Annotated in this window: 39 protein-coding genes and 1 tRNA gene (1 of these 40 cut by a window edge); 18 read left to right on the plus strand and 22 right to left on the minus strand. The window is 35.6% G+C overall.

Annotated features, from left to right (window positions below):
• Together VCM44_RS13905 and VCM44_RS13910 are read right to left on the minus strand one after the other, a co-directional pair.
• Positions 1 to 260, minus strand: partial view of an RNA recognition motif domain-containing protein gene (locus tag VCM44_RS13905; RefSeq protein ID WP_114706486.1) — the 5' portion only. The gene continues 121 nt to the left of window position 1, outside the view; 260 of the gene's 381 nt are visible here — the first part of the coding sequence; the start codon lies at positions 258 to 260; the stop codon falls past the left edge of the window.
• A 99-nt stretch (positions 261 to 359) separates the two neighbouring features.
• Positions 360 to 1,226 (minus strand): LysR family transcriptional regulator, encoded by an 867-nt coding sequence (locus VCM44_RS13910; RefSeq protein WP_334679157.1) that lies wholly within the window; start codon positions 1,224 to 1,226, stop codon positions 360 to 362.
• 112 nt (positions 1,227 to 1,338) lie between these two features.
• Between VCM44_RS13910 and VCM44_RS13915 the strand changes: the two genes are divergently transcribed.
• The gene (locus tag VCM44_RS13915) at positions 1,339 to 1,878 is read left to right on the plus strand and encodes a YceI family protein (RefSeq protein WP_334679158.1); all 540 of its coding nucleotides are present in this window, start codon (positions 1,339 to 1,341) and stop codon (positions 1,876 to 1,878) included.
• A 61-nt stretch (positions 1,879 to 1,939) separates the two neighbouring features.
• Here VCM44_RS13915 and VCM44_RS13920 read toward each other — a convergent pair whose 3' ends face one another.
• Positions 1,940 to 3,214, minus strand: coding sequence for a dicarboxylate/amino acid:cation symporter (locus VCM44_RS13920; RefSeq protein WP_114706483.1), 1,275 nt, complete (start codon positions 3,212 to 3,214; stop codon positions 1,940 to 1,942).
• Between the two features lie 76 nt (positions 3,215 to 3,290).
• On the opposite strand from VCM44_RS13920, the gene VCM44_RS13925 reads away from it, so the two are divergent.
• Positions 3,291 to 3,872: a DNA-3-methyladenine glycosylase I gene (locus VCM44_RS13925; protein ID WP_334679159.1), complete on the plus strand. Its 582-nt coding sequence runs from the start codon at positions 3,291 to 3,293 to the stop codon at positions 3,870 to 3,872.
• Here VCM44_RS13925 and VCM44_RS13930 read toward each other — a convergent pair.
• The 4 genes from VCM44_RS13930 to VCM44_RS13945 all read right to left on the minus strand — a co-directional run bounded on the left by VCM44_RS13930 (position 3,869) and on the right by VCM44_RS13945 (position 12,934).
• The gene (locus tag VCM44_RS13930; protein WP_334679160.1) at positions 3,869 to 5,668 is read right to left on the minus strand and encodes a hypothetical protein; all 1,800 of its coding nucleotides are present in this window, start codon (positions 5,666 to 5,668) and stop codon (positions 3,869 to 3,871) included. The genes VCM44_RS13925 and VCM44_RS13930 overlap by 4 nt on opposite strands.
• Before the next feature lie 3 nt (positions 5,669 to 5,671).
• Positions 5,672 to 7,408: a phosphatase PAP2 family protein gene (locus VCM44_RS13935; protein WP_334679161.1), complete on the minus strand. Its 1,737-nt coding sequence runs from the start codon at positions 7,406 to 7,408 to the stop codon at positions 5,672 to 5,674.
• Positions 7,409 to 7,417: 9 nt separating this feature from the next.
• Complete coding sequence (locus VCM44_RS13940) at positions 7,418 to 9,631, minus strand: BamA/OMP85 family outer membrane protein (RefSeq protein WP_334679162.1); 2,214 nt, start codon at positions 9,629 to 9,631, stop codon at positions 7,418 to 7,420.
• A gap of 189 nt (positions 9,632 to 9,820) precedes the next feature.
• The gene (locus VCM44_RS13945; RefSeq protein WP_114706478.1) at positions 9,821 to 12,934 is read right to left on the minus strand and encodes an efflux RND transporter permease subunit; all 3,114 of its coding nucleotides are present in this window, start codon (positions 12,932 to 12,934) and stop codon (positions 9,821 to 9,823) included.
• Positions 12,935 to 13,059: 125 nt separating this feature from the next.
• Between VCM44_RS13945 and msrB the strand changes: the two genes are divergently transcribed.
• From msrB to VCM44_RS13965, 4 genes are all read left to right on the plus strand, one after another.
• Positions 13,060 to 14,121, plus strand: a complete 1,062-nt coding sequence (gene msrB, locus VCM44_RS13950) for a peptide-methionine (R)-S-oxide reductase MsrB (RefSeq protein ID WP_334679163.1) — start codon at positions 13,060 to 13,062, stop codon at positions 14,119 to 14,121.
• 74 nt (positions 14,122 to 14,195) lie between these two features.
• The gene (locus VCM44_RS13955) at positions 14,196 to 15,716 is read left to right on the plus strand and encodes a hypothetical protein (RefSeq protein WP_334679164.1); all 1,521 of its coding nucleotides are present in this window, start codon (positions 14,196 to 14,198) and stop codon (positions 15,714 to 15,716) included.
• Positions 15,717 to 15,720: 4 nt separating this feature from the next.
• Positions 15,721 to 16,086: a DUF333 domain-containing protein gene (locus tag VCM44_RS13960; RefSeq protein ID WP_334679165.1), complete on the plus strand. Its 366-nt coding sequence runs from the start codon at positions 15,721 to 15,723 to the stop codon at positions 16,084 to 16,086.
• Positions 16,079 to 17,317, plus strand: coding sequence for a hypothetical protein (locus VCM44_RS13965; protein ID WP_334679166.1), 1,239 nt, complete (start codon positions 16,079 to 16,081; stop codon positions 17,315 to 17,317). The genes VCM44_RS13960 and VCM44_RS13965 overlap by 8 nt, the downstream gene beginning before the upstream one ends.
• Here VCM44_RS13965 and VCM44_RS13970 read toward each other — a convergent pair.
• Together VCM44_RS13970 and VCM44_RS13975 are read right to left on the minus strand one after the other, a co-directional pair.
• Positions 17,305 to 18,150, minus strand: coding sequence for a hypothetical protein (locus VCM44_RS13970; protein WP_334679167.1), 846 nt, complete (start codon positions 18,148 to 18,150; stop codon positions 17,305 to 17,307). The two genes, VCM44_RS13965 and VCM44_RS13970, sit on opposite strands and share 13 nt — an antisense overlap.
• A 115-nt stretch (positions 18,151 to 18,265) precedes the next feature.
• Positions 18,266 to 19,171, minus strand: coding sequence for a DUF6607 family protein (locus VCM44_RS13975; protein ID WP_334679168.1), 906 nt, complete (start codon positions 19,169 to 19,171; stop codon positions 18,266 to 18,268).
• Positions 19,172 to 19,358: 187 nt separating this feature from the next.
• Between VCM44_RS13975 and VCM44_RS13980 the strand changes: the two genes are divergently transcribed.
• On the plus strand, positions 19,359 to 21,575 hold the full coding sequence (locus VCM44_RS13980) for an NADP-dependent isocitrate dehydrogenase (protein WP_114706471.1): 2,217 nt from the start codon (positions 19,359 to 19,361) through the stop codon (positions 21,573 to 21,575).
• Between the two features lie 38 nt (positions 21,576 to 21,613).
• On the opposite strand, the gene VCM44_RS13985 is transcribed toward VCM44_RS13980, so the two are convergent.
• The 7 genes from VCM44_RS13985 to VCM44_RS14015 form a co-directional block, all read right to left on the minus strand.
• Positions 21,614 to 22,381 (minus strand): STAS/SEC14 domain-containing protein, encoded by a 768-nt coding sequence (locus VCM44_RS13985; RefSeq protein WP_114706470.1) that lies wholly within the window; start codon positions 22,379 to 22,381, stop codon positions 21,614 to 21,616.
• A gap of 83 nt (positions 22,382 to 22,464) precedes the next feature.
• Positions 22,465 to 23,658 (minus strand): lytic murein transglycosylase, encoded by a 1,194-nt coding sequence (locus tag VCM44_RS13990; RefSeq protein WP_334679169.1) that lies wholly within the window; start codon positions 23,656 to 23,658, stop codon positions 22,465 to 22,467.
• A 240-nt stretch (positions 23,659 to 23,898) separates the two neighbouring features.
• A tRNA-Arg gene (locus VCM44_RS13995) sits at positions 23,899 to 23,975 on the minus strand.
• A gap of 72 nt (positions 23,976 to 24,047) precedes the next feature.
• Complete coding sequence (locus VCM44_RS14000) at positions 24,048 to 26,702, minus strand: hypothetical protein (RefSeq protein ID WP_334679170.1); 2,655 nt, start codon at positions 26,700 to 26,702, stop codon at positions 24,048 to 24,050.
• A 204-nt stretch (positions 26,703 to 26,906) separates the two neighbouring features.
• On the minus strand, positions 26,907 to 27,284 hold the full coding sequence (locus tag VCM44_RS14005; protein ID WP_114706467.1) for a DUF2237 family protein: 378 nt from the start codon (positions 27,282 to 27,284) through the stop codon (positions 26,907 to 26,909).
• Between the two features lie 18 nt (positions 27,285 to 27,302).
• On the minus strand, positions 27,303 to 27,647 hold the full coding sequence (locus VCM44_RS14010; protein ID WP_334679171.1) for a hypothetical protein: 345 nt from the start codon (positions 27,645 to 27,647) through the stop codon (positions 27,303 to 27,305).
• A complete protein-coding gene (locus VCM44_RS14015) occupies positions 27,644 to 28,228 on the minus strand; it encodes an RNA polymerase sigma factor (protein ID WP_162929559.1) in 585 nt (194 codons plus the stop codon). Before VCM44_RS14015 ends, VCM44_RS14010 begins: the two co-directional genes overlap by 4 nt.
• Positions 28,229 to 28,368: 140 nt before the next feature.
• Here VCM44_RS14015 and VCM44_RS14020 point away from each other — a divergent pair, with 140 nt between their 5' ends.
• Complete coding sequence (locus VCM44_RS14020) at positions 28,369 to 28,905, plus strand: hypothetical protein (protein ID WP_334679172.1); 537 nt, start codon at positions 28,369 to 28,371, stop codon at positions 28,903 to 28,905.
• A gap of 25 nt (positions 28,906 to 28,930) precedes the next feature.
• Here the strand turns inward: VCM44_RS14020 and lipB are convergent, their stop codons facing one another.
• The 4 genes from lipB to VCM44_RS14040 all read right to left on the minus strand — a co-directional run bounded on the left by lipB (position 28,931) and on the right by VCM44_RS14040 (position 33,775).
• Positions 28,931 to 29,659: a lipoyl(octanoyl) transferase LipB gene (gene lipB, locus VCM44_RS14025; RefSeq protein ID WP_334679173.1), complete on the minus strand. Its 729-nt coding sequence runs from the start codon at positions 29,657 to 29,659 to the stop codon at positions 28,931 to 28,933.
• The gene (lipA, locus tag VCM44_RS14030; protein WP_114706462.1) at positions 29,649 to 30,647 is read right to left on the minus strand and encodes a lipoyl synthase; all 999 of its coding nucleotides are present in this window, start codon (positions 30,645 to 30,647) and stop codon (positions 29,649 to 29,651) included. Before lipA ends, lipB begins: the two co-directional genes overlap by 11 nt.
• Positions 30,648 to 30,742: 95 nt before the next feature.
• Positions 30,743 to 33,034, minus strand: coding sequence for an efflux RND transporter permease subunit (locus tag VCM44_RS14035; RefSeq protein WP_334679174.1), 2,292 nt, complete (start codon positions 33,032 to 33,034; stop codon positions 30,743 to 30,745).
• 183 nt (positions 33,035 to 33,217) lie between these two features.
• A complete protein-coding gene (locus tag VCM44_RS14040) occupies positions 33,218 to 33,775 on the minus strand; it encodes a pentapeptide repeat-containing protein (protein WP_114706460.1) in 558 nt (185 codons plus the stop codon).
• A 100-nt stretch (positions 33,776 to 33,875) separates the two neighbouring features.
• On the opposite strand from VCM44_RS14040, the gene VCM44_RS14045 reads away from it, so the two are divergent.
• The 4 genes from VCM44_RS14045 to VCM44_RS14060 are packed head-to-tail and all read left to right on the plus strand — an operon-like array spanning position 33,876 to position 37,841.
• Positions 33,876 to 34,781 carry a LysR family transcriptional regulator gene (locus VCM44_RS14045; RefSeq protein WP_334679175.1) on the plus strand — a complete coding sequence of 302 codons (906 nt, stop codon included), beginning with the start codon at positions 33,876 to 33,878 and terminating at the stop codon, positions 34,779 to 34,781.
• Positions 34,782 to 34,823: 42 nt separating this feature from the next.
• The gene (locus VCM44_RS14050) at positions 34,824 to 36,719 is read left to right on the plus strand and encodes a hypothetical protein (protein ID WP_120404519.1); all 1,896 of its coding nucleotides are present in this window, start codon (positions 34,824 to 34,826) and stop codon (positions 36,717 to 36,719) included.
• Between the two features lie 4 nt (positions 36,720 to 36,723).
• The gene (gene pdxH, locus VCM44_RS14055) at positions 36,724 to 37,329 is read left to right on the plus strand and encodes a pyridoxamine 5'-phosphate oxidase (RefSeq protein ID WP_114706457.1); all 606 of its coding nucleotides are present in this window, start codon (positions 36,724 to 36,726) and stop codon (positions 37,327 to 37,329) included.
• Positions 37,302 to 37,841, plus strand: a complete 540-nt coding sequence (locus VCM44_RS14060; protein WP_114706456.1) for a hypothetical protein — start codon at positions 37,302 to 37,304, stop codon at positions 37,839 to 37,841. Before pdxH ends, VCM44_RS14060 begins: the two co-directional genes overlap by 28 nt.
• Position 37,842: 1 nt before the next feature.
• On the opposite strand, the gene VCM44_RS14065 is transcribed toward VCM44_RS14060, so the two are convergent.
• A complete protein-coding gene (locus tag VCM44_RS14065; RefSeq protein WP_114706455.1) occupies positions 37,843 to 38,205 on the minus strand; it encodes a hypothetical protein in 363 nt (120 codons plus the stop codon).
• A gap of 107 nt (positions 38,206 to 38,312) precedes the next feature.
• Between VCM44_RS14065 and VCM44_RS14070 the strand changes: the two genes are divergently transcribed.
• Positions 38,313 to 38,549: a hypothetical protein gene (locus VCM44_RS14070; protein WP_114706454.1), complete on the plus strand. Its 237-nt coding sequence runs from the start codon at positions 38,313 to 38,315 to the stop codon at positions 38,547 to 38,549.
• A gap of 52 nt (positions 38,550 to 38,601) precedes the next feature.
• Here the strand turns inward: VCM44_RS14070 and VCM44_RS14075 are convergent, their stop codons facing one another.
• On the minus strand, positions 38,602 to 39,180 hold the full coding sequence (locus VCM44_RS14075) for a superoxide dismutase (protein ID WP_114706453.1): 579 nt from the start codon (positions 39,178 to 39,180) through the stop codon (positions 38,602 to 38,604).
• 207 nt (positions 39,181 to 39,387) lie between these two features.
• On the opposite strand from VCM44_RS14075, the gene VCM44_RS14080 reads away from it, so the two are divergent.
• From VCM44_RS14080 to VCM44_RS14100, 5 genes are all read left to right on the plus strand, one after another.
• Positions 39,388 to 40,308, plus strand: a complete 921-nt coding sequence (locus tag VCM44_RS14080; protein WP_133296908.1) for a hypothetical protein — start codon at positions 39,388 to 39,390, stop codon at positions 40,306 to 40,308.
• A 172-nt stretch (positions 40,309 to 40,480) separates the two neighbouring features.
• Positions 40,481 to 40,963, plus strand: a complete 483-nt coding sequence (locus tag VCM44_RS14085) for an NADH-quinone oxidoreductase subunit B (protein ID WP_114706451.1) — start codon at positions 40,481 to 40,483, stop codon at positions 40,961 to 40,963.
• Positions 40,956 to 41,594, plus strand: a complete 639-nt coding sequence (locus VCM44_RS14090; RefSeq protein ID WP_334679176.1) for an NADH-quinone oxidoreductase subunit C — start codon at positions 40,956 to 40,958, stop codon at positions 41,592 to 41,594. The genes VCM44_RS14085 and VCM44_RS14090 overlap by 8 nt, the downstream gene beginning before the upstream one ends.
• A gap of 18 nt (positions 41,595 to 41,612) precedes the next feature.
• Positions 41,613 to 42,770 (plus strand): NADH-quinone oxidoreductase subunit D, encoded by a 1,158-nt coding sequence (locus tag VCM44_RS14095; protein WP_120404524.1) that lies wholly within the window; start codon positions 41,613 to 41,615, stop codon positions 42,768 to 42,770.
• Entirely contained in the window at positions 42,767 to 43,285 is a 519-nt protein-coding gene (locus VCM44_RS14100; RefSeq protein WP_114706448.1) for a 4Fe-4S binding protein, read from the plus strand. Before VCM44_RS14095 ends, VCM44_RS14100 begins: the two co-directional genes overlap by 4 nt.
• Positions 43,286 to 43,557: the final 272 nt, after the last annotated feature.

Genomic DNA, 43,557 nt, shown 5'->3' on the forward strand with positions numbered 1-43,557 from the left:
TGCTTTTTTACTTCGTGATTATCAATTGCAAATGAGACCTTAACAGTTCTACCATCAAGTTGAGTGGCATTTAGACTATCTATGGCCTTTTGTGCCTGGTCTTTCTTTTGCATTTTTACAAAAGCAATACCTTTACTTTTTTCAGTTCCTGGAATTTTAAGAAGATTCACATCACTTACTTTACCGTAGCGAGAAAAAATTCCCTTAAGGTTTTGTGCAGAAGTCTTGTAATTGAGATTTCCAATATAAATAGTTTCCATTTGGACCTTGTGTTTAAAATCAATAATAATGGCCCAACCTAACACTTATCACTGAAAAAAGGGAGAAAACCTTTGAAAATAGGTAATTCTTTTAGGTATCTAGAAAGAATCCCAGATAAATCGGGCCACTTCTCCTAGTTGATGGCCTTTTTTGTGTCCGAGACAGAATTTTACAAGTGATTTCTTCTCTAGGGACTTAAGATGAACCAAGCGACCTTTCTTAAGCTCATCTTTAATCATCGTTGAGGGCAGACGTCCCCAGCCAAAACCATTAAGAATTATCTCTTTCTTTGAAGGAGTATCCGTTACTCGCCACTTTAGAGCTTCATCCATTACACCAAGTTTTATTGTGTCATCCGGAATGGTACTTCTTTGGATGATTTGTGGATATTGCACAAGACTAGCGAAACTCTGTTCTTTCTTAGGTAAATCAAGAAAAGGATGATCTTTTGCAATAACTAGGTACATATCAACTTCACCAACAGGCTTGAACTCAAAATTCTTAGTACGAGAAAGATCTTCAAATATTGCTAAATCAACTCGACCTTCCATGAGCATTTTCTCTCCACTTAGTATTTCTTTTTCAAGAATAATTTCTGTGGAAGGGTAAAGTGACATGGCCTTTTTAATAATTGGATAAAGCTTTTCTTGTTCGTAGATTCCTGATACTGAAATGGAAACGCGAGTCTCTACATTAGATGAAATTTGCTTGGTTTTTTCAATAAGATGATCATATTGAGCTGTTAGCTTGGCCGCTTCATTGAGAAAGTCTCTACCTTTATTAGTTATTTGAGGCCGGTAGCTCGTTCGGTCCACAAGAGGGAATCCTACTTGCTCTTCGAGATTGTTAATTGAGTAAATTACCGCAGACTTCGCCTTTGCTAGTGCTGTTGCGGCCTTAGTGAAACTGCCGGCCTCATCAAGGGCCTGAAGGCATTTTATCTGTTCTATCGTTATCCAAATCATGGACTAATTATAGCACAACTTGTCGCCAATAATGATCTTTATTTTCTACTATGTTTTGCTATTATATTTTTAAGAAATTTCATAATTCAATAATCAAATGGAGGAAAATATTATGAAGAAGTTATTAGTTTTTGCTTTTGCTGCGCTAACGGTTTTTACAACAAATGCAGCGACAATCGACACTGCTAAGTCAACGATTTACTGGCAGGGAACAAAAGTAACAGGTCGCCACTTTGGTACAGTTAAAATTAAATCTGGAGATGTTAAAGTTGAAAAAGGTCAGCTTGTATCAGGAACAGTTGTCGTTGATATGAATTCTTTTACAGCAACAGATCTTGAAGGTGAGTGGCTAGATAAATTAAATGGTCACCTTAAAAATGAAGACTTCTTCAACGTAAAGAAATACCCAACTGCTACATTAAAAATTAAAGAAGTAAAAGGTTTTACAGTAATAGCGGACATGACAATTATGGGTAAAACAAAGGAAGTAACTTTCCTTGCTGCTAATAATGGAAAGAAATTTGTTGGAACACTTGAGTTTGATAGAACAGATTTTGGAATTAAGTACGGATCTAAAAGCTTCTTCAAAAGTTTAGGTGATAAGGCAATTGATAATAAAGTTAGCCTAGCATTTAATGTTGTTCTTAAGTAGTTAGGTTAAGACTCTCTCAAATAGTACATAGGGCCTCAAATGAGGCCCTTTTTTATTTCTTCTAAGTTGCTTCTCTTTTATCTAAGTATCTTTGAGTGACGACAGCACCAATGATATCACCTTCCACATTCACGGCCGTTCTAAATGTGTCTAGAGGCCTTTCAATCACAAGGAGGATACCAATTGCTTCAAGAGGAATCCCGGCCGCTAATAATACCATTTGCATTCCCGACATTGAACCTGATGGCATTCCTGGAGCTCCAACAGATGAGAGCATTGCCATAAAGAATATTGAGAACATGGCAACACCAGATAATTCAATCCCGTAGAGATTTGCCAAAAAGATGGCCGCAATACCTTCAAATAATGCTGTACCATCCATATTCATTGTAGCACCGAGAGGAAAAACAAAACCACTGACTCCTTTTGTAACTCCTAACTCTTCTTCACAAGTTTGCATTGTAACAGGAAGAGTTGCTGAACTTGATGCTGTTGACAGGGCAAGAAGAAGGGGACGGGCCGTCTTTTTAAATAGATCAATTGGATTAAGCTTTCCAAAGAACCAAGCTATTGATGGTAAAACCAAAAGGCCGTGAACCATGGTGGCCCCAAAGACTAGTAGGGCAAATGAAAGCAGTTCACTAAAGATATCTCCAGAAACCTTCACCTTAAAATCAAAGACGATGGCAAAGATTCCAATTGGACTGAGGTTAATAATCCAATGAAGTACCTTATTTATGACAATATTGAGGTCCTTTACGATTTGATATAGTGGATTTGAAGTATGATGAACAATTAATAATGACATCCCAAGTAGAAGTGCCGCAGTTACAATTCCTAAAATATTATTATTTGCAAGAGCGTGAAATGGGTTAACAAGAGCTGTCTCAAATACTTTCTTAATAACTACAGGAATCGAGTTTGAGCCTTCTTCAATAAACTGAGCAGGCTTTTGTTGAGTAATTGTATCCTTGGTCTTTATGGTAACACCTGAATTCTTCCATGGATGAATAAAGAAAACAGCAGTAAGGCCAATCATAATTGCGATAATCGTCGTTGAGACATAGTAAGTGATAGTTACTAGTCCCATTGATTTAAGCTTTGTGATCTCACCAATATTGATAATCCCTCCAATAAGAGAGAAGAAAATCATTGGTGCAATCATCATCTTAAGAGCACTAATAAATACTGACTTAATCATAACGATTATTTGATAGAAGTTTGGTGGCGTCTTCATTGTTGCCCAAGATGGGTCACCAAAAATTGACCCAAATATATACCCTAGAATCCCAGCGATAAGGACCCAGAAGCTAAGATTTTTAACGACTTTTTTCATTTATTTTCCTTCTTTAAAGCACTAGCTTATATTTTAATACTTAACCGTAATTAAAAAAAGAGATATAATTTTTTCTATGAAAGAAAGATGCCCGTGGCTTAAATTATCTAACGATCAATATGTGAAGTACCATGACCGTGAATGGGGAAGACCTGTGCATGATGATCAAGTATTATTTGAATTCCTCATTTTAGAGGGTGCCCAGGCCGGGCTTAGCTGGGAAACAGTTCTCAAGAAGCGTGATAATTATCGTAAGGCCTTTTACCAATTTGATATAAAGAAGGTCTCAAAGATTACTCCTGCTAAAGTTGAAAAACTTATGAATAATCCAGGAATTATTAGAAATCGCCTTAAAATCGAGTCAACTATTTCAAATGCAAAGGCTTTTTTAAAGATTCAAAAAGAGTTTGGTAGCTTTGATAAGTATATCTGGTCTTTTACAGAGGGAAAAACTATATATAACTCATTTAAAAATCTAAAAGAATATCCCTCTAAAACACAATTAAGTGATGATATATCAAAAGATTTGAAAAAAAGAGGTTTTCGTTTTGTCGGAAGTACTATTGTTTATGCATTTCTTCAGGCATGTGGAATCGTTCAAGATCATAGTACTAATTGTTATTTACATGGAAAGAAATTAAGGCGATTAAAAGATTAGTAGAGATTTCCCTTTATATATCCTTGTCCCATTAAATCGTTAATTCCAATTATATTGACCATTGCTTTTTGCACGATTGGTGCTAGCTTTGATGACTTTAGTCCATGAACAAGAAGCTTGGCCTTTTCTTTAACTGAGATATTTGAACGTAATTTATTAAATAGCTTATATACTCTTTGTGCTAATTTTAAGTTTTCAAGTTGTTTAAGTTTCTTCTTTTGATTAGCTGAAAGATGATTTCTCTTACGGACAGAATGTTCGTACACATAATTATCTCTTCTAAAGTCGTTGCGATCTTCTTCACTTATCCATATTAGAGAATCTGTATATTCAAATGCTAATGCAATGGACTCCCAAAGGGTGAAGTCATCGACTTCTATAAGCTCCTCAATTGCCTTTGTTGAAAAGATAAGTGATGAATAAATTTGGACTTTTCCATAGTCTTGGTTTTTATCGAAATCAATTCTCATCCCATTATCAAGGTAGCGCTCATATAAAAAGTCTGCCTCTTTGTTTAACTCTCTTCCTGAACTGTCATCATCAGAATAAGAGTAATTGATAGTTAGGCTAAAAGACTTTGTCGCATTATCATTTGTAGGTACAACGGCCTTTAAGTTATAATTTCTTTTCTCCTTGCCTGAGAATCCTTTATGATCACTGACCTTTGAATAAATAATTTCTTCGTACTTTAGGTTTTCACCATCTTTAAACCTAGTTTCATATTTTCCGTTTTCACTTATATAGCGGGCACCTGTCTTCCATAGAACAAAGTTTAAACCCCAGTTAAATTCAGAATTATTTCTTTGGCCTTCTTTTTTCATAAAAAGTTCGACACTATCATTTCCACTTTCTTCTAGATCTTGAATCTCTGAAAAGTCTTGATCAAGAAAACTCAGGTAAGCTTTAAGTCCTTCTGGTGTACTCAAATCAAGGCGGTAGATTAGTTGATTTATTTCTTGTTTGCTCTTTTTTAGATTAAAGACAATAGGAGAGTAGCCCTGTGATTCATTAATGCCGATTGAAATTGGAAGATCAATAATCTCATCGACAATTAAACTTAAGCCTAGTCCTGCACCTTTAGACATATCATCGAGGTGCTTTATTGTTATTACTGCAATGTCATTTTGTTCTTTCTCAATTGTTACATCTAATGATTTTGAAATTTTCAATTTTGCTTTTGGTGCAAAAGTCGTAACTTCTGGAATCACAACATTTAGAAAATCAAGCCAAAGAAGGTTTACTCTTGAAGCAAAACCAGATGTTAGGACAGTATTTACTTGTTGACCCACTCTCAACGAATTAAATCTCTCACGTGAAGTCGGTAAGTCTATCACTTCCATATGCTTTAGCTCAATAGCTTCTTCATAACTATCTACAGCTGTTGCCTTAGAGAAATGTCTTTCTTCAGTTGGAGTACCTTGAATGAATGGTAAAGAAGATCTAATTAAAAAGTTTGTTCCTAAATAGGCCATTTGCTTAAGAATTGGCACACCCACAGAGATAGAATCAACAACAATGTATTTTCCATCTAAAGATGGCATAATTTGACGTTGAACTTTTGGCCCAAACCAGCCTTTTTGATAAATTGTTCCAAAATATTGGAGTTTAAGCTGAGTATCAACCCAGTCAGAGTTCTCTTGTAATTCTTCTAGGTCACGCCAACGCTTATTTATAGTTTTATTAATATCTAATAAAACATCCTGATTATCAGAAACACTATAATCAATGGCATAAGTACTTGAACTTACGCCAATTGATAGTATTAAAGTGAATATGATAACCAGTACTGTTTTCAAGTATTACTCAGACTCTTTATTATTAAAAACTAGTTGATAATAATCGATAGGCCAAGCTCTAAGGTCTTTTTGCCCATCTACCTTATAAGTTACAGCAGCACCGTTTAGATCTCCAGTTACTGGCGTAAAACTTACTGGGCCGTCTTCTTTTTTATCAAATAAACGATACATAATCTTACCTGATACCCATCCAATTAGGGCCCCTAGAGTAACGTCAGAGAACCAGTGAGCATTCTTGTAGACTCTTGCAAAACTCGTTAAAGCAGCAAGAGAATAGGCTGCAATCGGTACAATTTTTGTGTCTTTAAACTCTGTTGCAAATACAGTCATAACTGACCATGCTCCAGCAGAGTGACCAGAAGAGAAAGAAGTGTTATTTCGTCCAAAGTTTACACCATCGAAGTGATATGGACCTTTTCCTTCACGAGGTCTTGCACGTGAGCTCAATGACTTAAGTAATTGAGTTGCTAATTGTCCAATTAGAACGGCCCCGACACTTCTAACGGCAGCTCTTTTAAATTGATCATTCTTAAAAACAAGTCCGATTGCCATTGAAGCACCAACTACAGGAAGCAGTCCTGCTTTTTCTCCAAAGAGGTTAGTAAAGTCAGTAATTGTTGTCATTGTATCGTTCTTATTATCTTGTACAAAATCCATCAAAGGCTTATCAAAGGCCATCATTACACCAACAACACCAAGTGTTTTTAGCATCATTGATTTTTCAGAATCAGAGAATTCAATAGGCATAAAGATTGAACGATCATTACCTTTTTTACTTTTGATTAATTCTTTTAAGTCATCATTGCTAAGCATTGATTGTTGAAGTTCACTAGCTTCTTGTATTTTATTATTTAAATCTAAAAGACTCGTTGTTTGAGGGACTTTTCCTATTTTTTTAAGCTCTTTACTTACTTTTCTTAGCTCTGATCTTTTTACATCTTCACTTGTTTCAATTAATGATGCTAAATTTGCCATTCTCTCTTTTGCATCTGTTAGACTTTGATTGTCTGCAAATAGCTCAAATAGTTCTAATAGAGCTTGAGATTTTGTGCGTCCGTCATTTGCTTCAACTATCTGATTCATTAGAATTGCAGCTTGATATTCGTAAATATCTTTATCTTCAGACTTTCTATTAAGCCAAACTTCATTTTTAAAGTCGGCCAACCCTTTTTTTAGAGCTACTGTTTTTGAATTAGCTAGATTTTCTTCAACTTCTCTTGAAAATCTTGAATTTGGATAATTGTTTAAGAAGTCTTGGTTAACAAGAATTGACTCATTAACGATATTATTAGCACTACCATCTGCTTTTACAAAATTACCAATTGGCATATTTTTAATGTCTTTAGGTAGGTTCTGATTATAGAGGTTTGCCATTTGAAAATGCATTAGCTCTGACTGTGGATTATCCTTTATTAGTTTTTTTAGAGATAATGAGAAGTTTACATAATCATTAAGGAAGTTCCCTTCATAAAGCTCATTTAGTAATTTGATATCTAGCCCTTGCTCAAGAGCTTTAGATTGATCCTTAACCATTGCTAATTGAAAGCTTCGAGCCGCTTTACAATGCTTATCTGAATTAGCATAGCGCTCGGCCTTATCAAGTGACTCTTCAAATGAAACATCTTTAATATCAAAGTCTTTCTTTAATCTGTCACATACTTTTAAGTTTTGTGCCTGGACACTAACTCCACTTATAATGGTAAGGGCCATTATGAGCTGAGGTAATTGATTCTTCTTCATTACAATCTCCTATAAGTTGTAAGCTGGATCATAATCTCCAATTATAAAATAAAAAGGTTTTGTTATATCATTTTGTCTGCTTATGAGTGGGATAGTGACACCTGCTTCAAATGTTTCTTGTACAAAGCCTGCGTTCATGTGAGCGCGTAGCCCAAGACCACCAACTACTCTAAAGTGATCAAATGCGAAGTCACTACTACCAGGAGCAAATGCATCTAAAAAGAGTACACCGCTAAAGATATCCTTATATATTGGAAGACTATATGTAAGGTTCGCTGAGATCATTGAGTTAGAACCGAGTTGGCCATCCTTATTTATTGATCCATACTCAAACCCACGAATAGTTCCATTTCCTCCACCTTGTAGTCTTTCATAAAAAGGAGTACTTTGAGATGCATATCCTAGGGTTACTCTTCCTGAAATTTGATGTTTACCACCTTCATCATTTTCATAAATATCTCTTGTTACTTGAGCATTAACGACACCTTTAAAGAATAATTCCTGATTATGAAATGAAGGTAGAAGATGTACAGATATTACACCATTAGTTTTTTCTTCTTTATCTTGAATTCGATATGCGAAAGAACCAATGAGGCCACTTACAACATCTTTTGTGTCAGATAAGTCGATATTATCTGAGTACTGTTGTGATAAGCTATCAATGGAAACAAACTCGAGGCGAGTTCCTAGCCCTAGACTTATATTCTTATTTATTTGTTTTTCAAACATTATTCTAAGAGCTGTTTTCTTTTCTTTATAATGGTAACTTCTCTCAAAATCATGATTGGCACTGATATTAAGATCAATTTCAGATCCAAAAATATTCTCGTTATTATAAACAAGCCCAACACGGTTTATTTCTTTTGAGATCATTGTTGATAGGGCAAGTGATGTTCCTGTACCAAAGAGATTATTGTCACTTAAAGAAACTCCAAAACCTGCTCCACCATAGGCTGAACCAAGTGAGAATTGGATTGTTTGAGTACTATTTTCTTGAAGCTGAATGACTACTTTTCCAGCACTTGTTGTCATTGGGAAGAAGTCAATTTTTACATCTTTAAAGAAACCAGTTTTATAAAGGTTCAATATAGACTCATTAATCTTACTTGTATTTGCCATTTCTCCGATGTTAAAACTTAACTTTTCATAAATAACTTCTGGTACTGTTTTTGTATTACCAATTATTTCAATTTTAATAATCTTTTGCGGTTTACCTTCGTTGATAACTAGTGTTGCGCTCTCACTCTTATCGTCATAATTCATCGTGATTTGTGTGAAGATGTAACCATTATTTCCGTATAGTTCTCGCACTCTTTGAATGGCCTCTCTTTGCTTCTTTATTGAAAAGGCCGTGGGTAACTTTGTGTTTAAAACATTAAGAATTTCTTGAGTTTCTAAAAAAGAGTTACCTTCAATTGATAATTTGTTTAATTTTAATTGCTTGTTTTCATTAATTTTAAAGCTGATATCTGCTTCATCTTTTTTAACTTTATAATCTGCTTCTACTTCAATGTTGATGAAACCACTTTCCATATAATGACGTTTAATGATTTCGATATCATTTAAGTATTCTTCTTCAATAAAGAGATTCTTTGAGAAGAAAGAAGACTCTTTAGATTTGATAATTTTATTTAATTCTTTATCAGTGAAATAATTATTACCAGTAATTTTAATGTCATCAATTTTAACTTCAGCTGTATTTAGGAGAACTTTAAAGTCGATGATAATTTCGGACTCACTATTTAGCTCTAGTTTCTTTTTAACTTTAACAAGAGGATATCCTTTTTTCTTATAGAAGTTTTCAATAGAGGAGATATCAAGCATCATATCCTTGGACTTAAAAATCCCTCCTCGTCTTAATTTAAGCTCCTTCCTTAAGTCATTATCAATGTCATTTTTGTCTTTTTCTATACTTTCAATACTTATTAGAATTCTTTTGATAATTCTTTTCTTTTGCATTTCAAATTTGATTGAAATACTACTTGAATCTATCGGCAATACTTCAAGTTCAACATTTTCATATGTTTCATCATTTTTCTTTTTTAAGTTTTCAAGATCATTTGTTACTTTGATGATATCAAGAGTTTCACCTGTCTTACTTTCAAGCTCTTCAATTCCGAATAAAAGATTATTTCCAATATCTTCACCCAAATCATTTTCGATTGTAATGTCATTGATTACTAAGTCCATTTCCATGGAATCTTGAGCATAGACCTGTGCCATACTTAGGTACAAGTAGGTGAGGAGTATAGTGAATATACCTGTTTTCAAAGAGAGCTTTGTCATATGACAAAACTAACATTATTTATTAACTGTTAAGTCTATTTTGAAAATTATGGCCATATGTATAAAATTTGAACAAGTTAAATCAATATGTAACCCCTTGAAAGTATTTGTTTCCAAGGGGCAATATTATAAGAATGCTTCTTCTTGTTGCTCTTCTTTCGTCACAAGAAATCTTGATAAAAGAGAGAAGATTGATGGTGTTAGAAAAAGTGTAATGATTGTGGAAATGGCCAGACCCCATCCCATTGTAAGCATCATTTCTGCTAACATTGAATCATAACCAGCAAACCCATAGGCCGTAGGAAGTACTCCAATAACTGTCGTTAATGTAGTTAAGATAATTGCTCTAAGTCTTGTGGAAGAGATTTGTGCGATCTGCTTATAAAGTTGAGTCTTGTGCGTTGTATACTTTGTCTCTCTAATAAGTTTATCAATGAGGACAATCGAGTCGTTTACAACAACCCCAACCATTCCAAGGGCCCCAATAACTGCGAAGAAGCCGAAGATCTCCATGCCGTGGGCCATGAGAATATAGATAACTCCTGAAATCCCAATAGGTATAATTGTCATAATAATTAGAGGTGCAGACAATGATTTAAATTGAATTGTTAAAATCATATAAATAAGAGCGATAACTAAAAATCCTGCCATCTTAAAATCACCAGTCGATTCTCTTGTTTCTTCAATTTCACCAACAAAGTTTATAATTGCAGATGGATATTCTTTTAAAATCTCTGGGAAAACTTCGTTCTCGTAATATTCAGCAATCTCAAGTGGTGTAGTATTTGCACCTTCTTCTATATCCGAATAAACCATTGTTGTTCGTTTGAAATCAACGCGCTCAATATTTGATGGTTTTACAACCTCTTCAATTGTAATAAATCGTGAAATTGGTACGTAACCACCTTTTCCATTATCAATTCTTAATTGTTTTAGCTTTTCAATATCAACTTTGTAATTCTTTGCGACAGTTAGTCTTACCTCAACCTCTTCATCAGTACTCTTAAGAGTATAGAGAATAGTACCTTGGACAAATGTACGTAGAGAAGTGGTTACATCACTAGGTGTAAGGCCAAAGCGTAGGATCTCATTTTGGTTAATTTTAAAGTTGAATTCTTTTGTATTTATTGGTCTTTCAATTTCAACATTTTTTAACTTCTTATTATTCTTTTGATGATCGGCAATAAGATTGGCAATTTTCTCTCTAACTTCGTCATCATTATCTTGAATTTGCGCCTCAATTGTTGAACCTGAGCCACTTCCCCAGCGTGATTTAAAGAAGCGAATTTCTTTTATATTTGGAAGGTCTTTAGTTCTCTCTTTTAAGATATCAACTATATCATTTGCTGATAATTCTCTTTCATCGGCAGGTAAAATCTCTACAGTGATACTTGCTCGATTATAGTTTACAGCTCCTCCACGACGAGATTGACCTACGTTAGAGCGAAAACCAACAATACTTAATCGTTGTGATTCTTCAAGTAAGATATCTTCAAGAGGTTTTAGGTACTCATTGATTTCAGCTTTAGATGTACCTTTCTCTGTATATACACTTAGGCTAAGCTCTTTACTTTCTTCTCGCGGAAACATGACAAATTTTAATTTTGTCGTAAAAAGATATCCTGATAAAACGGTTGAACAAATAAAGAATAAGATTATTAAAAATCTAAAGTTTAGTGCCTTCTCTAAGAAGTTTGCATAGACTTGTTCGTATTTTCTAAACCAACTTACTTCATGTTTCTTCTTTGGTTTTCTTTGATAAACGTGGGCCGGTAAAACAGAGAATGACTCTATAAGTGAAGCCACTAACATCATTGTAATAATAAATGGAAGTACGGCCACGAACTTTCCAAACCATCCACCGAAGAAAAGAAGGGGAACAAAGGCAACGCATGTTGTGGCGATGGCACTAGTAATTGGCATTAGTAACTTAGTTACTTCTGTTGTAACCTTATCCATTAATTCTTTTAATGTGCCTTTATGATCTTCTGTAATTCGGCCAACATTTTCTGCAACAATAATTGCATCATCAACAACGATTCCCATTACAATAATAATAGCGGCCAGAGTCATATTATTGATTGTGAAATCAAAGATGAGCATACAAATTAGGGTAAAGCATAGAGTAAAAGGAATTCCCATACTTACCCAAATCCCCGATTTGAAATCAAGGAATAGGAAGAGAACGAGAACAATAAGACCAAACCCTAGAAGCCCATTACTTGCTACAATTGATAGGCGGTTTTTTACATCATATGATTCATCATCGAGAGTCACAATCCTTAAATCATCAAGTTGACCCTTCTTATACTTTTCAATAAAGGCAAGTGTTGCTTTATTGGCCGCTAGAATATCAACATTATGACTCTTTTTAAGGTTGAGCATTATCCCTTCGTGGCCATTGATTTTATAAATTGAATTCGTTTTTTCAAAAGACTTTTTAAAACTTGCGATTTGATCGAGGCTGACACCATCACCTTCGTAATTACCTGTTACCATCAAGTCTTTAAAGTCTGATTCATCAACTAATTCATTAATAGAGGTAACCTTTGATTGTTGTGTATCTTCTAATACACCAATCGGTGCTCGAATATGACTTTCTCTTAAACTTCTTACAACGTTGTGAATTGAGATTCTGTTTTGCTTGATTTTATATGGGTCAAGAAGGACATGATTTTCTGGATCAAGGTAACCACTTCGAGTAACAGACGATACTGCAGGTAGCGCTTTAACTTGTGTTTCAAAGTTTCTAACAAGCTGTTGCAGTCTTGCTCGGTCTTCAACTGTTAAGTCTCTCTTTCCCTCTAGGTAAAACCCAACATCGATATAGGCTTTTTCAGATGATTTAAATTGTCTAAATGTTGGAATCTCTGCTTCACTAGGTAGATCGGCCCTAAGTACGGCATCTTGAATGTCGAGGTAGACTTCTCTTGGATTAGGGTAGTTCTCAAGCATAACAACAGTAATTGAACTTGAGCCAGTTGAGGAAACAGATCGCACTTCATCTAGGCCTGCTACATTTTTTAATTCTTCTTCAATGGGTTTTGTAATAAAGAATTCAATATCCTCAGCACTTGCTCCAGGGTAAATTGTGGAAACACGAACATAAGGTGACTCAAACTCTGGCATTTCTTCTTTTGGAATTTTTGTCCAAGCAAAAATGGCAATAACAAATACACTGAAGAAAAGAACGTTTGAGATAAGTAGGTTATCGATAAAGTATTGAATGAGTTTTTTCATAAGACAATTTTAAGTGGCCGTAATCAGGAGGTCAAACCTTTCATTGATAATATTATGTAACAATTAGGCCATCAGCTACGAATACTTATACGAGAACCTGTTATAATAGTTTCATGGAGGTATAAATGAAGATTATTACAGCTGTATACCTATTTATCGGCCTTCTTTTCGCTAATAATATTAATGCTGCCAAGATTACTCTCGGTGGTGGCTGTTTCTGGTGTATGGAAGCTCCATTTGAAAAAATTAAGGGAGTAAAAAGTGTTACCTCTGGTTACATGGCCCCTGATAAGACTAAAGAATTAGTTAAGCCTACTTACCAAATCGTATCATCAGGTAAAAGCGAGTATGTTGAAGTTGTCCAAATTGTTTATGATGATAAGAAAGTTCAACTCGAACAAATCTTAGATATCTATTGGAATAATATAAATCCAACTGACGAAGGAGGACAATTTGCAGATAGGGGAAATCAATATCGTACTGTGATCTTTTATGAAAATGAAAAACAAAAGAATATAGCGCAAAACTCGAAGAATAATCTTGAAGCATGTAAGAAGTATGATTCACCAATAGTTACGGCAATAGAAAAGGGATCGACTTTCTATCCAGCTGAAGAGTATCATCAAGATTATTACAAGAAAAACCCAATTAGATATAAGACTTATAAAGAGCTATCTGGCCGAGGACAATTTATTCGAAACAATTCTTCAAAACCTCTGAAGTGCGAAGAAACAAAAAAGGATAATAAAGTGTATAAGAAACCAAGCGAAAAAGAATTAAAGGAAAAGCTATCTTCATTAGAATATGAAGTAACTCAAAAAGAAGGGACTGAGCGTCCATTTGCTAATAAGTATTGGGATCATAAAGAAGAAGGAATCTATGTTGATATAACAACAGGTGAGCCACTTTTTAGTTCTCTTGATAAATATGATTCTGGTTCAGGATGGCCAGCCTTTACTAAACCAATAGATAAAGACTTAGTTAAAACGAAAGAGGATAATAAACTCTTTATGACTCGAATCGAGGTACGATCGAAGTCTGGAGATGCCCACCTCGGTCACGTTTTTGATGATGGCCCAGGCCCTGAAGGGAAGCGCTATTGTATCAACTCAGCATCTTTGCGCTTTATTCCTAAACAAGATTTAGAGAAAGAAGGTTATGGTGAGTATCAAAAACTGTTTAAATAGCTAAAATTACATATATTCTTTAGCTAAACACTCTAAAGATTAGGCCCAAGTATCCGATATGAGGACGAGGGCCTATGAAAAGACTAAATACTTTAATAATTCTATCTTCAATTATTCACTTTCAGATTTATGCTTCTTGTGGAGGAGCATTTAAATCGTTTCTTGGTATAAAGAAAAACTCGTTCTATGACACTCCTGAATTTGAACTAAAGGAGAAGATTAACAAACTAGAGACCTTAAATCGTCGTCTTCGTAATACTAGTGAACACAAAGAGCCTGCAATGTCTCTTTCTGTATGGAAGAAGATTGAAAAACTCGATAATAACTTATTTACTAAGCATTATTCAGTGAATGTAAGAGACTGGAGAGTATTCTTTAGAGATTTTGAAGTAAACTTTATCTCTTTTAAACGTATGAAAGATATATCTGACTTTCTTTCATCTACTGATGTCACAAAAACAAAGCTTAAAAAATATTTGAAAGAAAAAGAGTACTCGGATGAATTCAATGAGTTTATTTTATCAAAGTTTGATAATTCACCGAATGCCGACTTATTTAAGGTTGAAGTTGATAAGGAAGCAGAAAGAAATATTATTAATATAGGTAATGATTACTATGAATACCGCTTAGTTCGTGAGCATATTAGAGACCTTGAAAATAGTGATCTATGTAATAAGGAATGCCAAGTAGAGCTTAAAAAACTTATGGCAAACCTTGGTGTTGCAAGTGATAGAGAAAAAAGTACTCTTCCAATATTTTTCAAAGGAGAGAGTCGTCCAGAGTTAGATGATATAACTCGAATTGTTCACGAAAATCCAATGGCCTTAATTACAAAACTAAAGAAGGAAAGAAACTCTGAAGTTGTCAATTGGCTATATTCACTATTATTACAACCAGAAATAGTTGATACCTTTATGGGCCTTATTTATAAGTCAAAACATATAGGTAAGTATCGTGCAGTACGCTTATTCCAAGCTTTCTATAATGCTAGAGCAAGAAGACTACACTTTCCAAAGATTAATAATATTGTAAAAAGTTTCAGTAATGACTTAGTAAAGAGTTATTCAAATTTAAAAACAGTAAATACGACAATTCCTAAAGATGAACTTCTCGTGACTTTTGCTCGAATGGTTGATGCACTTGCTGTGAAGAAGTATAAGCTTCTCAAGCAGTATGCAAAAGAAAATGATCCTAAATTTTATGAGAGAATGCTGGCCGCTGAAGAGAAGGCATATGCACGTGGTGATATTAGTATCACTCATCGTCGTTCTGTAATTGGACAACTTGTACAATTTATACCAGCTTCAACTCCTATTTACCTCTATCAAAGATCAAAGCTTGAAGAAAGGGCAACTGTTGAAGAAGTAAATGAAGATGGTGAAGTTATCGAATCAAATGATGATGGAAGTGTTGAGGTTGAAGAAGTTATTGTAGAAATTGAGCACGGCGATGAAATGGATAAAACATTAGAAGAAGTAGCTGAAGTTATTGCACAAGAAACAAGTGATACTACTCGTGATCCTTCATCTGTAAAGGGTAATTGGGTAGAGAAGTTCTTTTATCGTATCAAACAATTTTTCAAGGCCAAAGGATAGGTCGATGTTTAAGATGATAATACTATCTACATTTACAATTTTCTTTACCTTTGATCTCTTTGCAAAAGATTTTCAAATTATGAAAATTTATGAAAAAGATAAATTCAAAGAAGTAAAAATCTATAAAGAAGGCAGCGGTAAAAATACCGTATTTATGAATGATACTTGTAAGAAATCAAAAGACTGTCTTAAGCGAAGGGTAAAGCAAAAGAAAACTCGTGGACTAGCGGGCCACCCTGGCTCAAAAGCATGTAAAGCAATAGGTAATTCTGAATATAAAATTTTAAAAATGGAAAATGGTAATCAAATCGGCTTTTGCCGCTTTTCAGATGGAAGTATGATTAGTGCGTGGAGTTTGCTACGTGATTAAAATATTTATCTTTTCTATTCTTTCATTAACAACCTTTGCAAAGCTTGAAATTACTGAAGAAATGAAGTGGAATGAATATAATCATGCTGCTTATCAACAACTTCCTCCTATGGGGAGTGAAAGAGTGACAAGTCAGCTAGAGGTAAAGAGTAAGCCAATCATTCGTGATCAAGATGGATTTGGTTCATGTTACTTATTTGCTACCACTTCTTTATTAGATCAAGCTTGTATTAAAAGTGGAGCTTGTGATGAGGATAAACAAATTTCCGTTCTAGATGTACTTGGGAAGACTCAATTACAAAATGGTAATTCTAAAGAATTCTTAGGACTAAATGGTGGAAATATTCCTCAAGTTACTAGATCATTAACAAATGGTAAAAAAGTTGATTTATCATTTTCAACTGAAGAATGTGCACCTTATCAACAAATTGAAAACTACAATGGCCAAGCAAATGGGGACTTTGATATCGAAGAGCATCCCCAATTAAAGGCCATGAATGATATTTATTATCAGGTAAAAAAAGAAACTGAGAGTGATGGGTTTTGTAGGCCTTGTAATGAAGAGTTTTTTAAGAAGTACTATCCATTTAGCACGGATATGATTGAAAACTTATCGAGGGCAGCTACTAAAATCGCTTCAATCAACGCTTTTGAAGAGTTTTTAAATGAAGTACTGATACCTAAAAAATGTCGAGATGAAAAAGAGAAGGTTAAGATACCAGGTGTAAAGTTTCATCAAGAACATATTTCTGATAAAGATAAATTTAGAAAGAAAATGATTGAGTTATTTGAGAATGATCAATCAGCTGCGATATCAAGCTGTACTTGGCAACGCTATTGTGAAGGAGAGGATGATATTAGTGATATGTCAATGTGTCCTCAAGCGAAGAGAAAGCGTTCGTGTGGCGGTCATGCCTATCTTTTAAGCGGATTTAGAACTATCTGTGATAGCAATGGTGAATGTCGTAATCAATATAAAGTCCACAATAGTTGGGGGACTCATTTTAATGTATTCAATGATAATGGTTGGGTAGAAGAAGGCCCTCTTTTTGATGCCTATAAAGACTTCAGCAATCAACTTGTCACTTATGTGGAAAGCGAACCTAAGAAAATAGAAAGAAGTGATTTCTCAAGGTCAGGAATATACTATTGTGATGGTGTTAGGGGTGCCGGTGATAATGTTTGGGCAAATAAAATGCAACGAGCAGGACATCGTTGTTACTTGCGATAAGTTTTTGCCTCAATCTTTTTAGTACAGCCATCTTCAAACGTTTCTTGATTAATATAAGTTGTATTCTTGTAACGTTGTAAGTCTCTTTTGGCCCTACGTGTTTTATTATAGAAGAAGACATCATCTTCTATTTTCTTTGCATCGAGATTACATTCAGAAGACCATGTACTTGTAACTTTTATCATTTGCTGTGCAACCTTTACAAGATTTGTAACTGACATATACTCACTTGTTGAAGCTGTTTGTACACTACAGTCGTAACATTCATCTGATTTATTATCTTCTAAATCGATATCTTGAGAGTAATGAGAAAGGTTTATTAGGCCTTCTTTATGAAGTTGATTTAATTTTTCTTTTTTCTGATCTGATAGGGGTGATGAATTCTTAATTTCATCTCTAATTACATTATTAATTAAGATATTAATATATGAATTGTTTTTAAATTGGTCATGGTTATTGCGGATATAGTCTGTCGCATAGTTAAACTTATATGTGTCTGACATCCTATTTAGACTTATTTCGACTTTCTTAGCGTCTCGTTTATTTAAAAGGTTTTGATCATTTACTGTTCTTAAACGATAAAGAGAATCAAATTTAGCTAAGTTTTCTTCATCTAATAATGAAGTTAATACTAACTTCGTTTGTCCCTGATTTTTTGAATCATTCAAAATTTTTGCAATTTTTACGGGAGACTCTTTTATAAGTTGCTGCTTACAATCTGAGTCTTTTAAACATTGATCAATTTCAAATTCAATCCCATTTGAAGCTTGGTATGTAGAAGCATGGGCCATTGATGAAGTTAAAAAGACTAAAAGATAAACGTTTTTAAGCATATTTTCCCGTAAAGTATCGGTGATTAATAAGATAAACTAATTATACCACGGGCAGAGTAAATAAAAAGGCCTGTGAAAAACAGGCCCTTTTTTATTCTATAATATTGTAATTAAATTATTCTACGATATGAGACTCAATTAAGTCCTTGATTTCTTGAGTCGCAAGTTCTGAATTATAACCAGGCATTGTAGAGAACTTATCATCAAGGGCGAAAAGTCTTGACCACATTGGTGCCCCTGTTTTTTTGAAGTCAAAACGAATTGATGGGCGAGAGTAAAGTGTAGCATCCCATACTTTGACTACGTCACGCCAAAATAGTTTATGCTCTTTCCACCAATCACGTGCTGGCTGACATCTCTTATCATCAACTTTTACATAAGTATTGTAGCTCTTTTCCATAGCAAGTTTCAGTTCCATTCCATTTTCAAGCATATTAACTTTTACATTATCTTGATCATGAACGTGCCCGTATGAAGTTTGCTCGTGACGATTTGTTCTCCTAAGTACATTGTAATCTGAACGAATAGAGAATTCTCTTCTTGGTAGAGGTGCGTTGGCCGTACATTCCCAAAATGATTTCTTATCAGTATGAACCCAAGGTGCAGAGCACTCATATCTTGGAGAGTCATCCACTTGATATACTCTTTGTACCCAATTACCTTGTGGGTTCTTTACTGTACGGTTATTCCAGTTTGAAAAGCCTCTATAATCTAGTGCATTTGAAGCTTCCCAATCCCATTGCTGTCGCCAATGCTTTACAATAGCGTGTGGAGTAACAAGAATGTGTTGAATATTAACTGAGTCTTTATCTTCAGAATCAACAAAGATCCACTCAAGAGCTCCAGAAGCGTAGCGGTCATAAAAGTCATAGCCGCTGTTGTAAGCAAAAGTCTCGGCCGACTGAAACTTAATCTCGTAACACCCTGTCATTTTCTTAATTTCTTGGATGTCTTTATTTTTATCGATAGTAATTCCTGCAAATGCTGGAAGTGCAAGTGCGAGAAGTAAAAATACTTTCATTATTTATCTCCCTTAGTAATTTTCATTAGGTTGATTGTTAGAAATAATGTTTGAAGTGTCAAACTAAAATAAAGTAAACAAGTCTAGTTTTATGGGTGTGACGCATAGATCGTGGACGAAGTAGCTGGTTTTATTATAGGATAAGGCGTTTTATAATCACTTCATAACAAATAACACGGGATGTAAAATGTCACAAATTATTTACACTATTACTGATGAAGCGCCAGCTCTTGCTACGCAGTCACTTCTTCCAATTGTAAAAGCTTTTACAAAGCATGCAGGTATCGATGTTACGACTCGTGATATCTCTCTTGCTGGAAGAATCTTAGCTCATTTTCCAGAGTTTTTAACAGATGAGCAAAAGCAATCAGATGACCTTGCTTACTTAGGTGAGTTAGCAAAGAAGGCCGAAGCTAATATTATTAAGCTTCCAAATATCTCAGCATCTATTCCACAATTATCTGCTGCAATTAAAGAGCTTCAAGATCACGGTTTTAAAGTTCCTAATTACCCAGATTCACCTTCAACTGATGAAGAAAAAGATATTCAAGCTCGTTATGCAAAAGTTCTTGGTTCTGCCGTTAACCCTGTTTTACGTGAAGGAAATTCTGATCGTCGTGTTGCTGGTCCTGTAAAGGAATATGCAAAAGCTAATCCACATAGAATGGGTGAGTGGAAGAGTGATTCAAAGTCACATGTTGCACACATGGAAGCAAATGACTTTTATGGTTCTGAAAAATCAGCAATTATGCCAAATGCTACTGATGTAAAAATCACACTTAAGCAAAATGATGGTTCAGAGGTTGTTTTAAAAGAAAAAGTTTCACTTCTTAAAGATGAAATCATTGATGCAGGTGTAATGAGTGCAAAAGCACTTAGAGAATACTTTGCAAAGAATATTCAAGATGCAAAAGAGAAAGACATTCTTTTCTCTGTTCACTTAAAAGCAACAATGATGAAAGTTAGTGATCCAATTATGTTTGGTCACTGTGTAGAAGTATATTTCAAAGATGTTTTCGAAAAATATGCAGCTGAGTTTAAAGAACTTGGTGTTAATTCGGCAAACGGACTAGGTTCAGTTTATGCAAAACTTGCTGGCCTTCCAGCTGAAAAGAAAGCAGAGATCGAAGGTGCATTAGACGCAGCCATTGCAAATGGACCTCGTCTAGCTATGGTTGACTCAGATAAAGGTATCACAAACCTTCACGTACCATCTGATGTTATTATCGATGCATCTATGCCTGCAGCAATTAGAACTTCAGGACAAATGTGGAATAAAGATAATAAAACTGAAGATACTAAATTCTGTATCCCAGATAGAAGTTATGCTCAGATGTACCAAGAAGTTATTACTTTCTGTAAAGAAAATGGTGCCTTTGATCCAAAGACAATGGGAACAGTTCCTAACGTTGGTCTTATGGCAAAGAAAGCTGAAGAATATGGATCACATGATAAAACTTTCAAAATCCCTGCAGCAGGAGAAGTCGTTGTTACTGACTCTGAAGGGAACACTATCTTTACTCACACAGTAGAAGAAGGTGATATTTGGAGAATGTGTCAAACTAAAGACGTTGCAGTTCGTGACTGGGTTAAGCTTGGTGTTACACGTGCTCGTCTAACAAATACTCCGGCCGTATTCTGGCTTGATGAAAACCGTGGCCATGATGCTAACTTAATCAAGAAAGTTAATGAGTACTTAAAAGATCACGATACAGATGGGCTTGAAATTAAGATTCTTGATCCAGTTAAAGCAATTCGTTACTCAATGGAGAGAATCATTAAGGGTGAAGATACAATTTCTGTAACAGGTAACGTATTACGTGATTACCTAACAGATCTTTTCCCAATTTTAGAGCTTGGAACTTCTGCAAAGATGCTTTCAATTGTTCCTCTTCTTGCTGGTGGTGGATTATTTGAAACTGGTGCTGGTGGATCAGCTCCAAAGCATGTTCAACAATTCACAGCTGAAAATCACCTAAGATGGGACTCTCTAGGGGAGTTCTTAGCACTTGGTGTTTCTCTTGAAGATCTTGCAATTAAAACTGGTAACTCAAAAGCTAAGGTTCTTGCTAAAACTCTTGATGAAGCAAATAGTGCATTCCTTAAGAATGATAAGTCTCCATCAAGAAAAGTTGGTGAACTAGATAACCGTGGCTCTCATTACTATCTAGCTCAGTACTGGGCAAAGGCACTTGCTGATCAAAATGACGATGCTGAGCTTAAAGAGATCTTTACTCCAGTTGCTTCAAACCTAGTTGAAAATGAAGCTAAGATCGTTGAAGAATTAAATAGTGCACAAGGTGTTGCCGTTGATATGGGTGGATACTATCATCCTAATTTTGAACTTGTTGCAAAAGCAATGAGACCATCTCAAACACTTAACTCTGTGATTGATTCACTTTAAAAAAATAAAAAGGCCCTCTTAATGAAGAGGGCCTTCTTTTATACGGCACGCATCTGATCTAGTGTCTCCACATTTCGAAGCCAATTCCTTGCCTCGTCGATGGCACCATACTTGAAAATTTGAGCATCGATATCTTCAAGATGTTTAATAACTGTCGGTAATGCTTTTTGAATAAAACGATTATCAGTACATATCGCAACTTTTTCAAAGTGGTATCGATTATCTTTTAAAAATTCAAAATGCCTTAACATACTTCTTAAATCCTCCCATCCTGGGAAGTTTTGAGTGTTAAGGATTACTCCCGAAATAATATCTGTCTCTTTATAAACTTGGTTTAATAGTGTTTGCAAAGTCTCAAAATCTGATATGTTTAATGCTTCAGTAGGAGTAACTGTTAAAATATTGTCATTTGAATCGAAGTGAAATTCAATATCTGTTTCAGGTGTTTCTCCAAGCCACATTTTGGCCTTTGATAATTCTGAAATTTTGAATGACTTAAAATCAATGGGAATAATTGGAGCAAAGAGATTTACAGCACCTGTGATAAGTGGGCTATCTGTTACTACAGCACATCTTTTCATCACATTGAAATACTTTACTCCCATTGCTGTATCTTCAAATACTGCTCCTGGAGTATATCCTTCATAGTTTTCATTTAGGTAGAAAAGCAATGAAACTTTTTCTTCCTTTTCAAGGGCCTCTTCTAGAATGGGTTCGAGAACATCAATATAATCATTCTTTGTGATCTTTCCTGAACCTTCAATTCCTACAATGCTATCAGGCAATCCTTGCATAATTTTAAGCATATAATCTCCTTTCCAATGAGTTAATTACTTAGTTAGTAAACTTCTCATCGGGAAGGAGGTTGTGTATTAAAGTTAAGAATAGTTTATTTTGAGAGAATCTCTTCGGCCAACTCTTTAGTTAGGTAGCCGTCGGGTATTTGCCCAATAGAGACTTGGTAGCGTTGAATTGCTGCTGTTGTTTGTTTTCCAGGGATTCCATCAACTGGACCTGCATCATGGCCAAGTTCATTTAACTTAGCTTGAATTTGTTTTGCCATTTCAAATGACATGAATGACTTTTCATTTAAATTAAACTTTGAAAAATAATCCGCACGATTATTAATTAAGTCAGACAAGACACCAATTCCTAGGGCGTATTTTTCAGAATTATTCCATTTAAAAATAGTGAAGAAGTTTGGATATACAATAAATGCAGGCCCTTTTGCTCCTTGAGGAAGGTAAATTGCAGTCTTTCCATCTGTGTGAGGAAGTTGAGTTCCTCCTTTTAGAGTGATATCGCGATCGATCCAATATTGAAGATCTTCTTTATACTTTAGTCCACTATGAAAGTAATCAAAGTCTTGTGGAAGCTCTATTTCATGGCCCCAGCTCTCATCTCCACGCCAACCTACTTGTGATAGGAAGTTTGCAGAAGAACCAAGGAAGTCATGACGATTTTCCCACATATTAATGTAGCCATCTTGATCATAGTCAATTGCATAGGCCAACATTGTAGATGGCATAAATTGCGTTGACCCCATTGCGCCGGCCCAAGACCCTTGCATGCGCTCAGTAGGGTAAGAGTAGATTCCTTTATCAAGCATTGTTAGTGCATTAATAAGTTCTTTCTTGAAAAATGCAGATCTTCTTCCATCATAAGTTAGTGTGGTTAATGATCGTATAATATCAAGCTTTCCAGTAATACTTGAAAAATTTGTTTCTAGTGCCCAGAATGAAAGAAGGAAGCGGCTTTGAAAGTTATAGTCTTGTCTTATTTGAGTGAAGATATCATCAAGTTGTCTTTGGTATTTTTGTCCCTTCTCAACTCGTTCACTACTAATGACGATATTTAAATAACGGCCCATACTCATGACATGCTCAGGTTGTCTGCGGTCGTATTTTATAACATCAGTATTAAATGTTACTCCGTTAAATGCTTCATCTAGTAGTGCGTACGAAAAGCCATTTTTCTCGTTTAATTCTGTCTTTAGACTTTCTAGCCAGTTGTTGAATTCAGTTGTAGTGGGTGTGGCAAATGTGCTGATTGCCAGTAGTGTTATTGCGATTAGTTTTTTCATGCAGTGACATTACACGTTAGGCAATTGTATTTGAAGACGCGTTGTGACGTAGCCTACGAAATTACGCGAAGTTAGTTGCTTACGAAGCTCTATAGTTAGAAGATGTTAGAGTTGGGATTTAGTGTAACCGAAAGCCGCGACATCGCTTCGCTCGTCTTGCCTGAATACTAGGTCGTATTCAGTAAATGACATCCATCTGTGCTTCAAAACTGCCCTTTGGGGTAATTTTGAAGCACGATGTGGCGCAGCCGGGAGGACTCGAACCCCCGACATTCAGATCCGAAGTCTGACGTTCTATCCAACTGAACTACGGCTGCATATAGTTAAATTGTAAAAGGAGAGTGAGATAAGGTAAAGAATAAAAAAGGCCAGCTAAGCTGGCCTTATCTTTATTTACATTCAGGTGTATTCGGATAATTTAATTCTTTTTCAAATGCAATAAACTTCTCTCCTGTCATATGAAGTTTTAATTTCATTCCACATTTAGTACCTCTCTCAAAAATTTCCTGGAAGACGTACTTACTTGATAATATCTTCTTTCCAACTTTTGCATAATTACTAACGAAGTCTTTATTATCTTTTTTAAAGCTTGTTTTCATTTTAGCTAGATACTTCTTGATAGAAGATAGTGCAGACCTTGCTTTTCTTGACTCATTATCAATACATTCAGTGCGGCGATCATAATTGTAATGTCTTTGTGTACATGCAGTATTGATATCGCCAACAAGATCATATTTTAGTGTGTTGTAGCTTAAGTCCGTATCCATTAAATATTTTGTAAATGCTTCAGAATACTCAAGACTTAGTTCAAGCTTTGTGTAATTAAGCTTCTCTTTCTTCTTTCCAATTTTAACATTTAGAAAGTCAGTTAGGTTAGTGAAGTCTTTAACTTTCGAAAGTGCTCTTCTTAACTTCTTATAAGTTCCATTGTTGGATTCATATAACCATACAAATGTTCCACTAGTATTATTAATGTGTTTTCCTTCTACTGTCGCTTTCGCTGTCGCACCATAAAATACTTTAAGTGAAGTTCTCTCTAATGGCCCAAAGTTTGAAGATACTCCGCTCTTATATACTCCATAATCACGATGAGTGATAACTCCGTTACTATGAATCTCAGTGTCTGATACTCCAACAAAAAGACTCTTGTTAAAGTTCCAAGAAAGAATTTGCACAAAAGGTGTCTTGAATCCAATATTAAACTCTTTTCCTTTCATTTTAAAATCAGCTGTTTCAACTTTAGTCACTCTTAGATCTGGATATGTTTCTCCCATCTCTTGAGCTTCTAAGAATTTACCTTTAAGAACATCTTCATATACCTTTGCTGTATATTCATCTGATAGATCAAAAATATATGATAGCTTTTGACCCTCTTTCTCAACTTTTGAAAGAGAAGCATTCGCATAGTAAATACCTGTTGAAAGTAGCGCAGATTTTAAGTCTGTTCTCGTTATTTCAACATAGACTCTTTTATCCTCTAGTTTTTCAATATAGTAATCATAAGTACCTTTAAAAATACCACCTAACGTAACTGGAATAGAGTTGTAGACAGCAGTGAATGAAAGGAGAACTCCTCCTTCTGCCATATAATTTACACTATCCCCATTGTTCCAAATTTCAAGTTCGCTGGCCTTAAATGGAAGTTTCCCACTAAGTGAATTTGCCTTTGCTTGTGCAAGAGTAGGGTAAGACTTCTTATAGATAACACTTGAATTTTGTAGTGCTGTTAGGCCAATAACAAAAGATGAGTTTACTAGCTCTGGATATTCTTCACCTGCGTACGGGAAATTCCAAACACCAGCAGCTCCAAGACCTAAATCATATTTTCTCTTTGTTGTTACAAGGTATCCACCAGCATTATCTGTATACTGAATTTCTGATGGAGCATCAAAGCCTTCACCTGTAGCTTCAATTCTAGAAGTTGAGTAAATATTACCAAATACAATTGGCTTTATCCCTGCAAACTCCATCTTAAGTTCATCTGTCTTCTTTGCTGTATCTTTTGGTGTTTCATCATTATCTGTATTATCTTGTGACTCATCATCTTGGTCTTCTTCTTGGCCATCGTCACCATTGTCGCCATTGTCACCGTTGTCGTCATTGTCACCGTTGTCACCATTGTCGCCGTTATCGCCGTTATCGCCGTTATCGCCGTTATCGCCATTGTCGCCGTTGTCGCCATTGTCGCCATTGTCGCCATTGTCGCCGTTATCGCCATTGTCGCCATTATCGCCATTGTCGCCGTTATCGCCATTGTCGCCATCATGGCCACCGCCATTTCCATTATCACCGCTATTGCCATTTCCTTGGTTACCCTCAGAGCCGCCATTACCGTTGCCATTATTTCCGTTACCGTGGTTTCCGTTGTCTCCATTATTTCCAGAGTCTCCGTTATCGCCACCAGCGTTTCCATTGTCACCGCTATTGCCATTTCCTTGGTTACCCTCAGAGCCGCCATTACCGTTGCCATTATTTCCGTTACCGTGGTTTCCGTTGTCTCCATTATTTCCAGAGTCACCGTTATCGCCACCAGCGTTTCCATTGTCACCGCTATTGCCATTTCCTTGGTTACCCTCAGAGCCGCCATTACCGTTGCCATTATTTCCGTTACCGTGGTTTCCGTTGTCTCCACTATTTCCAGAGTCTCCGTTGTCTCCACTATTTCCAGAGTCTCCGTTATCGCCACCAGCGTTTCCGTTATCACCGCTATTGCCATTTCCTTGGTTACCCTCAGAGCCGCCATTACCGTTGCCATTATTTCCGTTACCGTGGTTTCCGTTGTCTCCACTATTTCCAGAGTCTCCGTTATCGCCACCAGCGTTTCCGTTATCTCCGCTATTGCCGTTTCCTTGGTTGCCTTCAGAACCGCCTACGCCGTTGCCATTATTTCCATTGCCCTTGTTGCCATTATTATTCGAACTTCCAGTATTCTTACTACTTGAAGTATTTTGATTATTTGGAGATTGACTATTGTCTTTGTTCTTAGCTGCTTGGCCAGCTTGTGAAAATAAAAAAACCAAGATAATGATAAGATGCTTTCTCAACTTTTATTCCTCATAATAATTAGAAGTAAAATTTTTTAAGAATCTATATATACGAATATTTTAAAAAGTAACTTTAATTTTAACTTTTTTTTAGGGTCCGTATACTTTTGATTCAGGTATACAGCTTATAATTTTTAAATCACTCTCAAAGTATGACTAAAGTCATCTTAATGAAAAATTATCTAAGGGAATAAGATGATTATCTTATCTAAGTGAAAATTCTTTAAGTGCGCTAAGAGGGATTACCGCTAGGGTTTCCTCATGGCAAGATTCAAGAATAACAGGACAAGCTTTCCCTGCCTTGTATGCATTTAGCCAGCGGCCAGCGCAAAGACACCACTTGTCTCCTGGTTTTAATCCTGAGAATTGAAATTGAGGCATAGGGGTTGAGAGATCATTGCCGTCAGCTTTTGAAAACTCTAAAAACTCTTCTGTTACAACACAACAAACTGTATGCATTCCTCTGTCTTGCATATCTGTTCGACAAAAACCGTCTCGATAAAAACCTGTCATTGGAGTACAGCCACACATTTGTAAAGGAGTACCTAAAACATTTAAGTGGTCATTTCTTTCTTGTGTCATTTAAACTCCTATTATGGTTTAGTAATCATCATAGAAGTTAGTATATGCAAGTCCATCTATTTCATCAATATTCTCGATAATAATATCGTCGTTTTTAAAATTACTTTCAACAAAGCTTAGATAATCAGAAACTGTAGTCGTTTTATTAGATGATGGAGCTGTATAGTTAATAAAAGCTATTGTAAAAATACATAAAGAGGCGATAGTGAGAGTAATATTCTTAATTCCAAAGAAAATTCTCTTCTTGGTTCTTTTCATTTCAATATGATTATCAAACTTTTGTAAGAAATCTTGTTCCAAGTTTCTTGGAACCTGAATTTGCGTTTTCTCATTTAGAATGTCTTTTAATATGTCTTTTTTCATATCGACTCCATTCTTCCTTCAAGTACTTCCTTAAGTTTCATTTTTGCTCGGTTTATAAGATTTTTAATGGCCTGTTCCGATTTTTCCATAATCTCTGCCATCTCTTTTGTATTATAGTCATCCATCCATAAGAGGATGGCATCTCTTTGTGAATCTGGAAGAAGCTTTAATGCTTCTTTTATTGTTTCAGAGCTTGCTTCTTGTGCAAGTTTTTGAAGTGTTGAGATATCATCATTTGGTAATGAAATTAATATTTCATCATCTATACTGATCTCTTTTTTCTTCTTTTTATAGTCGTATGCTTTGTTTCTACCTATAGTCCAAAGCCATGTTGAAACTTGGTAATCACTTCGATACATCTTCCTCTTATCATAGAGGGTAAGGAAAGCTTCATGAGTGATTTCTTGGGCAACACTCTCATCAAGGACAATATAATAGATAAAGCGATAAAGCTTCTCACTTAAGCGCTCATATAGTTTTCTAAAAGCATGATGATTATTATCTTTGGTAACAAGAAGCATCAACTCTTTGTCTGAGGCCCTTGTAAGTTTTGAATTTGCACCAAATATTGTCTTCATCATACGCATATATATTATACTGTTAATTGAGTATTAAGTTTCACTAGATAAAAAATGCCTTTAATATCAGCAGTTTATGCTTGTGTGAAACTTTTTGATATCGCTTGAGTATAATAGTTAAAGACCAACCTAAGGAGTGAGTCGTGAAGAAATTTAATATTCTTATCTTAACTTTTTTATTAACTTTTTCTGCTCTTGCTGAAAGAGGTGGAGGACGCGGAAAATATCGTGACGGAGAGGGACGACGAGGTCATCGAGATCGTCATGAAAAAGTAGAGGACTTTTCAAAAGATATTGCAAAACTTTCTAAAGAAGATATTGCTAAGCTTGAAGGTGAATTTAATAAATTTCAAAAAGAACAAATGAATAAAAGATTGAAGTTAGAAAATCAAATCTTTGATTTAAGAGAAAAGTTTTTGGAACAGAACCGTAGTATGGTTCTAAAGCATATAAAAGAGATGAATGCTATAAAGTCGAAAATTAAATTTGGTAATAAAGATGCAAATAAAAGCATTCGCAAAGAATTGAAAGAGAAAAGCTCTGAGTTTAGGAAAAAAATGAAAGAACTTAGACATAAAACTCAACGAGATGAGATAAAGAAACTCAAGAAAGAATTTAAGGCACAAATGAAGGCCGAGCGCAAAAAGTTTAGAGAGAAGATTAAATCATATCGAAAATAAGAAAAGGCCTCAAATGAGGCCTTTTTTAATTAAGTAATTGTTCTTTTAAACATTTTATAAAATTTGAGCGATAATTTTCTTTATCAATGACATCTTCTGATACATTCACGAGGGTATTGTAAATATCTCCAGGCAGGCCACATGGAAAAGTTAATTGTAGTGCACGATTCATCTTCTGTGATGGATAGACGTTTAATGCCATCCCATGCATAGAAACAAAGCGCTTAAGTTGGACGCCCATTGATGCTAACTTCTTTTCTCCATGCCATAATCCAAGCAATGGCCTATCAAAGTCTAGATTAGAAATTGTTTTGTCATTATTTTCAATGGCCCTAACTGTACTTTTGAATAGGTTATTAATTAACTCAATTGTCTTTAGTTTCTGCCTACCAATATGGACGATTGGATAGACTATCACTTGACCTGGATGATGAAAGGTTAACCCGCCACCTCTTTTTATATTAACTACAGGAACATCAATTTTATTAATAATGGCCTGGTCAAAATCAACAAGTCCATGTTGCTCGATTTGATTACGTTGTAATCCTCGTCCCATCGTAAAGACTTCTGGATGGGAAGTGATGATATAGACCATTTGTTCAGGGTTATCATAAATAAACTCATTAACCTTCTCTTGAAAGGTAAGAGCTTCTTCATAGTCCCAATTATCTTTATGAAAAATATGAGTTTGGCCTTGAGTCTCAAGGTCAAATTCATTGATATTTAATTCTTTAAGCAATTCGTTAAATGTCATGGCCTTTCGCTCTTAGGTGATCAAGATAATCTGCTGCTTTATAGCTTGAACGTACTAACGGTCCTGAGGCTACGAATTCAAATCCCATTTCATAGGCGACTTTCTTATAGTGTTCAAACTCTTGTGGTTTATAGTAGCGCTCAACTTTTAGGTGTCTCATTGTAGGGCGCATGTATTGACCTAGAGTAACGATATCACATCCTACATTTTTTAGATCTTGCATCGTCTCAAGAATTTCTTCATGAGTTTCTCCTAGTCCAAGCATGATAGAAGATTTCGTTGCTATATGAGGATAGTTTTCTTTGTAATATTTTAAGCAATTAAGAGTTTGTTCATATCCCGCACGTCTGTCGCGTACATCGTGAGTAAGTCTTTTTACTGTTTCAATATTTTGAGCAATGACAAATGGATTACTCTTTGCAAGAGTGTCCATATGCTGGGACTCACCATTAAAATCAGGGATTAGCACTTCTACTAGAGTATCTGGATAGTCTTTATTAATTCGTTTAACGACATTAGCAAAATGGCCAGCACCAAAGTCTGGAAGATCATCACGGTCAACGCTTGTTACAACAAGGTATTTTAGTGACATAGTCTCAACCATTTTTGCGGCATTTTCTATTTCATTAAAATCAACGACACCTTTAGGATTTCCTGTATCAACATGACAGAACTTACATGCTCTTGTACACGTTCCTCCTAGAATCATCATTGTTGCAGTTTTTGCGGACCAACATTCCGACATATTTGGACAACTTGCTTCTTCACATACTGTGAAAAGCTTCTTTTCGCGTAATTCTTTTCTTACTTCTTTAAAGTTATCACCTGTTGGTAGACCAACTCGAAGCCACTCTGGTTTTCTTTCCAGGTTTCTGGCCTCTTTCTCTTTTCCGATATTTAAGCGGGCCTTCTTTTGTTGAATTTTCTGGCGTTGGGCCTCGTATTGATCAGTGTACTCTTGTGTGTTTTGATCTGTTTGATTCGTCATTAAAATACCTCAAAATATGTCTTAGCTTATAGCAGTTTGTAAGCTGTAAGTTAAGACATATGATGAGTTGATATGTAATTTCTATACCTTAGAGTCTATTCTCTTGAACTCTTTAGACTTAATAACGCAGCAGGTAGGACAATTAGGTCTGCAATAAGCGCTAAAGTTAGAATAATTGAACAGTAAACACCAAATTTTTGATTAGGCACAAAGTCTCCTAAGTAGAAGAGACCAAAGGCGATCGTAAGCATTAACGTTGTTAAAGTCAGTGCTTTTCCTGTTTGGTGCATTGTCGATGCTAAAGCGTCGTGCCCGCTCATACCGGCCATCATCTTTAGTTTGTAATTTGAGACAAAGTGGATAGTGTCATCCACTGCAATACCGAGACAAACAGCAAAGACGATTACGTTTCCAATATTTAATTCATCACCAACTAAGTACATAATTCCAGCAGCAACACTTAAAGGTAAGACGTTTGGAATTAATGAAAGTAGTGCAAGTGAGAGATCTTTGAAAACAAAGAGAATAATTAAGAAAATAATTGGAAGTGAAATACTCATTGATGTTAGTAGAGTGTTTACAACAAGGTCATTAACTCGATTGTAGATAGGGGATTGTCCCGCTTCGTAAATATCGATTCCAATTTCCTTTGCCTTTTCCATAATCTTATCAGTTTTTTCAATGGCAGCAGTTGAGTCATTGATATCCCACATAACGAGTACGCGAAACTTCTGATTATCAAGAGATAATTGATTCTTTAGATCAAGTCCCTGAGGAAGTCCTAGAGTGTATAAGAAGAGTTGATCCGCAATGGCCCTTCTTGTATCTGGAATTGCATAATATTCTTCATTGTCTGAGTGGAGCGTCTTATTCATTTTCTTGATGATATCAAGAATTGAGCTTACTCGAATAATCTTCTCATCCTCTAGCATCCATTGAACTAGCTCTTCAGCTTTCTTCATAAAAACTGGATTCTTTACTCCTTCAGGTTCACCTGAGTCAAAAACTAATTCGATGACACGTGATCCACCAAATTCAGATCTTGTTTTATCAAAGGCCTGTTTTACAGGAGTACCTTTATCAAAGTACTCAATAGGATCAGCATTGATATAATTTTGCATTCCTAGGTAAATGGCGCCAATTGCAATAATTGGTGTCATGATATTTATAGAGACTTTATGATCTTCTGCAAATTGGAAGATACCATCAAAGGCACTGAATTTATTCTCGTCTTCATCTTTCTTTCTTTTAAAAGAAATCTTAGTTAGTAAGGCTCCTAGGAAGAAGTAAGTAAAGAACCATGCAATCATTGTTCCAATACCAGAGAGAATACCAAGATTATAAATTGGTTTAATCTCTGTCGTTGTTAGAGAGAAGAAACCGATTGAAGTTGTTAATGTTGTAAGAAGGGTTGGAATGAAGTTCTTTTTTAAAGATGCAATTGCAGCATCGTGATTATTCATTCCTTCAAATAAAGCAAAGTGACGATAGCCAATGAGGATATGGATCGAGTCTGCAATACCAATCGCTATTAGAATGGCCGGAAGTGCAGCAATAATACTTGATAGCTCGATTCCTAAATGTCCCTCAATACCAAAAGTTGTTAAAATCGCAAGACCAACAAGTGAGAAGGGGAGAACAACGCCAAGAAAGCTTTTAAAAAACCATAGAAGAATTATCGAAAGAACCGTCACAACAATAGGGAAAACAACGGCCATATCTCGATCAGATGCTCTTTGTAGGGATTCGTTAATAAATGAAATCCCACCGAGAAAAAACTGGATATTATTATTTTCTTTTTTGTACTTCTCTAACAATTCTTCGGTATCAACAACAACTTGATCATAAGGAGGAGTCGTTTCAAATGTATCAAGAAACGCCCTTATGTAAGTGAATCGTCCAGACTTTGAAAGAGATGAATTGATAAGTTGATTATCATTAATTGCTCTTTCTTTTTTCTTTGCTAGGTTTTCAGCTGATAGTTCAACCTCTTCATCTAAAAATGGAGTGATAAAAATATCATCTTCTTCTGATTCAATTGAATTATAATTTGTTAAGCTTTCAACTCGAACAATATGCTTAATCTGCCACAGATCTCTTGTGATATCTTGAATCGTCTTAACCGTCTTTTCATCGAAAATACCATCTTCCTTATAAAGCATGATATCGATTGTATCTGAACTCCCAAATGTTCCTTCGTGGGCCTTAAGATCAACAAGGCGTTGGTCATCATCCATTAGCCAACCTTTTACTGAGTAATTGGCTTTAATTTTTACGATTCCACTTCCGGCAATAGCAAGTAATAAGAATGAAAGAAAGAGGCATGTTTTAGTATGATCAACAATATACTTAGCAACGCTTTCTGCGATGGAGTGAGCACGTTTCATTACGATTTAATCCTTTTTAAAATTACTCTATAAATATATAAAGTTCTTCTAAGATAATCTATGGAAATATTATTAAGAAATGGATGAGATAGAATATGTAGACGCTCCAGAAACTTAAGCAGTGAAATGTTTAAGCAATTTACTACTGAATGAGTAAAATCTTCTGGAGCGCGTCTTAATTGGCTATTGGATTCCAACGAAGTCCATGCCAAGTTTGTTAATTGCATTATCTTTTTGAAATGGCATTCTTGTATTGATGTTAAAAATGGCACCTTTAAGGTTACAATTAATGAAGACTGTATTTGTAAGGTCTACATTTGAGAAGTCACAACCTGCTAGGTTACAGCTTTTAAAAGTTACACCATTTAGGTTTGCCCAGCGAAAGCTTGTTGCAGCTAGTTCACATTCATCAAAAGAGCTATCTTCAAGGTTGGTACACTCAAGAGTAACGTCTTTAAGATTGATTCTTTTGAATTTATTTCTTGTTAGGTTTGACCAAGTAAAGTCAACACCTTCATAATTTGAATTATTGTGCTTTGCGTACTTCATATTACACTTTCTCAAGTCACTTTCATTAAGGTCTGAGTGTCTAATATTGATTTTATCTAGCATTGAGTTATCGAATGAACTATTCTCTAGTCTTGAAGCACTGATCAGTCGTATATTCTCCATATTTCGAAGGTTTATACGGTTTTCATTTTGCTTTTTAATAGCAGTAAACATCGTGTTTTGCGTAGTCATAAGTCTTCCTCTTTTAAAACTGTTAAGATAGTAGCGATTTTATTTAGCTATATTAAGTCAATTGTTTGTAAATTCGGAATTTCCGATTTATGTTACTTCTATGAATTGGAATCATCTCTATTGTTTTTATGAAGCTGCAAAGCATAAATCTGTAAAGAAGGCCGCATTAAAAATGGGGCTAGCTCCCTCTACAGTGAGTGAACAGGTGAAGAAGCTTGAGCAGCATTACGATGTTCAATTGTTTGAGCGTAAGGTCCGTGAGATTGTTCTAACGCAAAAAGGCGAAGACGTTTATTCCTATGCAAAGAATATCTTTGATAATGGTATGCGCCTTATTGATAGCCTAACTTTTGAAGATGATGGCGGGTATGATGTTTCTTTTTCTATAGAGTCACATTTAGAATCACAGGCCGTCTCGGCTTTCTTGGGAGATTACTTTCAATTATATCGAGACTTTGGCCATACAAAAACAAAGAGATCCAAAAATTTTTCACAGACAATGTACTTCTTAGAAAACGATACTGTTGATATTGCTATTAGTGACAATCCGATAAGTAATGACATGTATAAGAACTTCTTGGTCGCAAATAATCAGCTTCGCTTTTATATAAGTACTTCCATGGCCGCTAAGTTTAGAGATTTGCCTATGGAGCAAGTTGTTAAAAAATTGCCAGTTGGATTCTTATCATCAGATGAGTCTTTAATTCTTAATGCTACGCAATTATTAAAAGAGCAGGGAATTTATTTGAAAGAGAGCTTTTTTAGCGAGCACCTTGAATATCTTGAAACCTTGGCATTGAGAGGTGAGATCATTCTTGCTGCAATAGGTAATGAAACAATCTTTCAGAATCTATATTGCCTTGGCCCAGATAATGAGATTGCAGTTCCAACATATGCCATATTAAAACGCCATAACGAAAATCTTCTTTATGCACGTAAACTAAAGGATCTTCTACATGTTGAAAACGAGGATAATACTGCCAGAGGCCTTATAAATCTTCATTAAATTGTATTTGCCGACTAGTTCAAAAATCGTTAGCATCTAGCGATGAATAAAATCAGACCAATTCACTTTATTATTGCACTCTTATCAGTGTTTAATTTGTCTTCATTTGCCAATAGCGAAGATAATAGTTTTCTTAAAGATGGAAAACTAAAAGACATTATTATTAGAGAGGTTGCAAATTTAAACCTTTCAACTTCTGTTGATATTTTTAATTACGATAAAATTAAAGGTGTCGGACTCGGTTTAAAGTATAATTATGAAATGACTCCTTCGTATCTGAAGGGGAAGTTTGCAAGAGTAGATGAGTGGAGATTTAATCGATCTGTAAACCCTGGCTCTTATATCGATGCGATTACTCCAATAAGCCTTACATTTTCAAAAGATGATCGAGTTACTTTTATTAGACATTTTGAAAGTCAGAAAAAAGCGATACTCGCACTTCCTTATTCATTCCATAAGATTCCATTTGATGCTGAAAGTACATTAGAGCGTTTAAATGTTGGAGACTTTGTTTCCATGCCTGCGAGCATGAATTTAAATATTGGAGCTAGTTACGGTTATGATTATGCCGATATTATTGGTGCTAAAGTAAACGCAAATGTTATCACTAGTGGTAATTATATTATAAATATTTACCGTATGGATGAGTCTAAGGTAAGACTCAAAATAGTTACTCGTACATCTACAGAGGCTAGAGCTGGAGCAAAAGTTGAAAGTGATTTTTTTGTAACTTTAGTAAAAGCAGTTAAAGCTCCTGATTTTGTATCAAAACGCTTTGAGCTTGAAGTCTTTGAGTTCAATTATGGTCGAGGAATCGGTGAACAATATATTTTAGATTACGTGTTTGATTTAAGTAAACCAAAGGCACGCGAAGCTTTCGATCTAATTTTAAAGCCAAAGTTTAAGCTAAACTTTGATAAAATGTTCGGCCAGTATACGGGACGTCAATATATTGAAGAGAAGTTAATCTCAGACTTTAGCTTAGCAAATGAGTTGGCCGCTTTTAATGCTGGGGTGGAATTACTATTTCAAGGATTTAACGAATATAAGTACGAAAGAAGTGGATTGAAGTTTGGAGTATTTATTTCTGAGATCGACTACAATATGACTTATTATAAGAATAATATTTCAATTCTAAATGGAGAAGACCAAGGAGATTATTTCTTTCCTAATAAAGTCTACCGATATAGCGAAGAATTTAATATTCTAATTCATCGACGAAAAGATAAGATGGAAGAGTCCTTCTTTTCATTTATACCTAAAAATAAAGTCCTAAACTCAGCATTAGACTTTGGGACAAATTATCTTCGAAAAGATCGCTACTTCACTAAAGGAGAGTGGAAAAAAACTTATCGTAAGTTAAGAGCACTCGTTCCTTCTTTTATTTTTAGAAAAATTGACTTTGGAGAAGTACCAGGACTTAAGACGAATATTACCACAGAAGTACGCTATCGCTTGATACTTAGAAAAGAGATCTTTGATTATATTGGCGACATTACTCTTGATGATATTATTCATGAAGTTAATAAGATAAAGAAAGATCGTGGCTATCGTATTATTGGAACGAGAAAAAATGGTAAGTACTTTATAAGTCGAGTTTTCTTCTGGCAAAGGGCCCATACAAGGCATGTGGCCAAGCAAATTCTAAAAGTTCTTAAATCTCATCCAGATAATGTGTATTTAAAATTAGAAAAGGTGATCGATAACATCGACAAGAATAATTTTAGGAAGTACTTTTATCGAGTTGTGCAGAGTTTGGTACCAATTAATGACCTACCAAACTTGATGTACTTTAAACTTGATATTCTTGGAAACAGAAGTGCCCCTGTTCATTTTCAGTACGGAGAGCATGAATTCCCAAGTATTTACTATGAAATTCTCGATATCAACCGTGACTTTCACGATTCGAAGCGAGATTTTCAAATAATTATGGAGTAATAATTTGAGCGATTACAAAGACTTTATTGGAGACTTTAAAGAATCACCTGTTGAAATATTTGAAAAATGGTTCCAAGATGCACAAGATAAAGAAGAAAATGCTCCAGCATTTATCTTATCAACAGTGGATGAACACGGTGCTCCAAATGCAAGGACTCTCTTGCTAAAAGAAGTTCACAAAGGAAAGCCTCTCTTTTTTACTAATTATAATTCTGTAAAAGCAAAAGAGATAGATGGTAATAATAATGTTGCAATGACTTTTTATTGGCACCGTCTAGGTAAGCAAGTCCGTATACGTGGGAAAATTAGTAAGTGTGAAAGAGATATTTCAAGAAGCTATTTCCAATCACGAGCTAAGGAAAGCCAAGTTGCAAGTCTTACTTCAAAACAATCAGAATCTGTACCTAGTAGGAAAAATTTAGAAACTGAATACCATGAAAACCTAATACGTTATAATAATGAAAGTGTTCCTTATCCAGAGAATTGGGGAGGGTATTATGTTGAAGTTAATGAGATAACTTTTTTCATTTACGGAGAGCACAGACTTAACGATCGTTTTCAATTTGTTAAAAAAGGTAATAAGTGGGATTCTTTAAGACTTTATCCATAGTAATTGCTATTTTCATATCTATTAATGTAAAGGCCTTGGACTTCTATGTTGGAGGTGGAACTACATTTTCTGGAGTCATCTCTGAGAGCGATTATTATAATGGCGCTACTGCAATTATTCCTTCTGCAAATGTTGGAATTCGATATGACACAATTTCTCTTGAAGGATTCTTTAGGCCAGGAACTTTAAAGAATGATCATCAGGGTTATAAGATCGACCTAGAAACCTTACAATTTGGTTTTATGTTTCGTTTCACGCTCGAAGATATAGTTGATCTCAACCTTGGCTATCATTCAACAGCAGTTGAAGGAAGTTCTTCAGTATATAATGGTACAAAGTTATCAGGTCTCTTAGATCAAACGTTCTCTTCAGTGGTTTTTGGAATGGGTTTTAATTTTCCGATAACAGAAGCTCTAAGAGTGAGGACGGATTTCAATTATTATATTGGAAAAGAGATTTACTCTCTTCTCCAATTTGATATTTCTGTTACGTATAATGTAATTAGCTTTTAGATTACTCGTCACTGGCCGGTAGGCGACCATCGTATCTTTGAGTATATTTTGCAATCTCTGGTGTAATAAGACCTTTCTCATCGAGAACTTCAACAAGCTTTTCACTTCTTATTTTATAGGCCTTGTATTCAGATAATAGGACTTCTTTTTCTTGAAGTACTTTTTCATACTTCTCTTTATATGTTGCCGCTGTTCGCGTAGCAAAATCCGCTTGATCTTTTAAATTAGAAAGTTCAACAGCAGTCTTTGCTTGAGCATTAATGTGTTTATTGAAAACAGACTCATCTTTATTTTTAAAGTCCTGAGTTGCCTTAACTGTAAGTGCAATTAAAATAACTAAATTTGCTGCGATAATTCTTTTCATAATTTGCTCCAATACTTATTAAACATATCGACATTCTGAAAAAAATCATTAATATTTTTTAATTCCTTCCGAAAAAATAGGTACTTAGAGAGATAGGGGAATTATTTATGTTTTTAATTGATGTAAACTTATTTGAAGATGAGTTCTATCTATTGCCTGTTGAACAAAAGAAGGGTGATCAGTACAAGATTGAATGTCAGTCGATTGAGTCCGCTAAACACCTTCAGGAAGAGTTAGGAAAGGTAAAGCACCTTCATCCTACTAAGGATAAGACTCGATTTCAGCTTCTTCGAAAAGAGGATAATTTTGGACTAGAAGTAAAAGTTTTAAAATTTGTTGGATAATAAAAGGGCCTCTAAAATAGAGGCCCTTCTTTTTTGATTTGTTTGTCGCTAATTAAGCAAGGTTCTTGTTTACGAAGTCCCAGTTAACTAGTTTCCAGAAAGCGTCGATATATGAAGGACGAGCATTTCTGTAATCAACGTAGTAAGCATGTTCCCATACGTCGATTGTCATAAGAGCAGTGTGACCATCTGTCATTGGAGTTTGAGCATCGTCAGTGTTAACGATTTCAAGCTCTCCAGCCTTGTTCTTAACAAGCCAAGTCCAACCTGAACCAAAGTTAGTTGCTGCAGAATTAGAGAATTCTTCTTTGAACTTATCAAATGATCCCCATTTTGCATTAATAGCGTCAGCTACTGCACCAGTTGCTTCTCCACCTGCGTTTGGAGCAAGACAGTTCCAGTAAAATGTATGGTTCCATACTTGAGCAGCATTATTGAATAATCCACCCTTTGACTTCATGATGATCTCTTCAAGAGTCATGTTTTCAAATTCAGTTCCTGGAATCGCTGCGTTAAGCTTTGTTACGTATGCATTGTGATGCTTTCCGTAGTGATACTCGATTGTTTCAGCTGAAATATGAGGTGCTAAAGCATCCTTTGCCCATGGTAGTTCTGGAAGTTTATGTTCCATTGTTTTCTCCTTGATTCATAGATTCTTAATATTCTTTCTTTTTTGAACATGCTTATTCTAATGGCTTTGCCTCTTAAGTGCAAAACGCATTAAGTTAAAGGAAGTATTTTGCACTTTCGTTAAAACTGCTAATTATAACTCAAGAATTACCATCAAATGTCGATACTTAAATTAATGTCGATATTGTCTAATTCTACGATATTTATAATGATGACTTACTTGCTTTGCAGCATGGGCAATACTTTTGCACAAAGTTGGGGAGAAAGAGGCGGAACAATTTACTCTGGTACTAAGAAGTACAGTGGGAATTGGAGACGACTTGCTTCAACTGAAGAAAAGAGTATTGAGCAATTAATTAATATAATTAACACCTCTAAACTTGGTGTGAATTTAATTGATAAGGCCAGACTAAGAGCTGCTAAGGATCACAAAAGGCTTGAAGAGGTTATTGAAAGTGGTGAAGTCTCTGTTACAGATACGACACTTGTAAGAAAGTTCAGTCCAAATTCTCCAGAAAGTGTACGCTTTGAAACTCGCTCAAAAGTTTATATCGATAAGTCACATAATACAAAGAACGCTGTTTTAGATTTAATTCACGAACTTACACACTATATTTATAAGAAGCCTTTTAATCCTTATGTTGGAGAGTTTTCTCTATCTTCTTTTCTTGAAGATACTATTCAAGGTATAGGAGGGGAAGTTGATGCATTTATCGTTGAATGTAAGGTGGGACGTGATATTTACGGACTAAAGTCCATATCTGCACAATGTCTTAATATCTTAGATGGGGAAGAGTTCTCAAGAAATCTCGCTATAAAGGAATTTTATAAACTAGGTGAACACTATGATAAGTTTAAAAAGTCTGCTGATGAGCACGGAATTAAACAAGAAGTGATTACACATATTTCACCTGAACAGTCGAGCTTGATCTCATCTGCCTGGTCCAGCCCGTATCCGGTGGCCATCGTAGAAGAGTTTCAAGAAATCATGACAAAGGTCTGTCACAATGACCTTAAACGAATGACCTATCTTTCGGAGTCAAAAACTCGTTCAATTGCTAGTGCTAATGAGAAGGTTACAAAGGCACGTGCCAACTTTAATGCTCGATGTCGAGCATATTTAGATTGAATTTTATTTAGTCCATTGATTTGTTTGATATATAGCTGTTTAGGGATTGTCCCTATGCGCTATCAAAAAACATGCGTTTTTTGTGTGCCTTTAATTGACTAGAAACCTAAGCATTGGTAATTTATAAGCTAAGAATTTCATAATTTTACATATCTAAAAAGGATTGCTGACAATGCAAGATAGTGTTGTTTTATTAAAACTCGATGACTTCCTTAACTGGGGAAGAAAGAATTCTCTATGGCCAATGACATTTGGTCTAGCTTGTTGTGCTATTGAAATGATGGCAACTGGTGGTGCTAAGTATGACTTAGAACGCTTTGGTTGTGGTGCTTTCATGGCGACTCCAAGACGTGCGGACTTAATGATTGTTGCAGGGACAGTAACACTTAAGATGGCACCAAGAATTAAGACTCTTTATGAACAAATGGCCGAGCCGAAATATGTTATTTCAATGGGCTCATGTGCCAACAAAGGTGGCCCTTACTGGCAACATGGTTATCACGTCCTTAAGGGTGTTGATGAAATCATTCCAGTAGACGTTTACGTTCCAGGTTGCCCACCTAGACCAGAAGCTCTTATTGAGGGTCTTATGACACTTCAAAAGAAAGTAGCAAATGAGAGACTTCTTAAAGATAAGTGGGTGAAGCATGCTTAATGAATTAGTAAGTTTTATTAATGATAAAGTTAGTGGCGCAAACGCATCTTTAATTGAAAATGAAGCAGGTGATAAGCCAATCTTAGTTGATGCTTCTAAAATCAAAGACGTTTGTTTTGTTCTTAGAGATAGCTCTGAATATCAATTCAATGTTCTTCAAGTTGTTTCAGGCGTTGACTACGATAATGAAATTGAAGTTAATTATATGCTAGCTTCATTTATTACTAACTCTGATGACGTCATCATTAAAGTTAAGCTTCCAAAAGCTAACAAGGATGATGTTCCTAAGGTTGATTCAGTATGTGACGTTTGGAAGTCTGCAAACTTTCTTGAAAGAGAAGTGTATGACATGAACGGTGTTGAATTTGTTGGACACCCTGACTTAAGAAGAATCCTATGCCCTGAAGACTGGGAAGGCTTTCCACTTCGTAAAGATTATGAAGTTCAAAAAGCTTGGCATGGTCTTGAGATTAATCCTGAACATAAAATCAATAATGCTGATCATGAATTCTTCGCTAAAGCGAGAGTTGATGCTGCTGAACCAAAGAAAGTATCTGGTTCATGGGATGGAAAGATTTCTGCTGATTTAGAGGCTGCTCTAAATAAGAAAATGGATGAAGCAAATAATTAATTTTTAAGGATATTTTTAATGGAAGATACATTAAATAAAACACAAGATGTTAAACAGCAAGAGGCTCTTCATACAGATCTTCTAACTGTTAACATGGGTCCTCAACACCCGGCGACTCACGGGGTTTTACGTGTTGAGATTAAAACAGACTCAGAAATTGTTGTTCAAGCAACTCCATACCTTGGTTACTTACACCGTTGTATGGAAAAGCACAGCGAGAACTTAGACTACCGCGGAATTATTCCTTTCACTGACCGTATGGATTACTTAGGTGCTATGGGAATGGAGTGGGGATACGTTCACGGTGTTGAGAAAATGCTTGGGACAGAAATTCCAGAAAGAGCTGAATACATCAGAATTATCGTAGCAGAGCTACAAAGAATTGCATCACACTTAATGTACTTTGGTACTTATGCAATCGACCTTGGTGCTTTCACTCCTTTCTTATATGCATTCCAAGATAGAGAAGAAATCCTAAGACTCTTTGAAGAGCTTTCTGGTGCCCGTCTTCTTTATAATTATATTTGGGTAGGTGGTGTATGGAACGACATCACTGATGATCAACTTCGTCGTATCGATACTTTCTGTACTAAGATGGAAGAGAATGTGAAAAAGTACCACGATCTTGTTGGTATGAATGCTATCTTCCGTGACAGAACTGCAAATGTTGGTGTTGTAACTCCAGAAATGGCTTACCAATACGGAGCAACAGGTGCTGTTCTTCGTGGTTCAGGTGTTGAGTGGGATCTTCGTAAGAAGAAGCCATACGGTTACTACGAGAAATTTGATTTTGATGTAGTTACAGGTAAAGGTGAAATGGGAACTGTTGGTGACTGTTGGGACCGTTATTATGTACGTGTTTTCGAAATCTTTGAATCAATTAAGATTCTACGCCAAGCACTTGATGGAATTGAGGAAGGTCCAATTATGGGGAAAGTTCCAAAGATCATCAAGTTACCTAAAGGTGAAATCTATACAAAAACAGAGTGTCCACGTGGAGAGCTTGGTTATCACATCGTTTCAGATGGTGGTAAAACTCCTTACAGAGTTAAAGTTAAGTCTTCATGTTTTACACACACTTCAATGCTTCCTGAACTTGGAAAAGGTCAGATGATTGCGGACTTCGTTGCTACAATCGGAAGTATTGATATTGTACTAGGAGAGGTTGACCGATGAGTACACAAGCAACTTACCAAGCAGGTGAGCAATTAACATTAGGAAAATGGTTTAAGAATATTTGGACAGCAGTTAGAACTGTAACAAAAGGTCTAGGTATTACTTTTAAATATGTATACGGTGTAAAGCCTGTAACAATTGAGTATCCAGAAGTAAGAGAAGAGCTTCCTAAAAACTCTCGCTCTCGTCTTTTCAACGATGTTGAAAACTGTATTTCTTGTTACCAGTGTGCAACGGCTTGTCCAGTTGACTGTATTTACATTACAGCAACTAGAAGAGAAAAAGATGCACCAACGATTAAAGCGAAAAATGGTACTCCTATTAAGCTTGATCTTATGCAATTCACAATTGATACAGCGCTTTGCTGTTACTGTGGTCTTTGTACAACTGTTTGTCCAACAGAGTGTCTAACTCACACGACAGACTATGAATTCTCTCAATATACTCTTGATGAGATGAAGTACGACTACCTAGCGCCAGATATTAGAAAATGGCGTGAACGTATTGTAGGTTAAGCACCCGCAAAATTGACTGGCCAAAGCCAGTCTATTGTTTGCGGTGCTAGCTCCCCAACACTTTAGCTAGAAAATTTTATTCAACAAGCCGGGTTCAAGCCCGGCTTTGTTGTTTCAGGAGCAATGGGAAAGTAATCGCAAAGAAAAAGCGACACTTTCACGAAGTGAAAGTTAGCAACCCAGCCCAGCCCAGCCCAGCCCAGCCCAGCCCAGCCCAGCCCAGCCCAGCCCAGCCCAGCCCAGCCCAGCCCAGCCCAGCCCAGCCCAGCCCA

It is taken from the genome of Halobacteriovorax sp. DPLXC-1, from assembly GCF_036903125.1.
Classification (GTDB): Bacteria; Bdellovibrionota; Bacteriovoracia; order Bacteriovoracales; family Bacteriovoracaceae; genus Halobacteriovorax_A; species Halobacteriovorax_A vibrionivorans.

Coding starts and splice junctions, on each gene's coding strand:
- VCM44_RS13915 (WP_334679158.1), top strand. CDS start 1,339: ATGAAGAAGTTATTAGTTTTTGCTTTTGCTGCGCTAACGGTTTTTACA.
- VCM44_RS14045 (WP_334679175.1), top strand. CDS start 33,876: ATGAATTGGAATCATCTCTATTGTTTTTATGAAGCTGCAAAGCATAAA.
- VCM44_RS13920 (WP_114706483.1), bottom strand. CDS start 3,214: ATGAAAAAAGTCGTTAAAAATCTTAGCTTCTGGGTCCTTATCGCTGGG.
- VCM44_RS13935 (WP_334679161.1), bottom strand. CDS start 7,408: ATGAAGAAGAATCAATTACCTCAGCTCATAATGGCCCTTACCATTATA.
- lipB (WP_334679173.1), bottom strand. CDS start 29,659: ATGACATTTAACGAATTGCTTAAAGAATTAAATATCAATGAATTTGAC.
- VCM44_RS14080 (WP_133296908.1), top strand. CDS start 39,388: ATGATGACTTACTTGCTTTGCAGCATGGGCAATACTTTTGCACAAAGT.
- VCM44_RS14035 (WP_334679174.1), bottom strand. CDS start 33,034: ATGAAACGTGCTCACTCCATCGCAGAAAGCGTTGCTAAGTATATTGTT.
- VCM44_RS13975 (WP_334679168.1), bottom strand. CDS start 19,171: ATGAAAGTATTTTTACTTCTCGCACTTGCACTTCCAGCATTTGCAGGA.
- VCM44_RS14075 (WP_114706453.1), bottom strand. CDS start 39,180: ATGGAACATAAACTTCCAGAACTACCATGGGCAAAGGATGCTTTAGCA.
- VCM44_RS14100 (WP_114706448.1), top strand. CDS start 42,767: ATGAGTACACAAGCAACTTACCAAGCAGGTGAGCAATTAACATTAGGA.
- VCM44_RS14070 (WP_114706454.1), top strand. CDS start 38,313: ATGTTTTTAATTGATGTAAACTTATTTGAAGATGAGTTCTATCTATTG.
- VCM44_RS13980 (WP_114706471.1), top strand. CDS start 19,359: ATGTCACAAATTATTTACACTATTACTGATGAAGCGCCAGCTCTTGCT.
- VCM44_RS13960 (WP_334679165.1), top strand. CDS start 15,721: ATGTTTAAGATGATAATACTATCTACATTTACAATTTTCTTTACCTTT.
- VCM44_RS13955 (WP_334679164.1), top strand. CDS start 14,196: ATGAAAAGACTAAATACTTTAATAATTCTATCTTCAATTATTCACTTT.
- VCM44_RS13990 (WP_334679169.1), bottom strand. CDS start 23,658: ATGAAAAAACTAATCGCAATAACACTACTGGCAATCAGCACATTTGCC.
- VCM44_RS13910 (WP_334679157.1), bottom strand. CDS start 1,226: ATGATTTGGATAACGATAGAACAGATAAAATGCCTTCAGGCCCTTGAT.
- VCM44_RS14095 (WP_120404524.1), top strand. CDS start 41,613: ATGGAAGATACATTAAATAAAACACAAGATGTTAAACAGCAAGAGGCT.
- VCM44_RS14090 (WP_334679176.1), top strand. CDS start 40,956: ATGCTTAATGAATTAGTAAGTTTTATTAATGATAAAGTTAGTGGCGCA.
- VCM44_RS13945 (WP_114706478.1), bottom strand. CDS start 12,934: ATGAAAAAACTCATTCAATACTTTATCGATAACCTACTTATCTCAAAC.
- VCM44_RS13940 (WP_334679162.1), bottom strand. CDS start 9,631: ATGGCACAGGTCTATGCTCAAGATTCCATGGAAATGGACTTAGTAATC.
- VCM44_RS13970 (WP_334679167.1), bottom strand. CDS start 18,150: ATGCTTAAAAACGTTTATCTTTTAGTCTTTTTAACTTCATCAATGGCC.
- lipA (WP_114706462.1), bottom strand. CDS start 30,647: ATGACGAATCAAACAGATCAAAACACACAAGAGTACACTGATCAATAC.
- VCM44_RS14050 (WP_120404519.1), top strand. CDS start 34,824: ATGAATAAAATCAGACCAATTCACTTTATTATTGCACTCTTATCAGTG.
- VCM44_RS14010 (WP_334679171.1), bottom strand. CDS start 27,647: ATGAAAAAAGACATATTAAAAGACATTCTAAATGAGAAAACGCAAATT.
- msrB (WP_334679163.1), top strand. CDS start 13,060: ATGAAGATTATTACAGCTGTATACCTATTTATCGGCCTTCTTTTCGCT.
- VCM44_RS14065 (WP_114706455.1), bottom strand. CDS start 38,205: ATGAAAAGAATTATCGCAGCAAATTTAGTTATTTTAATTGCACTTACA.
- VCM44_RS13985 (WP_114706470.1), bottom strand. CDS start 22,381: ATGCTTAAAATTATGCAAGGATTGCCTGATAGCATTGTAGGAATTGAA.
- VCM44_RS14005 (WP_114706467.1), bottom strand. CDS start 27,284: ATGACACAAGAAAGAAATGACCACTTAAATGTTTTAGGTACTCCTTTA.
- VCM44_RS14085 (WP_114706451.1), top strand. CDS start 40,481: ATGCAAGATAGTGTTGTTTTATTAAAACTCGATGACTTCCTTAACTGG.
- VCM44_RS14015 (WP_162929559.1), bottom strand. CDS start 28,228: ATGATGAAGACAATATTTGGTGCAAATTCAAAACTTACAAGGGCCTCA.
- VCM44_RS13925 (WP_334679159.1), top strand. CDS start 3,291: ATGAAAGAAAGATGCCCGTGGCTTAAATTATCTAACGATCAATATGTG.
- VCM44_RS14040 (WP_114706460.1), bottom strand. CDS start 33,775: ATGACTACGCAAAACACGATGTTTACTGCTATTAAAAAGCAAAATGAA.